Here is a 56880-nt window from a genome sequence, read left to right on the forward strand (position 1 = left end):
CCGAGCCGTGGGGGATCGATCTCTATCTCAAGGACGAGTCCACCCACCCCACGGGCAGCCTCAAGCACCGGCTCGCGCGTTCGCTGTTCCTCTACGGGCTCTGCAACGGCTGGATCCGCCCCGGCAAGCCGGTCATCGAGGCCTCCAGCGGCTCGACCGCCGTCTCCGAGGCGTACTTCGCCAAGCTCATCGGCGTGCCCTTCATCGCCGTGATGCCGCGCACCACCAGCGCGGAGAAGTGCCGCCTCATCGAATTCCACGGCGGCAGCTGCCACTTCGTGGACGACTCGCGGAAGATGTACGAGGAGTCCGCCACGCTCGCCGCACGGACCGGCGGCCACTACATGGACCAGTTCACCTACGCCGAGCGGGCCACCGACTGGCGCGGCAACAACAACATCGCCGAATCGATCTACCAGCAGCTGAGGCTGGAGCGCTACCCGGAGCCCGCGTGGATCGTCGCCACGGCGGGCACGGGCGGTACGTCGGCGACCATCGCCCGGTACGTCCACTACATGCAGTACGACACCAGGGTGTGTGTCCCCGACCCCGAGAACTCCTGCTTCTTCGAGGGCTGGACGCAGGGTGATCCGCTGGCCACCAGCGACTGCGGCTCGCGGATCGAGGGCATCGGGCGGCCGCGGATGGAGCCGAGCTTCGTGACCGGGGCCATCGACCGCATGATGAAGGTGCCCGACGCGGCGACCGTCGCCGCCGTCCGGGCCCTGGAGCAGGCCATCGGCCGCAAGGCCGGCGGTTCCACCGGCACAGGGCTGTGGAGCGCGCTGAAGATCGTCGCGGAGATGGTGGCGGCGGGCGAGCAGGGCAGCGTCGTCACCCTCATCTGCGACCCGGGCGACCGCTACCTGGACAAGTACTACTCCGACGACTGGCTCGCCGGACAGGGCCTCGACATCGCCCCGTACGCCGCCACGCTCGAGGAGTTCCTGCGCACCGGCGTCTGGCCGGACTGACTCAGGCCGTGGCCGAGGCGAGACGGCGGTCGAGTCTGCGGACGGCGTCACGGAACGCACGGCCCAGACCGGGCCGTGCCAGCCCCATGACGAACCGCAGCGGTGCGGGCCCGTCGACCGCCATCGTCCACCGCACCCGGGTACCGGACTCCGCCGGCGTGAGACGCCACTCCTCCAGCATGGCCCGGACGCCCGGGGCGTTGGTCTCGTCCACGCGGTACGCGTACCGCACACCGGGCTCCCTGCTCATGATCGTCTCCACGAAGCGCGTGCCGCCGCGCAGCCGGACCTCCCTGCCCGCGCCGCCTCTGGTCGGCCGGGCCGAGGTGATGGCCGTGAACCAGCCGGGCCAGCCCTCGACGTCCTCCGCGAGCGCGCCGTACACGGCCTCGGGGCTGGCGCGCACCTCCGCGGTGAAGACGAGTCGAAGCGGGGCGGACTCGGCGAAGTCGAGCTCCACGGGCCTGAGTCGGTGCGTCATGACCTGTACCTCCGGGGACAGCCGGGCAGGGGCCCGCACACGATAACCGGCGGGCCATCGGATGGGGACCTCCGTGCGGGTCCCGACGGGCACTACCGTGCGGCCGGCGCAGCTCCGGTGAGCAGACCGTCCACCACCCGGCCGAACACCCGCCGGGCGACCCTCGCCAGTGCCGGACCCGCCACGCGCGGCAGCCCCCGCACCCGCAGATCCTCCGTCCAGACCACCCGGGTCCCGTCGGGCGCCTGCCGCACCTCGATCTCCGCCCAGCCCCGCACGACCGTGCCGCGCTTCTCCAGCCGGCAGTGTCCCGGCCGCCCGGCGCGCGGCGGCTCCCAGCGGACGACCTCCATCGGATCGTCGAAACCCAGGCGCCCCACACCCGTACGGGCCACGAACCGGGTGCCCTCGCCCGTGGGCCCCGGCGCCGGCACCGAGATCCGGGTCAGCGGCACCTGTCCCGAGTGTGCGGACCAGTCGGTGAGCCGCCGCCATGCCTCCGCGGCCGGCAACGGCGTCGTACGCACCACCCGGAAGACCGTCATCGCCGGGGCGCGGCCGCCTCGCCCGCCTCGGCCGCCTCGCCCGTCTCCCCGGCGACCACCAGATGCGGCAGGTACTCCGCGATCTCCTCGCGTGCCTCCGCCGGCAGCCCCGCGTCCGTCACCAGCGTGTCCACCTCGTCGAGCCGGGCGAACGAACTCAGCCCGACCGTCCCCCACTTGGTGTGGTCGGCCACCACCACGACCCGTCGGGCCGAGCGGACGAACCGCCTGTTCGTCTCCGCCTCCGCCAGATTCGGTGTCGACAGGCCCGCCTCTACCGAGATGCCGTGCACTCCGAGGAACAGCACATCGAAGTGCAGGGAGCGGATCGCCTGGTCGGCGACCGGGCCGACGAGCGAGTCGGACGGGGTGCGAACGCCGCCCGTGAGGACCACCGTCGCGGCGCCCGGACGCTGACCGGCCGTCGAGGTCGCCCGCTGTTCCGTGTGGAACACATCGGCGACCCGCACCGAGTTGGTGACCACCGTCAGATCGGGCACGTCGACGAGATGGTGCGCCAGCGCGTACGTCGTCGTACCACCCGACAGGGCGATCGCGCTCCCCGGAACGGCCATCGCGGCGGCCGCCCGCGCGATGTCCTCCTTGGCGTTCAGCTCCAGCGACGACTTGGCCTCGAAGCCCGGCTCGTGCGTACTCGCCTCGGCCACCGGCACCGCACCGCCGTGCACCTTCTCGACGACGCCCTGCCGGGCGAGTGCGTCCAGATCCCGGCGCACCGTCATGTCGGAGACGTTCAGCCTGCGCGTGAGTTCATTGACGCGCACCCCACCACGCCGCCGCACCTCGTCGAGGATCAGGGCACGCCGCTGCTCCGCGAGGAGGTTGTGATTGTCGCTCACCGCCGGGGCCGGTCCTTCCGTTTCGCTGTCGCCATGTCACCGCTGTTCACCGAGGATTCTCATCCTCCCACGGTGGCTTCACCCGAGCAGGGGGGAGATTACGTGAGAGCCCTGCGGCGGCGGCCGTGATCCGGGATTCTGTCCGGGATTCTGGTCACGCGCCGTAGATCCTCCCATCAGAGAGCGAGTCGCAGAGGTGCCCCCTGCCACCCCGGACCCCGCGCCCCGGCGCGGCGGCGCCGCGCTGGAACTGCTGGTTCACGGCGTCGGCGGAGCCACCCCGCAGGACATGCTCGGCGATCCCCGTACGGTCCGGATCACCGGGGACACGACCGCCGCCGTGTACCGGCGCACCGACGACGCCGATGCCGAACAGCACCCCGAGCGCTACGAGGACGGACCCGTCCCCGAGGCGTACTGCTGGTCCAACCTGACCTCCGGCAACGGCGCCCGCGCGCTGTGGCTGCTGCTCCTGCCCTTCATGGTCGTCAACCTGGCCCACTGGATGCGTCCCACGGCCCGGGGCCGGTCCCGGACGGTACGGCTGTACGGGATGCTGGTCCGCCTCATCGCGCTCAGCCTGACGGCCCTGCTCGTCGCGGCCGCCTGCGAGGTCGCCCTCGATCTGACGGCCTGGCAGTGCGCGGGCTCGGCCCGCTGCTCCGGGGACAGTTCCTGGATCGGGTTCCTCTCCGCAGCGAACGACGGCTGGTGGTCCCAGCCCGGCCGGCGCCTCTCGCTCGCGGCGCTGCTGCCTGCCGCGCTGATGGGCCTGCTCTGGTACCTGTCCAACCGCACCTGGAGCGCCTACGAGGCCCAGCGGCCGCCGAACGTCACGACGACCGCACAGCCCGGCGCCGCCGGGGAGCCGGAGCAGCAGGAGACGCTCCGCCCCGCGCTCGGGCGGCCCGGGTTCTGGTACGGCCGCCGTCTGGTCGCCCGGCTGCGTGCCGCGCACACCGCCGCCGGATTCCTCGTCATCGCGGCCGCCGTGGCCGGTGCGGCCGCGCGTCACGACCGCGGCGCCGACGTGCCTGCCCTCGAAGTCGCCGGCTGGGCCCTGGAGTCGGTCCTCGCCGTCATGGGCGTGTTCGTCGTCGCCGTCGTGTTCCGTCGCGGACGCAGCGAGAACGTCCTCGACAACCGGGTCGACCGCGCCGTCATCACCTGGCTCCCCGGCGGCTCCCTCGTCCTGCTCGCCCTCTCGATGCTGTACGCGTCCTGGTCACGGCCCGGCTGGCTCTCCCACGGCACGCTCCCCGGCGACACCGCCTTCCAGGTCCTCACCCTCGCCCAGGGCGCCCTCGTCGTCGTGCTCGCCGTCGCCGCGCACCTCCTCCACCGCCGTGCGCGGCACGCCCGTACCGCCCTGTACGGCATGGGCGGTCCCGCCGTCGCCCTGCTCGCCTGCGCTCTCGGTGGCGTCATGACGGGCGGAGTCGCCCAGCGCGTAGCCGACTGGCTGGACGGGCCCGGCACCCCCGGTGTGGGGGAGGGGCCGATCACCGGCCCGCCGGTGCTCCTCAGCTGGCAGGCGTCCGTCATCCCCGTGCTGCTGCTTCTGCTCCTCGTACCGCTCGGCGTCCTCGGCGTACGGACCTGGCGCACCGCCCAGGACCTCGCGGGCCGTGTCGAGGCGGACTATCCCGAGGAACGGCCCGACCCGGTGCGTACCCGCCGGATCGCCGGGACCCGCGCGCGGGCCGGCCTCACCGACGCCGCACCCGCCCTCCTCGGCATCCTCTGCGCGGCCACCCTGCTGCTCGGGGCCGGAGCCGTGGCCGGCGCCCGGGCCAGCGGCGAGGTGCCCGTGGTGGCCTTCGACAAGGCCCACCCGGTCGTGGAGGCCGCCGTCGACGTCGCGCAGACACTCGGCTCATGGCTGATCGGACTCGGCTTCATCCTCTTCGTCACCTGGGGCCGGCGTGCGTACCGCGACGCGTCCGCCCGGCGCACCATCGGCATCCTCTGGGACGTCGGCACGTTCTGGCCCCGTGCCGCGCACCCCTTCGCACCGCCCTGCTACGCCGAGCGCGCCGTCCCCGACCTCACCTGGCGCATGGCGTCATGGACCGCGAACACCGGCGGACGACTCGTCATCTCCGGTCACTCCCAGGGCAGTGTGCTGGCCGCCGCCGCGGTCTGGCAGCTCCCGGCCGCCACCCGCCGCCGTGTCGCACTGCTCACCTACGGCTCACCGCTGGAGCGGCTGTACGGCCGGTGGTTCCCCGCCTACTTTGGGCCCGCCCAACTGCGCGCTCTCGACGGGGAGCTGCACTGCTGGCGCAATCTGTGGCGGCACACCGACCCGATCGGCGGTCCCGTACGCGTCCCCGCCGAGGACGGAAAGCCCCAGGTCGACCGGGAAGCGCTCAAGGACCCCATGGTGTACGGGCGTACGGACACCCATCCGCTGCCGGAGCCCGTCCTCGGCCACTCCGACTACCAGGCCGACCCGGTGTTCGCCGAAGAGCGCGAGGAACTCCTCGACCGGCTGCCGCCCGCGCTGCCACGCCAGCGGGACGAGTCCGCCACGCCTCAGGGCAGTTCGGGCAGGTCGTCCGGGTAGAGCAGCGTCAGATCGTCCGTGTTCACCTCGGCGAGCTCGGCGACCCGGCCCGCGTGCCGCTCGACCATCGACTCGAAGGTCTGGCGCGCGGTCCGGCCGTTGCCGAACGCCGGCCCCTTGGGGAGCGCCGTGAAGTACTTCAGCAGCGCCTCGGCCGTGCCCTCGCCCAGCCGGTACTCGTGCTCCTCCGCCTGCTGCTCCACGATCCGCAGCAGCTCGTCCGGCACATAGTCACTGAAGGTGATGGTCCGTGAGAAGCGGGACGCCACACCGGGGTTGACCGACAGGAACCGTTCCATCTCCGCCGTGTACCCCGCGACGATGACCACCACCGCGTCCCGGTGGTCCTCCATCAGCTTCACCAGGGTGTCTATGGCCTCACGGCCGAAGTCACGCCCCGAGTCCTCGGGGGAGAGGGCGTAGGCCTCGTCGATGAACAGCACCCCGCCGCGTGCCCGGTCGAACGCCTCCTGCGTACGGATCGCGGTCGAGCCGATGTGCTCGCCGACGAGGTCGACCCGGGACACCTCGACCAGGTGCCCGCGCTCCAGCACCCCGAGCGACGCCAGGATCTCGCCGTACAGCCGCGCCACCGTCGTCTTGCCGGTGCCGGGTGAGCCGGTGAAGACCAGATGGCGCCGGACTGACGCCGCCTTGAGGCCCGCCTCCTGGCGGCGCCTGCCGACCTCGATCATGTTCGTGAGCGTGCGCACCTCGCGCTTGACGCTCTCCAGGCCCACCAGCGCGTCCAGTTCACCGAGGACCGCGTCCGACGTCCGGGCAGCCGGAGCCGGCGCGGCCGGTGGGGCCGCGGGCAGGTCGCCGGGTTCGGGCCCGGCGGTGCGCTGGCCCGGGATCATGGACAGCAGTCCGGGTGTCTGGGCGGCGGTGACCACGGCCGGACTCTGCGTGGGCACGGCGCGCACACCGCTCTCGTCGCTGGTGCAGTCCTCCACGACGGTGCCGTCCTCGGGATACTCGTAACCCCCGCGCGCGCACCGCTCGGTGCGGCAGCGCGTCAGCGTCGTACGGCAGCCGTCCATCACGTGGAAGCCGTAGCCGCCGCTGCCCGTCACCTGGCAGCCGTGGAAGGAGCCGCGCCCCTCGGCCGACACGTAGAAGCCGGCTTCCGCGGGCGAGCTCACCGTGCACCGTTCGATCGCCGGATCGGCGCCCTTGGTGACGATGACACCCGTCTGGGCGCCGTCGATCGTGCAGTTGTTGAGCGTCCCTCCGCTGCCGTGGTCACGGAACCAGGCACCCGTGGAGGCCTCCCGGATACGGCAGTCGTCGAGCTGGGCGGTGGCGCCGTCGCTGACCGACACGGCCGTGTTGCGCACCTGCGACAGGTCGCTGTCGACGACATCGGCCCGCGATCCGCGGTCCAGGACGAACAGGGCGTCCGGGACGTTGTGCACCCGGCAGGAGTCGAGCACGGCGGTCGCCCCGTCGCTGACCCACACCGCCGGATAGTCACCCGTACTCTCGTGGATCTCGCACTGGTTGGCGTCCACCCGGGTGCCCGGATCCCACACCGACAGTCCGTTGCGACCGAACCGCCGCACCGTGGAGCGCGTGAGGGTGAGCACCGAACGCGAGCGCAGATCCACCGCGTTCTCGGGAACGTCATGGATGTCGCAGTCGGCGAGCGTGAGGACCGCGTCCGTGTCGAGCGTGATGCCGTCGGAGGAGGTGCGGTGCACTCGCGAGTCCGTCAGATGGGCCGTCGCCCGCGACGCGATCTGCATGCCCGCGTCCTTGATCTCGTACACCTCGCAGCCGAGCGCCTCCAGGGAGCTGCCCTCGCCGGTGACGCTCAGTCCGGAGCCCGACGTGTGGTGCACCCGGCAGCGCTCCAGCCGTGGATGGGCGCCGCCGCGCACCGACACTCCGGACTGTCCGGCCGCGACCACCTCGCAGTCCTCGAACACACCGCCCGCGCCGTCCAGTACACCGATCCCGACGCCGGCCGGATTGTCCACGGTGCAGCGCCGCACGGTCGGCCGGGCCGCACCGCGGACCTCGACACCCGCCGCCGAGCGCGTGACGATCCGCAGATCGGCCAGCTCCGGCGAACCGTCCTCCACGAGCAGCGCGGGCGCCGTCGTGTCCTGCCCCTCGATCTGCAGGTCCTGCACGGTCGCCGAGGCACGCACCGTCAGCGGCACGCCCTCGGCGGGCGCGATCCGCACCGAACCGGCCGATCCTTCGGTCCCGCGCAGGGTCACGGCACGCCGCACCACCAGGTTCTCCCGGTACGTCCCGGGTGCGACGGTGAGGATGTCACCGTCGCCCGCGGCCTCCAGGGCAGCGGCGAGGGAGGCGTACTCGCCCGTGCGGCGCCGCCACCGCGACGTGCCGGTGTGCGTCACCTGGACCGTGCCCTGTGCCATGGTGCTGCTCTGCCCCCACCTCGTGCGTCGGTCGCGTGCTGTGCCGCGCGTCGCACCACCGTAGCGCGCGCGGCGAGCGCGAGTTGACCGGTCAGCTGCCCGCGCCCGTACGCCCCCAGTCGGGACCGGATTTCGCCCACGCACGGTCGAGGTCGGCGTACCGTCGCCGCATCAGCCGCCATACGATCAGCCGTCTGCCGCCCTCGATCAGGCCTGCCGCCAGGACGGCCGCGCCGAGCCCCGCCACCACCGCATGCGCCCGTGCGGTGTCCCGGTCGATCGGGCGGGACACGGGATTGCCGCGTTCGTCCGTCCAGATCCGGAAGGTGTCCCCGGGGTCGGCCGTGCGTACCCCGGTGGCCAGAGTGCCGCTTCGGCTGCTGCCGTCAGGGGCCGTCCACTCGGCGACCACCGTTCGTCGGACCCTGTTCTCCACCGCGCCTTCCGGATCGCCGGCGGAGCTCTGTCGCGCGGGTGCCGCGCGCAGCACGCGAGCCTTCGCCGGCTGGCGTTGGACGGCCTGCTTCCGCGCCGACTCCCGTAGCGCGTCGTCGGTCAGCGCCCCGCAGATCCAGCCGGTGGTCGGCACGGCGAGGGTCATCAGCAGCATGGCGGCGCAGGCCACCCATGCCTCGACGAGATCGGTCGCACGGCGCAGAGGATTGTGCCGCCAACGCCAGAGCCCTGAGATCGCTCGCATCGCTTCGCACCCCCTTCCGTGTCCGTCGTAGCCTCCTACGGCACGGCTCACGCGCATGTTCCGCGAAGAGAGAGCAATCACACGTGATCGCTCTCCCAACGAGTGGGCCTGCGCGGCGGGTTCCCCGATGGAGTCGATTGATGCGTATCCGTATGCGTATACGCATACGGGCGCGGGCGCGGGCGCAGGCGTGGAACGGATGGCCGGGGGTGGCCGGGGCCGTCAGCCCAGAATGCGCACCGGGTCGCCGACGCGGACGGTCCCGGTGTGCTCGGGCACGAGGTTCTGGCCGAAGACCAGCCGGTCCCCGAAGCGGCGGTGCCGCGCGAGTGTGCGCAGGGGCTCCTTGCCGCGCTCGGCCGTGGTCTGGTCGGTGGTGGTGATGACGCAGCGGCCGCACGGTTTGGTCACCCGGAAGCTCACCTCGCCCACCGCGATGCGCGTCCAGTCGTCCTCGGCCCAGGGAGCGGTGCCGTCCACGACGAGATTCGGGCGGAAGCGGTTCATGGGCAGCGGGCCCTCGTCGGGGTGGTCGCCCTGCGCGATCAGCGAGTTCAGCGCGTCGAGCGAGGATGCGGAGGTGACGAGCAGCGGATAGCCGTCCGCGAAGGAAACGGTCTCGCCGGGCAGCGCGTAGGCCGGATCGACGGGGCGGCGGTACGCCGGGTCGTCGAGGTGCACGAGGCGGACCGGGACGTCCAGGAACGCGCTGAACCAGTCGGCGGGTGCGGCGCCGGCGGGCACCGCCTCCACCTTGTCCCCGAAGATCTCCACCGTTGTCGTGCCCGACGGCTCGGGCACGGCCACGGTCAGCGGTGCGAGCCCGGGCGCGGACAGCCGGACGGCGCCGTCCGGCAGCGGTTCGGCGGCCGCCAACGCCAGCCGCGCCTGCTGGCGTTGCGTGACGGCCCGGCCCGCGGCGTCGACCAGCATCCACCGACGGTCACCGGCGAGCCCCCACGGCTCCACGGCGGCCTCGGCGAGGCTGTGGCCGCCGACCGATTTGACCGGGTGGATATGGAGGGAACGGAGCACGGGAGTCGCCATACGGCCATCCTGCCAGGTGCTTCGTACCTCCGGCCGGTCCCGCCCGGGTCGGTGCCTGCTCAGTGGCCGCTCAGTAGCCGCCGCCCTGGTACGGACGGTTGTAGGGGTCCTCGTACGGGGCGGGCGTGGGCATCGGACGCGGTGCCGCGGCCGGCCGCATCGCCTCGTACCCGGTTGCGCCCGGGCGGGGCATGGGCTGCGGCTGGGCGCCCGGGTAGCCGCGCGGGCCGGTCGGCTGCTGGGGGATGTACGGCGGCGCGGCCTGCTGCAGCGGAACGGGCTGCTGCATCGGCTGCGGGTAACCGTAGGAAGGGCTGGGGTGCGAAGGGGCCGCCGGGAGAGCGGGCAGGGCCGCGGGCAGAGCCGGCAGATAGCTGTTGCCGGTCTCGTACGCGGAAGGCACTCGGATCGGTGCGATCTGAGGCGTGCCCCGCTCAGCGACGAGGGAGTCGTAGATCGGGGTGTCGGGGAAGTACGGCGCGGAGTAGTAACCGCCACCGTAGGTGGAGCGGGGGGAGGTCATGGCACATAAGTTAAGCCCACGATGTGCTGGTTGGGGAGCCCGATAAGAGGGTTGTTTGACGTGTTACTTGTGACTGGGATTCCCCAATCCGAGCGAACCCGGGAAAAACGGTCGTCCCAAGTCGTCTAGATCGTGTAAAGGGCAAGCTGAGAAGGGGTTACCCACGGGTCGCCCGAGGTGTTCGGGCGGCGCCGGGGCTAGGTTGTCCGCACACATGTCACCGGGCACGAGGACCCGCGATGGGGGCGAGGATGTCCATGCTCAAAGGATCCAATGTTCCAGTACCCGCGCTGAACGTTCATGTCGAGTTGGGGTGGCGTTCCGGAAGCGGGGTGCCGGACGTCGACGCGTCGGCGCTGCTGCTCGACTCGGGATCGGGAAAGGTCCGCTCCGATGCGGACTTCGTCTTCTACAACCAGCCGGACCACGCCTCGGGCGCGGTGCGCCACGAGGGCAAGAGCGCCACCGGCGACGGGACGACCGACCGGCTCACGGTCGACCTGGGGAGCGTCGAACCCGCCATCGAGCGGATCGTCGTCGCCGCCTCCGCGGACGGCGGCAGCTTCGGTCAGGTGCCGGGACTGTACGTACGCGTCCTCGACGCCGCCGCGGGCACGGAGATCGCGCGCTACGACAGCGAGGACGCGACGGTCGAGACCGCCTTCATCCTCGGCGAGCTCTACCGGCGCCAGGGGGCGTGGAAGTTCCGTGCCGTCGGACAGGGATACGGCAGCGGACTCGAAGGCCTCGCGAGCGACTTCGGCATCACGGTCGACGAACCCCAGCAGGCGGCGTCCCAGGCACCCGTGGCTCCGCCCGCTCCCATGACGCCTCCCGCTGCGGCGGCTCCGGCGTACACCCCGGCGCACACGGCTGCCCCGGCGCCCGTGACCCCGTCCGCGCCTCCCACCGCGCCTCCCTCCGCGCCCGTACGCCTGACCAAGGTCACCCTGACGAAGGAGTCGCCGACCGTCTCGCTCAGCAAGCAGGGCGGCACGTCCGGCGCGATGCGGGTCAATCTCAACTGGGAGGTGCGCAAGCAGTTCAAGGGCTGGGGCGCCAAGCTGGGCCGGGCTGTGGCCATGCACGCCGATCTCGACCTCGACCTGTGCGCCCTCTTCGAACTCACGGACGGCCGCAAGGGAGTCGTCCAGGCCCTCGGCAACGCCTACGGCTCGCTCCACCAGCCCCCGTACATCCATCTCGACGGCGACGACCGCACCGGAGCCGTGGCCACCGGCGAGAACCTCACCATCAACCTCGACCGCAAGGACGAGCTCCGCCGCGTCGTCATCTTCGTCACCGTCTACGAAGGAGCCCGCAGCTTCGCCGATCTCCACGCCACGGTCACCCTCACACCGCAGCACGGCGCGCCCATCGAGTTCTCCCTGGACGAGTGCACCGTCCCCTCCACGGTCTGTGCCCTCGCCCTGATCACCAACCAGAACGGGGACCTCATCGTCCAGCGCGAGGCGCGCTATCTGGTACCGGAGCGCGGAGTGAGCCCCCAGCGCACCATCGATTACGCCTATGGGTGGGGCATGAACTGGACACCTGGCAGGAAATGACCTACGCCGGGCGTCAGCGATCGGGTGCGGCTTCGGGACGGGCGTACGTACGTCCCTTCCAGGCCGCACCACGCCCTCGGTAGTGCTGCACCGCCGAGTCGACTGTCATGAGCAGATAGAGGAGAGCAGTGAACGGGAGGAGCGGAGCGAGCCACAGGGTCTGCCGGTAGTAGCGCAGCATCGGGATGTACGTCCCGGCCATCACCGCCCACGCCAGCAGCCCCACCCAGCCCGCCACCGCGTCCCCCGGCGCATCCGCCCTCACCGCGACGTACACCGCGAAGGGCGGCGCGAGATACACGACCGCCAGCCCCGCCACCGTCCCGGCCAGCAGCAGCGGACTGTGCCGGAGCTGGGCGTACGCGCATCGCGACACCATCCGCCACAGATCGGCGAACCGGGGGTACGGACGCACGCTGTCCACCCGCTCCGCGAGGCCCAGCCAGACCCGGCCGCCGGCCCGGCGCACCGCCCGCGCGACCGCCACGTCGTCGATCACCGACTGGCGCACCGAGTCCGGAATCGCCGCCCGCTCGGCCGTGTCCGTACGCAGCAGCACACACCCGCCCGCCGCCGCCGTCGCCCATGCCCGCTCCTTGTTGATCCAGCGGAACGGGTAGAGCTGGGCGAAGAAGTACACGAAGGCGGGCACGACCAGGCGCTCCCAGCCCGTGGCCACCCGCAACCGCGCCATCTGCGACACCAGATCGAGGCCTTGCGTCTTCGCGGCCGCGACCAGCTCGCACAGGCTGTCCGGCTCATGAGCGATATCGGCATCCGTCAGCAGCAGATACTCGGGACGGCGGGTGCGCGCGAACTCGATGCCGTGCCGCAGCGCCCAGAGCTTGCCCGTCCAGCCCGGCTCCGGTTCACCCGGCGAGGTCACGGTCAGCGGCAGCCCCGCGTACTGCTCGCCCAGTTTGCGCGCCAGATCGCCCGTACCGTCCTTGCTGCCGTCGTCGACGAGGACCACCTCGGCCTCACCCGGATAGGACTGCCGCAGCAGCGACGGCAGACTCTCGGGCAGCACGGCCGCCTCGTCCCTGGCCGGTACGACGATCACGACGGACGGCCAGCTGTCCGGCGCCGTACGCCGGGGCAGCCGCTGGTCCGTACGCCAGAAGAAGCCCTGCCCGAGGAGCAGCCACAGCCAGGCGGCCAGGGAACCCAGGGCGATCCACGCAAGGGTGCTCATTCGCCGCAGTGTGCCCCACACGGGCGGGACCGCAAGGGCCGTCGGCTAGGGTAACCGGGTGAAGATCGCGCTCATGGACTCCGGAATCGGCCTCCTCGCGGCGGCCGCGGCGGTGCGCCGGCTTCGGCCGGACGCGGATCTCGTCCTCTCCTGCGACCCCGACGGGATGCCATGGGGCCCGCGGACCCCGGAAGAAGTCACCGAGCGGGCCCTCACCGTGGCCAGGGCCGCGGCCGCACACCGCCCCGACGCACTGATCGTCGCCTGCAACACCGCCTCCGTCCACGCGCTGCCCGCACTGCGTGCCGAACTGGAGCCCGCGCTGCCCGTCATCGGCACCGTGCCCGCCATCAAGCCCGCGGCGGCGGGCGGCGGCCGCGTCGCCATCTGGGCCACCCCCGCCACCACCGGCAGCCCCTACCAGCGCGGGCTCATCCGTGACTTCGCCGACGGAGCCGAGGTCACCGAGGTGCCCTGCCCCGGGCTCGCCGACGCCGTGGAGGAGGCGGACGAGACCGCCATCGACCGGACCGTGGCCGCCGCGGCCGCACTCACTCCTTCGGACGCATGCGCGGTCGTCCTCGGCTGCACCCACTACGAACTGGTCGCCGAGCGCATCCGCGCCGCCGTCTGCGAGGGCCGTCCCGAAGGGCTCGCACCTCTCGTGCTGCACGGCTCCGCCGGTGCCGTCGCGGCGCAGGCGCTGCGCCGTATCGGCGCAGCTCCCGCGCCTGCCGCCACGTCGAGCGGCCTGCTGACGGTGCTGCTCAGCGGGCGGGAGTCGGAGCTTCCCGCGGCCGCCAAGGCGTATGCGGAGGGCCGATCGCTGGGCGCGGTGAATCCAGTCACGCCCACGCGCTGAGGCGCCCGCCGACAGGACCGGTCCCCGGAGCCGTCCATGCCCGTGCCCACCAGGCCGAGCGCGGTGATCGGGAGCCGCTCTCCGCATCCTCGGCGGACCCGGACGAGGCAGTGCCCACGGAGCGGAACGTGAGTACGCTGCGAGCATGACGGACCACCCCCGTGGCAAGGGGCAGGCCGTAGAGCCACTGCCCGCACTCTGGACCGGTCGTGCGACGAACCGCCTCCAGTGGGTGCTCGCCGTGGCCGGCGCGGCCTGCATGGCGCTCGGCATCGAGCTGGCCGTCGACTCACCCTGGACGTCGGGCGTCATCGCCCTGCTGATGTCGGTCATCGGCTGTGTCGCGGCCGGGCTGCTGATGCTCTTCGGGACACTCGCCTTCGTCCATGTGGCGGTACGGGTCGACAGGGACGCCATGGAAGTGCGCTGCGGCCACATGGGAGTGCCCCGTCGCAGAATTCCGCTCACTCAGGTCGTGGGCGCCGAGTTCGTACCCAAGGTGACGCCGTGCCACTGGGGTGGCTGGGGCTGCCGCTGGCGCCCGGAGAAGGGCACCGCCGTCATCGTGCGCAAGGGCGAGGGCATGGTGCTCACTCTCGGCGACGGCCGCACCTTCACGGTCACGGTGGACGACGCCGAGACGGCGGTCCGGGTGATTCGCGACCACATGCGGCCCGGGGCTTCGGCGGGGACGACGACGGCCGGGATATGAGCAGGGCGGGGTCCGAGGAGGGTGAGGTCTGAGGAGGCGGGTCCGAGGAGGGCTCGCAGCCCACGCGATCCGTGACCCGTGCCCGTGACCCGTGCCCACGACCCGTGACCCGCGATCCGCGCCCGTGACCCGCGTGGCCGGGGCCGGCGCCACCGGCGTCGTCATCGGGTGCCACTGCCGGACGTCATGCCGGTGGCCGGCGCGGACGACTCCGGCGCCGGACGCGCCATGGCCAGGCCCGCCAGCAGCCCCGCCCCCGCCGTGACCGGAGTGAGGCTCAGCGCGTCGCCCAGGGTCGCGAGGGCCGCCAGTGCCGTCAGCGCGGCACCCGCACTCAGCACCACCGGGGTGGGCCTGGGCGAGCGCCACAGCCCGTACAGCATCCAGCAGTACAGCGCGCCCAGCAGCAGCACTCCGACGAGGCCCTGCTCCGCCGCCTGCTGGAGCGCGGCCGAATGCGGGGTGCCGTCGGGAACCAGCGACAACTGCGCGGCGGGGCTCAGTTCGCCGAACCGGTCAGGGCCCGCGCCCAGCACCGGGTGCGCCCTCGCGAGGTCGGCCGCGTCCTGCCACAGCAGCATCCGGTCCGCGCCCAGTCGGTCCTCGAACGGGCCGGTGAACCATCGGGGCAGCGCGTCCTCGGCCATCGCCCAGCAGGCCCCGGCCACCAGCGCGGCCGCCATCGCGAAACCGGCGAGCGCCGGCAGCCGTCGGTGCGTGCGGCCCGCTGCCAGCGCGCACAGGACCACTGCGGTCGCCGCCACGCAGCCCGATGCCGACCCCCAGGCGAGGGCCGTGCCGGCCGCCGCGACGGCCGTAAGCCACAGCAGCAGGCGTGCCGCCGGTGGGCGTACGGCGGTGGCGGCGCAGCAGGCCGCTCCTGCCGACAGCACCAACAGCGCCGCCGCCGACCCAGCGTGTCCGGAAGGCGCCGGCCCCAGACCGGTCACCGCGCCGTGCTGCTCGGCGACGGCCAGCGCGAGCGCTCCGGCCGCGGCGACCACCGTGCCCGCCACAGGGAGCAGCGATCCGCAGATCCGTCCGCACGCGTAGCCGGCCGCGACGGCCAGCACGGCAAGCAGCACCCCCTCGGGGCGTGCCTCCCGGCCCGCCGCGCTGATCAGTGCCCATGCCGCACAGCAGCCGAGCAGGATCACGCCGGCCGTATCCGGTGCGCCCCCGTGCTCCCGGAGATCCCCTGGCTCGTCACGGTGCCCGAGGCCTGCCGTGATCGAACGTTCCCGCGCGGCCGACCGGTCCGCCGGTGCTGCCATACCGTCCCCCGACCCGTGGCGTGCCCCACCCACCACACTGGCGCACACCGTAACGGCAGAGCGGTGTTTTGTGGATGGATTGCACAGCAATCGTGCGGCCGTGTGCTGGTGGGAGGACGTCCGAGCGCTCCCGGGCGGCCCGGCCGGGCTGACGGGACAGCTCCGTTCCGCCGTAGACTCCGCCAGGTGAGCGCCACCATCACCCCCGCCGAGACCAAGCAGCCCGTCCCTCCTGCGCGCGACCGGGCCGGGCGGCTGCTTCGGCGGCTCGCACGGCCCGCCGCTGCCGTGCTCTCCGGCGTGCTGCTCTATCTGAGCTTCCCCCCGCGCCCCTTGTGGTGGCTGGTACTGCCCGGCTTCGCGCTGCTCGGCTGGTGTCTCCACGGCCGGCGACCGCGGGCCGCGCTGGGGCTCGGGTACCTCTCGGGCCTGGGCTTCCTGCTGCCCCTGCTGATCTGGACGGGCGAGGAGGTGGGCGCCGTTCCGTGGCTCGCACTCGCCGCCGTCGAGGCCTTGTTCGTCGCGGTCTTCTGTGTGGGCATCGCGCTCGTGTCGCGGCTCCCTCTGTGGCCGGTGTGGGGCGCGGCCGTATGGATCCTGGGCGAGGCGGTCCGCGCGCGGGTGCCGTTCGGCGGGTTCCCCTGGGGCAAGATCGCCTTCGGCCAGGCGGACAGCCTGTTCCTGCCGCTCGCCGCGGTGGGAGGGACTCCGGTCCTCGGCTTCGCGGTCGTCCTCTGCGGGTTCGGTCTGTACGAGACCACGCGCCGTGTCCGTGACCAGCGCAGGAGCGGCGAACTGCCCCGCGGACCGCTCGCGGCCGCCCTGCTCACCGTGTTCGTCCCCGTCACCGCCGCGCTCGCCGCACTGCCCCTCGTCGACGACTCCGCCGAGGACGGCACGGCGACCGTCGCGGCGGTCCAGGGCAACGTGCCGCGCCTCGGCCTGGACTTCAACTCGCAGCGCCGTGCGGTCCTCGACAACCACGCACACCGCACCGAGCAGCTCGCCAGGGACGTCGCGGCGGGCAAGGTGGCCCAGCCGGACTTCGTGCTGTGGCCGGAGAACTCCTCGGACCTCGACCCGTACCGCAACGGCGACGCTCGGCTGGTGATCGACCAGGCCGTGCGGGCGATCGGCGTACCGACCGTGATCGGGGCCGTGCTGACGCCCGAGACCGGTCCGCTCCGCAACACGCTGATCACCTGGGACCCGGAGCGAGGACCGGTCGCGACGTACGACAAGCGCCATGTCCAGCCCTTCGGCGAGTACATCCCGATGCGGTCCTTCGTCCGCCTCTTCAGCTCGGACGTCGACCGGGTGCGCCGGGACTTCGGCCCCGGGAACAAGGTGGGCGTCTTCGATCTCGCCGGTACCAAGGTCGGACTCGCGACCTGCTACGAGGCGGCCTTCGACTGGGCGGTGCGGGACACCGTCACCCACGGTGCCCAGCTCATCTCCGTACCCAGCAACAACGCGACCTTCGGGCGCAGCGAGATGACCTACCAGCAGCTGGCGATGTCACGCGTACGGGCCGTCGAGCACAGCAGGGCCGTCGTCGTGCCCGTCACCAGCGGTGTCAGCGCGATCATCCGGCCGGACGGGAAAATCGTCCAGCAGACGAGGATGTTCACCCCGGACGCGCTGGTCGCCGAGGTGCCGCTGCGCTCCTCCCTGACCCCCGCGACACGGATGGGCACGCTGCCCGAGGGCCTCCTCGTGGCGCTCGCCCTCGGCGCCCTGGGAACGGCCGGCTACGCCCGTGCCCGAGAGCGCCGGGCCTGCGCCGGTTAGGGTCGGTGCATGGGTACTCCCGATTTCATCCGCGAGATCCGGGCCACCGCCGGCCACCAACTGCTCTTTCTGCCGGGAGTCAGCGCCGTCGTCCTCGACGACGACGGACGGGTGCTTCTGGGAAGACGCGCCGACACCGGTAACTGGTCGATCATCGGCGGTATCCCGGAGCCGGGCGAGCAGCCGGCGGCGGCGGCCGTGCGGGAGGTGTACGAGGAGACCGCCGTGCGCTGTGTCCCCGAGCGGATCGTGCTGGTCGAGACCTTCGCGAAGCCGGTGACGTACCCCAACGGCGACCAGTGTCAGTTCATGGACGTGTGCCTGCGCTGCCGGGCCGTGGGAGGCGAGGCGCGCGTCAACGACGAGGAGTCCCTGGAGGTGGGCTGGTTCTCCGTGGACGCGCTGCCCGAACTCCAGGAGTTCGCCCTGTTCCGGATCAAGCAGGCACTATCCGATGGCCCGACGTGGTTCGACTCCACGGCGACTGACTGAACTATGGGCGCTGACCACATCGGTCGGCGTCTGCGGTGTCCCTAGGGTGCGGAACATGACCATGAACCCGGGTCCCGCCCCTCACCCCGTCCCCTCCGCCGGCCGGCCGTCCGTCGCTCTCGACCTGGGCGGCCGCACCGCCCTCGTCACGGGGGCGGCAGGCGGGATCGGCCGAGCCTGTGCGCTGCGGCTCGCGGCCGCGGGGGCCAAGGTCAGGGCGGTCGACCGGGAGCCGGCCGGGCTCGACACGCTCGTCGAGCAGGCCCTCGGCATGGGACTGGCGGGCGCCGTCGAACCCCATGTCCTCGACCTGACCGACCTCGACGCGGCCGAGGACGCCGCCGCGGGGACCGATGTACTCGTCAACAACGCGGGGCTGCAACTCGTCCGCCCCATTGAGGAGTTCCCGCCGGAGGTCTTCCACACCGTTCTGACCGTGATGCTCGAAGCTCCCTTCCGGCTGATCAGAGGCGCACTCCCGCAGATGTACGCACAGAGGTGGGGCCGAATTGTCAATGTGTCGTCCGTGCATGGGCTGCGCGCCTCGGCCTTCAAGTCCGCTTATGTGGCTGCCAAACATGGGCTGGAAGGCCTCTCCAAGACCGCCGCCTTGGAGGGAGCCGCCCATGGGGTCACCTCCAACTGTGTCAATCCGGGCTATGTCCGCACCCCACTGGTCGAGAAGCAGATCGCCGACCAGGCGGCGGCCCATGACATTCCGCAGGAGCGGGTCCTCACCGAGGTGCTGCTGAAGGACTCCGCGCTGAAGCGGCTCATCGAGCCGGAGGAGGTCGCCGAGGCGGTCGCGTACCTCTGTACGCCGCAGGCGTCGTTCGTCACCGGCACCTCATTCGTTCTGGACGGCGGCTGGACCGCGCACTGAGCCGGTTCCGGGCGGACGCGGTCCGGCGATGCGGTCCGGCGATGCGGTCCGGCGATGCGGTCCGCGAGGCCCGCGAAGAGGTCCGCGGAAGGCAGGTTCCGCCCGGGGGCGGGTGACGGAGTTGTCCACATGGGCCGCGTCGTCCACAGGGGCTGGCGGGACCCCCGGCACGGCAGGTATCCCTTTGACCATGTCCCACGATCAGCTCTCCTACCTGGAGCTCCTCGCACGCGGCGCCGCCGCGGAGGCGTACGACAGGCCCGTGCTGCTCGCCCGTGCGAGCGGCGCGGGCCCCGAGACGCTGTCCGGCCTGGAGCAGGCCAAACAGCTCGCGCTGCGCGTGCGGGCCGAGCTGGAGGGCAGACGCCGCCGGGAGGCGGAGCTGTCCGCGCTGTTCGAGACCGCGCACGACCTGTCCGGCCTGCGCGACCTCGACGCCGTGCTGCGGGCCATAGTCCAGCGCGCCCGGTCCCTCCTCGGCACCGAGGTCGCCTACCTCAGCCTCAACGACCCGGCGGCCGGAGACACGTACATGCGGGTCACCGAGGGCTCGGTGTCGGCCCGCTTCCAGCAGCTGCGGCTCGGCATGGGGGAGGGGCTCGGCGGACTCGTCGCCCAGACGGCACGACCGTATGTGACCGACAGCTACTTCGACGACGAACGCTTCCAGCACACCCGCACCATCGACTCGGGCGTTCGGGACGAAGGCCTCGTCGCCATCCTCGGTGTGCCGCTGATGCTCGGCAGCCAGGTCATCGGCGTCCTCTTCGCCGCCGACCGCCGCGCCCGGGTCTTCGAGCGGGAACAGGTCGCGCTGCTCGCCTCGTTCGCCGCCCACGCCGCGGTCGCCATCGACACCGCCAATCTGCTCGCCGAGACCCGGACCGCGCTGGCCGAGCTGGAGCGGGCCAACGCGATCATCCGCGACCACAGCGCCGTCATCGAGCGGGCCTCGGACGTGCACGACCGGCTCACCGAACTGGTCCTGCGCGGCGGCGGAGTCCATGACGTCGCCGCCGCCGTGTCCGAAGTCCTCGACGGAACCGTCGAGTTCGCCGACCCAGGCACCCCCGCGCTCGCCGCCCTGGAACTCGGCGACGCCGACGGCCACGCCGTACGAAACGGGGACGACTGGGTCGCCGCCGTGTCGGCCGGCGGGGAGCTGCTGGGCGCGCTCGTGCTGCGCGGCCACCCCGCCCTCGACCCCGTCGACCGGCGCACGCTGGAGCGGGCCGCGCTGGTCACCTCGCTCCTGCTGCTGGCCCGTCGCTCGGCGGGCGAGGCGGAACAGCGCGTGCGCGGAGAGCTGCTGGACGACCTGCTCGACGCACCGGGACGCGACCCGCACCTGCTGCGTGAGCGCGCGGCCCGGCTCCACGCCGACCTCGACGCACCGCATGTCGTGCTCGCCGCCCGGATCGACGCCACGCCCGACGCCGGTGGCACGGACCGGGCCACCGCCGACCGCCAGCGTCTGTGGTCCGCGGCCTCGCATCTCGCGGCCACCCGTCACGGCCTCGCCGCGGCCCGCGACGGCGGCACGGTCCTGCTGCTGCCCCTCGGCCGCGGGGACAGTGCCACCGACCTGGCGCGCCAGACCGCCAAGCAGCTCGGCGGCACCCTGCGCGAGCCGGTCACCGTCGGCGCCTCCGCCCCGGTCGGCGCGCCCGCCGGTACCCAGGGATCGGTGGCGGCGGCCTACGCCGAGGCGCTGCGCTGTGTCGAGGCCTTGCGCCTGCTGCGCCGGTCCGGAGAGGGAGCGGCGGCGCAGGACCTCGGCTTCCTGGGACTGCTGCTCGCCGACACCGGCGACATCGAGGGCTTCGTCCACCGGACGATCGGACCGGTCGCCGACTACGACGAGCGGCGCGGCACGGATCTGGTGCGCACGCTCGACGCGTACTTCGCGAGCGGCATGAGCCCGGCCCGTACGAAGGACGAACTGCACGTCCACGTCAACACGGTGGCCCAGCGTCTGGAGCGCATAGGCAGGCTCCTCGGCGAGGACTGGCAGTCGCCGTCCCGCGCCCTGGAGATCCAGCTGGCGCTGCGGCTGCACGCGATATCCGCGGCTGTCGCGCGCTGACGGGAAACGCGGCAGGGCCACGTGGACCGTTGCGTACGGTCCACGCGGCCCCGGAGCCGTCCCGGTCCGTCAGGCGGATGTCGGTGCGTCGGCGGCGGTCACCGCGCCCCCGGCATCCCGGTCTCCGCTCTGCCCGGCCGTCACGTCGGCCAGGTCCCGGTCGCGCGTCTCCCGCGCGCAGGCGATGGCCACGACCGTCAGCAGAGCGGCGGCGATGACGTAGAGCGCGATCGGCGTGGAGTTGCCGTAGTCGGCGAGGAGCGCCGTCGCGATCAGCGGCGCGGGCGCCCCGGCCGCGACCGACGCGAACTGGGCCCCGATGGACGCACCCGAGTACCGCATGCGCGTCGCGAACATCTCCGAGAAGAAGGCCGCCTGCGGCGCGTACATGGCGCCGTGCAGAATCAGCCCGACCGTGACGGCGAGCAGCAGACTGCCGAACGACTTGCTGTCGATGAGCGCGAAGAACGGGAACATCCACAGGCCCACGCCGACCGCGCCGATCAGATACACCGGCCGCCGCCCGATCCGGTCCGACAGCGCACCCCAGAGAGGAATCACGGCGAAGTGCACCGCGGAGGCGATGAGGACCGCGTTGAGCGCGGTCTGCTTGCTCAGACCCGCCGAGGTGGTCGCGTAGACGAGGATGAACGCGGTGATCACGTAGTAGCTGATGTTCTCCGCCATACGCGCGCCCATGGCCACCAGGACGTCCCGCCAGTGATGCCGCAGCACCGCGACCAGCGGCATCTTCTCCACCTGGTCGGAGGCCGCTTTGCGCTCCTCGGCCTGCGCCAGCGCTGCCTTGAACACCGGCGACTCATCGACAGAGAGACGAATCCACAAACCGACGATCACCAGCACACCGGACAGCAGGAACGGTATGCGCCAGCCCCATGAGGTGAACGCGGCGTCCGACAGGAGCGCGGTCAGCGCCGACAGCACACCGGTCGCCAGCAACTGCCCCGCCGGCGCCCCGGTCTGCGGCCACGACGCCCAGAACCCGCGCCGGCGGGCATCCCCGTGCTCCGACACCAGCAGGACGGCTCCGCCCCACTCCCCGCCGAGCGCGAACCCCTGGACCAGCCGCAGGACCGTCAGCAGCACGGGAGCGGCGGTGCCGATCGTCGCATGCGTCGGCAGCAGCCCGATCGCGAACGTCGCCCCGCCCATGAGCAGCAGGCTCAGCACCAACAACTTCTTGCGCCCGAGCCGGTCCCCGTAGTGCCCGAACACCAACGCCCCGAGCGGCCGCGCGGCGAACCCGACGGCATACGTCAGGAACGACAGCAGGGTGCCCACGAGCGGATCGGACCCGGGAAAGAACAGCTTGTTGAAGACCAGCGCCGCGGCTGATCCGTACAGGAAGAAGTCGTACCACTCGATGGTGGTGCCGATGAGGCTCGCGGCGACGATGCGCTTGAGCGAGCTGGGAGCTGGTGGAGCGGTTGCGGGGGCGGCCATGGACACCACTTCCGGACAGTTGGCGGGGACGTTTGTGTGTCGCCACACCGTAGGAAGCCGCAGGTCAGGGTCACATGTGGTGGGACACCATAGTTCCGGGCCTCGGAGTGCATGCGCCCACCATGGAGCCGGTAGTGGGATCTCCAATGGGGCCGCTCCCGTGCTGACTTGGTGCTGACTACGCTGCGTTGAACTCGGACATCTTGGGGATGAGGTCACGTCCGTTGGAATGGTGTATCGACGGCCACGCGGTGATCTCTTCCTGAGGCTATGCGGTGAGTTCGGTGGGGAGTGTCGGGTTGTCGGTTTCTGACTCGGTCGGGTGGAGGCGGACCTTGTCGAGGAGTTCGCGGCCCATGTAGCGGCGGGCCTCGGTCCACTCGTCGTTCTGCTCGGCCAGGACCGCGCCGACGAGTCGGATCACGGCGGTGCGGTCGGGGAAGAACCCGACGACGTCGGTGCGACGCCGGATCTCCTTGTTCAGTCGTTCCTCCGGGTTGTTCGACCAGATCTGTCGCCAGATTTCACGCGGGAACGCGGTGAAGGCCAGCAGGTCGTGCTGGGCGGCGTCCAAGTGGGCCGCTGCCTTGGGGAACTTGGCCTCCAGCGTGCCCTCGGCCACGACGTGACCATCGCCCCCACAACCTGACAGTCACCCACACCACAAACTCAGTCCAACGAAGGCGCCAGCATGCCCTGACCCGAGAGATCCTGCGGTGAGACACACTACGGACAACGACACCCGTGGCGACGTGCACCTTCACGCCATATCTACAGGTGGCTTGCATCTGGATTTGTAGTGGACATTACCGCCTCAGGCTGTGAAGATCCCCACGCTGTCATACGCGAGGGGGGCCTCACACATGAGAAAACGTTATAGACCTGCCACTTCCCGTACATTGGTGTACGGCGCCTATGTAATGGCCGGTGTCCTGGCCATCGGGCTCGGTACGCCTGCGGGGACCGCCACCGCTGTTGCCGCTCATCCGGTGGCGTCGGCGGCGGCAGGGCCGGATGACTCTGGCCATGCGGCGATCGGCGCGGCGCGCCTGCGCGCGGCCATGTTCGGGGAGCGCGTGGAGGTTACCGCGCTGCGTACGGAGAGCTCGACCACCTACGTCAACCCCGATGGCTCCGTGACCGAGGAGTCCACCACTGGGCCGACGAGAGTCAAGGACGGGGACGGCGCTTGGCGGGACGTGGACACCACGCTCGTCCACCGCGACGGGGGCGTACGGCCCAAGCAGGCCGCGGCCGACATCCGCTTCTCCGGGGGCGGTTCGGGTCCCCTCGCCGAGGTCAACGAGGGGGACCGGACCCTCGGCATCGGCTGGGACGAGCCTCTCCCTGCACCGAGCATCCAGGGCAGCCGTGAATGAGTCCGACCCTCTCACCTGGCGCCGATACCGATCCGCCAACTATGTCGACGGATCGCATGACTCGACGACCGAGCCGTCGCTCATCGTCACCTACAACTCCGCGCCGACAGCTCCCGGGGCGTTGAACGTCAGCCCGCTCAAGGCGGGCACGACGCTCACGACCGCAGGGTCGCTGACACCCATGCTCCAGGCGAAGGTCGACGACAGCGACGTCGAGTCCGCTCTGATCACGGAATTCCAGGTCGAACCGGACCCCGCTTTCGCGGACACCACCTACACCTGGACCGGGAAGACCGCGGAGTTCGCTCCGGGTGCTGTGGCCACGACGCAGATTCCCACCGCGTCTGCACTGCCGGACGGCAGTCATCTGCGCATGCGTGCGCGCACCAGTGACAGTGTCGACACATCCCCCTGGTCCAGCTGGACGACCTTCCGGGCCGACGCGAGCGACGTGCTGCCCGCCGACCTTCCCACGCAGCTACAGGCCGGAGCGACGGACACTTCCTCACCCCTGGTCACGGGCCTTGTCACCTCGCCCAACGGCGGCATGGTCGAGGCCCAGTTCCGGCTCGGCAATGCCGCCGGAACCCAGACGACCCTCGGCACCCAGCTCGTACCGTACGGCGAGCGCGCCGGTTTCCAAGTTCCCGCCGACCGTCTCACTTCCGGCGGCCCGTTCAACTGGTCGATGAGAGCCTGTTACGCCGGCAAGTGCTCGCCGTGGACCGAGAAGGCCGCGATCGCCGCGGGTTCCGGTGCGGAGCCGACCCCGACGGCCGCCGGTACCTCGGCGGATCTAGCGCTCACCAAGGCCACCGTCTGCACCGGCTCGGGCTGTGCCGGGGAGACCAGCACCGCGCTGAAGGCCGGAAGTGTCTCGGGCAAGGACTGGCGCACTTACCTCAAGGCCGACGTGTCGAAGATCCCGGCCGGTGCGCGAGTGACCAACGCCGTGCTCAAGCTCCAGTCGAGCGCGACGACCCCCGACCTGGACCTGCACGCCCTCAACGGGGCTTGGGTCCCGACCGGGACAGGAAGCGAGCTGGACGCCGTCACGGCCCCGGAGGCCAACCTGACGGCCACCTCGCCGTGGACCATCGACGTCACCGGCCTCGTCACCGGCTGGACCGACGGCGCGAACGCCAATCATGGCCTGGTGCTCCGCAAGCCCGACAGCGCGCCGAGCACGGCGGGCATCAGCTTCACCTCGGCCACGCTCGCGGTCGAGTACGGGGCGCCCACGCGTCCCTCCCCGCCCACCGCGGTCCGCGCCCTCGCCGGGGACAAGGGGGCCCTGATCACATGGGGTGCCAGCGAGGACAGCGGGTACAACGACACAGTGCTCAGCTACGAGGTAAAGGCCGTCGACTCCTCCGGTGCCGTGGCGGCCACGCGGACGACAAGCGGCACGGACATAGTGATCACCGGCCTCATCAATGCCGCGACGTACACCTTCCGGGTCAGCGCGTCGAACGCGTACGGCAGTAGTGACACTGTCACGAGCGAGGCGGTCCAGCCGTTGAGTGCCCCGATGGACAGCGCCACGTACACGCAGACCATCGGCGAATACCTCGAAGCCGGCGCGTCCTTGACGACCGGCACGCACAACAGTGCAACGGCCGCGTTGAACGGACGCCCGAACGCTGCCAAGTACGCGTGGCTGCTGAAGGCGGAAGAGTCCTGGCTGGTCGACACCCGGGACGCCCTGAAGGCGGACGGCCTCACCTACACGTCGATCACGTCCGCCCTCTCGGAGGCCCTGGTGATGACCGCCGTCGACGGATCGGTGGCCGTCCGTGCCGTGGTGAGCGAGCAGCGGACGCTCGCGGACACACCGTCTGACCCGGAGACGAGCGAGGCGACCGTCCTCTACACCTTCTCGGACGGGGACGCTCCCGTGCTGCGCGGCAGGATGAACGCCGGGCAGTACGAACAGCACCTGGCGAAGGACGACGACGCCCTCGGTTCGGTGACCTACGGCACCGTGGAGGACGACAGCGCCGCCACGGTGGCTCGCCGCACGGTCACTCTCGAGGCTGGCATGCCCTCTCCGTACGCGGGGCAGTTCACGCCGTACGCCAACATCAACGCCAGCGGCACGGCAAAGTGGGCGAGGGATCACTGGAACTCCCGTCATGAGTATGGTCAGGACTGCACCAACTTCGTTTCCAAGGCGCTTTACCACGGCGGCGGCATGCGCATGAAGGGTGTGAACAAGGACAAGAAGAGTGCGAACAACTGGTGGCGGCTCAAGCACGCGGCGCCGCCACACTCCGGCGGCGGCTTCTACTACACCAACTCCCATTCCTGGACCGTTGCCGACACGATGCGGCTGTTCCTGGCCCGGCACAGCAACGGTGCGGTGAACACGGAGACCAAGCAGAAGTACGCCAAGGTCGGTGACGTGGTCTTCTTCAACTGGGGCGGCAGAGGCGGATGGGACCACGCTGGTGTCGTCACCAAGATGGCCAACGGAAAGGCCTACGTGAGCGCACACAACAACAACCGTCTGAACCAGCGCCTTGACGTCTACGTCAACAGCCAGAGGGGCACATGGGCGGACATCGTCCACGTCAAGCCGGGGTGGTACTGATGGTCGGACTTCCCGAACGTAGATGGGTCATGGCGGCGGTCCTGTCCCTGTGCCTCGGATTGGCCGGCGCCACCTGGTGGCTGCTCCGCGAGCCCGCCCCCTACGCACTGCGGGATGCGCCCGCTGTGAACGTGACGGTCCGGCCCGTGGAGTCCCGCTACCCCGAGGCGGAGGAGGTCGCCCGTGAGGTCGAACTGCTCGTCAAGGTGTACGTCCAGCGCCTTCAAGCCGGTGACGCCTCGGACCTCGCCCGTATCGGAGCCCCGTGGTACACCGGCAAGGAGGGGGCGGCACGGAGCCTGATCTCCAGGCACGGCATGCACGCCGATGAGCCGGTCGAAGCAGTCGTATCGGACCCCGTTGCACCGGGTCTGGCTACCGTCGAACTTCGCTTCCGCGACGGGCAGCGACAGATGGTGGATCTCACCCAGAACGACGATGTGTGGTGGCTGGCACTGGGGAACGGTGATCCTGTAAAGCCGTAGGTATCGGCCTCCCACGCGTGAGTGCAACCGCTGCCCACAAGTACTCTTGTGGGCAGCGGTTGCTGCATGCCCTCGATGCGCGGAGTGAGCCGGCGTTCCCGGACTGCCGAGGATCACCACCCGTGTCGTGTGGGCACTTCTCCGAGACCAGCGGCACTACGAACTCACGCCACCAGCAGCAATCGCCCAATAGGACCTCTCGCCGATCGCGAACTTGATCGACCAAAGCCGACTTCTCAGGGAGGATCCCATCAGCATTGACCCATGACGCTGAGGAGATCCCTGTGATCACACAAGGAGTGCAGGTCACAGGCCGGTGCAGTGCCTGCGGAGGCACGACCACCTGCGATGTCGGTCAGTTCTTCGACCGCGGCATGCTCTGTTGGGGCACCGAAGGGCAATGCGCGGACTGCCCGAATGGGTGGTGCGAGGAAGACAGCGGTCCCGTCACGCCCGAGCACATTCGACAGGCTCTGCTGCAAGCGCACGGGCCGGCGCAGCTTCGCCTGTCTGGAGACGTGCCGAGCCTTGTTCCTGTGCTGCAGGCCCTCCGCAGTGCACAGGAACTGTCCCTGGGCGAAGCACGAGCGAAGGCAACGGAACTCGCCGAGACAAGGCTCATCGGCACGCTCGTCGAGATGGAGATCCTGGCTGTTCACCTTCGGAGACGAGCCATCACGGTGAGCGTTGAACCAGCGACGTAGCCCCGTCTGCACAGCACCTGCGCGGCTTGACAACGGCATTGAGAAGTCTCGGGGTTGGCAGGTCCTCGGCCACCTGCCCGCAGCCCTCGTGACTCTTGCCCCCTTCTTCGGGAGCGGTGTACTTCTTCCAGGAAAGCGGGCGTTACTACCAGCTCGCGCACCGAGACATCGCCGCACTCATACACTGCCTGACCGAATTCCGGAAACTCGTAGAAACTTACAAGGAACCCGCCCCCGATATCGATGACCTGGTCGACGCGTTCCGTGAAGCAGTCAACGCATTCGATCCGACTCCGCTGAACGACCCGAGTCTGAATGGAACCGCATGCTCGAGGAAGTGCTCGAGGAAATGTGGTAGACCACCCAGATTTGCTTCGCGCGACCTGCCGGAACGCCTAGCACAAGGAGATGGCTGGCTACATGCAGGCGACGGAGCGAGTGAGGTCTGCATGATCTGGTGCCGGTGGGACCAGACGTCCCAGAGCCGGCGTACGGCGGCGGTTCGGCTCTGGAACAGCTCGAAGTCGGCAACTGCCAGCTGGACAGCGGCATGCAGCACGGCTGGCAGCACCTCTGGTCTTGTTCAGCTGCTTCTCGTCGGCGGCCTCGACCAGCTCGTTCACCAGCTTCGTGGCCAGCGTGCAGCGGACGCGGTAGCCCTTCCTCGCGGATCCTCGACACCAGCCAGGGCCTGCTGAACGGTAGGACCGGCACCTGTACCACCTGCCACCGTTCCCTGCCCAAGACAGCCACCACCGGCCCAACCCCAAGAGCCGGAGCAACCTGACGGAGCCCTACTGGACCGCCTCGAGGATCATCGCGTTGGCGAGTCCGCCCGCCTCGCACATCGTCTGCAGGCCGTACCGTGCTCCCCGCGCGCGGAGCGCGTGCACCAGGGTGGTCGTGAGCCGGGTGCCGCTCGCGCCCAGCGGGTGGCCGATGGCGATGGCACCGCCGTGCACGTTGACCTTGGCGAGGTCGGCGCCCGTCTCCTGCTGCCAGGCCAGGACGACGCTGGAGAAGGCCTCGTTCACCTCGAAGAGGTCGATGTCGTCGATCGTCAGACCTGCCTTGCGCAGCACCTTCTCGGTGGCGGGGATGACTCCGGTGAGCATGAGGATGGGGTCGGAGCCCGTGACCGCGAAGCTGTGCAGCCGGGCGAGCGGACGCAGGCCGAGACGCTCCGCGGTCTCGCTGCTGGTGATGAGCACCGCCGAGGCGCCGTCATTGATCGGGCTCGCGTTGGCGGCGGTGATGTTCCAGCCGATCTGCGGGAACCGCTCCGCGAAGCCGGGGTCGTAGTAGGCGGGCTTGAGGCCGGCGAGGATCTCGGGGGTGCTGGACGGCCGCATGGACTCGTCGCGCGTGAGGCCCTCCAGCGGGGCCGTCTCGGCGTCGAACAGGCCGGCGTCCCACGCGGCCCCTGCCTTGTGGTGGGAGGACACGGCGAAGGCGTCCATCTGCTCCCGGGTGAGTGACCACTTCGCCGCGATGAGCTCGGCACTGATGCCCTGGGGGACGAGGCCCTCCGGGTAGCGCTCGGCGACTCCGGGTCCGAAGGGGTCCTTGCCGGCGGGCACGTTCGACCACATGGGCACACGGCTCATGGACTCCACGCCGCAGGCCACGACGATGTCGTACGCGCCCGACAGCACACCCTGGGCGGCGAAGTGCACGGCCTGCTGGGAGGAGCCGCACTGCCGGTCCACGGTGGTCGCGGGCACGGCCTCGGGGAAGCCCGCGGAGAGCACGGCGTACCGGGTGGTGTTCATGGCCTGCTCGCCGACCTGGTCGACGGTGCCGCCGATGACGTCGTCGATGAGCGCCGGGTCGATGCCGGAGCGCTCGACGAGGGTGCGCAGGGTGTGCGCAGGGTGTGCGCGAGGAGTTCCACGGGGTGGACATGGGCCAGGGCGCCGTTGGGCTTGCCCTTGCCCACCGGGGTCCGTACGGCTTCCACGATCACGGCGTCACGCATGGTAGCGGCCTCCTTGCCCGGTGATACCGGGGCGTCGTTACTGGTGAGTAGGACATCCGGATCCACCATAACTTCGTGAGTTTGAAAAGCTAACCCTCTCCTGGGTTGCAGGTATGGCCGCCACCAAAGATCCGCGCCCCTGCTCCAGCACCGACTCTTCTTCGACCCAGCGCACCATCACCCTCGACAGGAACGCTTGGTCGCATGGAGCACTTCACCGTCGGGGAAGGCGCCCCGGTGCGTCCCGCAGCGCTCGCGCACCTCGCCCACGTCCAGGACGTACGCAGGGGGCCGAATCGTTCGGCCGTCTCGGCCGGCCAACGAGACTCCGCCGACGGCCGGCCCGCCGTGAGGGAGCGAGGTGGTGGACGCCGGCCGAATGGACAGGACTGGCTGGTGGCGCCCCGTACGCGAGGGCCCGTTCCTGACGTCACCCCTACGGCGGTCGGCCCCGTCGATACGCGTCGTTGAAGGCCGACGGGGCGCGGCATGCTGAAGACCGACGGGGCGCGGCATCAGGAATCTGTCATGGTCTGCGGTCACCGCGTCAGAAGCCCGTAAGCAACGCGCAGGGCGCCGCGCCGCCGCCGTCTCCTGGGACTCACGGGGCCACGAGCAGAAAGGGCGGGACCGTGCGAGGACGAGTCGTGGTGGGTACGAACGGGACTCTGGGAAGTCTGACGGCACTGCACCGGGCAGCCGCCGAAGCCCGCACGCGGGACGTGGAGCTGTTGGTCGTGCTGGCCTGGCTGCCGCCCGGGACCGGGCTCGGCAGCCGCCGCTGCTGCGACACGTCGTTGCTCGCCGAGTGCCGAGCCGCGGCTTGCGAACGATTGCGGGAGATCCTGGACACCGTATTCGGCGAGAGCCGGGCCGGCGTGACGCCGACCGGGCTCACCGTACGTGGCACACCGGGCGCCGCGCTGGTGGACGCGGCTCGTGACTCCGAAGACCTCATCGTGGTCGGCACGGGCTCGCGCGGCCCCTTGCTCCGTGCCCTACGGCCGTCGGTGGCCCGGTACTGCCTGGCCCACGCGCCCTGTCCGGTCCTCGCGGTGCCGCCCAGCCCGCTCCAGGGGGAACTCGGCGCCGTCCATCGCCGCAACATGTGGCGGATGCCTCTCGACGCCCGCGAGCTGGCGCAGTGACTCTCGTGCCGGAGCCACCGTTCGCGCAAGCCTTCCACCGACCGCCGACGCCTTCCTCCGCCTGACCGGTCAGGCGGCCGCATTCCTCGCCTGGTTGAGCGCCGCGCAGTGGCGAGAACGTTCTGGTCGGTGCGTCAGCGTTCCGTCAGTGTCGGGACCATTGCCGTCAGCGTCCCGTCATGGAGTGCCGGAACCACGGGAGGCATCGGCATAGCGTCGGCGAAACGCCCCGGACGTCTCCCCGCCCGGGGCGCTCTCCTTGCTCACTTCGAGGATCCTCGATCCGCCTCCGGGCGAGCGACGGCGAGGCCTCGCCCGGAGGTAGCCGCCACCCGGCGCACCAAGGAGTCGAAGCAGGCTCCCCTTGCCTGGACATGCGTGTCACCGCGATCTACGCCGCGATTCTGGCCGTGTCGACTCTGGCGGCGTAGTGAACGTGTTCCTGAACGAGCCGGAATCCGGCGGTCCAGGCCAGCAGACGGCTGGGGCGATTGTCCCGCGAGCAGGTCCAGCTGGCCGTACGCCCACGGGCCCTGACGTCCGCGCAGAGAGCGATGACACAGGCGAGCGACAGATGGCTGCGGCGATGACCGGGGACGGTGCCGCAGGCGATGTCCTCGTACGCGCTGCCGAGGAAGTAGGTGCAGGCCACGGCCAGGATGCGGTCCTTACGGAAGGCCGCCCAGCCGAGTCCGGAGGCGGCGAGCCCCGAAGGACCTCCCCAACTGCCATGGATCCAGGCCAGTTCCGGGCCCAGCGCGGCAAGTGCCTGAGTGTCCGCGGGCGTCAGTCGGCGAATGGTCACGCCCCTCGGCGGACGGGGCGTGCGTGCCGGAGCCTGGTGCGTGTAGACCATGCGTTCCCAGGGATGCAGCTGGTCGAATGAGGAACCCAGGAGCGGCAGGAACCGGCAGGGCGCCATGATGTAGTGGCCGGCGAACGGCGCCAAGGCCGCCACGGCGAGGGCCTGTGGATCACCTGCCAAGCGCACGTGGTCCGCGCAGCTGACGGCGACAGCCCTCGGCCGCACGGGGCGGTCGGCCCACCAACTGCCCGTACCTGTACTCCGTACGTGCTCGGGCAGCGCGGCGGGTCCGGGAGCTCCGGGGGGAAACCACACCGTGAGCGAGGGGACTTGGTGTGGTGCGAGCGAGATCACGAGCGTTCCTCTCATGCTCGGACACGGGGGCGGCCCTGGAAGTGGGCCGCCCCCGTGGGAAGTCAGCGCTGGCCGGCCTTGCGGCCGTGGTTCGCCTTCTTCTTGCGGCGAGCCCTCTTCTTGCGTGCGCGCTTGGACATGGAGGTGGGGATTCCCTTCAGGCGGTTCAGGCGGTTCAGGCGTTCAGGTGTTCTGGTGGACGAGGACGTCCGCGAGCTTGGTGAGCCGCTTGACGGTGCGTTCCTCGGTGGCGCCCGGAGCCGGCTCGACGCGCCGGTCGCGGTCGTAGTAGGCGCCGTTGACGATCTCGACGGCCGGGTCGCACAGGCGCACGATGTTGGCGGCGCCCTTGGCGGGTGTCGCGCCGTCGTGGGCGTAGAGGGGGAGCAGGTCCGTGGCGCAGATGCCGGGGTGGACGGAGACGGCCGTCACGCGCGGGTCGGCGGCGAAGACGGTCAGCGCCAGCTGTGACTGGGCGTAGGCGGCCAGCCGGGAGTAGCGGCGGGCCCGGTTCGGGTCGCTCCACTGGATGGAAGCGGTGCGGTGCAGTGAGGAGGACACGTTGACGACGCGACCCCCCGGGTCGCTGGTGAGCGCCCGCTCGAGGAGGTTGGTGAGCAGGTAGTGCGCCAGGAAGTTGACCTGGAAGGCGAGTTCGTTGCCGTCGGCGGTGACGGTGTGGCGCTCGGGCGCGGCGATGGCGGCGTTGTTGACGAGGACGTCCAGGTGCGGGTGCTCGACGACCACCCGGGCCGCCATCGCCTCCACCTCTTCGAGGCGGGTGAAGTCCGCGGCGAACGTGCACAGGCGTGCCGCGTCGATGCCGGCGGTGGCGACGAGAGCGTCGGCCGCGGCCTGCGCCTCGGCGGCGGTGCGGCCGTGCACGAGGACGGTCGCGCCGCGCTCGGCGAGAAGCCGGGCGGTCTCGTAGCCGATGCCGGAGGTGGCACCCGTCACCAGGACGGTGCGGGTGGAAAGGTCTGATTCAGGCATGGATCTTCCATGGATAAGGGCATGCTTCGGAGCCGCGCAGGGCGGGGAGAGGCGTGCGGATGCGAAAAGGGGCGCCGGACGAAGTCACGGCGCCCCGAGGGCTACGGAATGGGCGTCAGCGGGAGGCGGACGTTTCCGGGCAGCGGGGCACGCGACGGGGCGCCGTATTCGGCGGCCGGTCGAGAAGGAGCCACTCGCTGTTCACGACGCCCATCGAACCCTGCCCCGGCTGCCCGGCCAAGCCCTGGCGCCTTTCCCTGACGCTCTTCTGACGGTCGCGCGGCTCAGCCGCCGAGCCCCGGAATCGCCGAGACCAGCAGGTCGATCAGTTTGATCCCGACGAACGGCAGCACCAGGCCGCCCAGGCCGTACACGGCCAGGTTCCGCCGCAGCAGATCGTGGGCGGAGGCCGGGGTGTAGCGCACACCGCGCAGGGCCAGCGGAATCAGCACCACGATGATGAGGGCGTTGAAGATGATCGCCGACGTGATGGCCGAGGTCGGGCTGTGCAGGCCCATGATGTCGAGCGCTTCGAGACCGGGGTAACTCCCCGCGAACATCGCGGGGATGATCGCGAAGTACTTCGCCACGTCGTTGGTGATGGAGAAGGTGGTCAGCGCGCCCCGGGTGATGAGGAGCTGCTTGCCGATCTCGACGATCTCGATGAGCTTGGTCGGGTTGGAGTCGAGGTCCACCATGTTCCCGGCCTCCTTGGCGGCCGAGGTACCGGTGTTCATCGCCACACCGACGTCCGCCTGGGCCAGGGCCGGGGCGTCGTTGGTGCCGTCGCCCGTCATCGCGACGAGCTTGCCGTCGGCCTGCTCCCGCTTGAGGAGGGCGAGTTTGTCCTCGGGCGTGGCCTCCGCCAGGAAGTCGTCGACGCCCGCCTCCGTCGCGATGGCTCGCGCGGTGAGCGGGTTGTCGCCGGTGATCATCACCGTACGGATGCCCATGCGGCGCAGCTCGTCGAAGCGTTCCCGGATCCCGTCCTTGACGACGTCCTTCAGATGGATGATGCCGAGCACGCGGGGACCGTCCCAGTCATGCACGGCCACCACCAGCGGAGTACCACCGCCCGCGGAGACGGCGTCGGACCAGGAACGGGCCTCGGCGGGCACGGACCCGCCGTACCCCTCCACCCATCCGATCACCTGCGCGGCGGCGCCCTTGCGGATGTGGCAGGCGGCCCCGTTCTCCCAGCTCAGATCGATACCGCTCATCCGGGTCCGGGCGCTGAACTCCACGAAGCAGGCGTGCGAGAGCTCCCCTTCGGCCGGGGCGCGCAGGCCGTACTGCCGCTTGGCGAGGACGACCACCGAACGGCCTTCGGGTGTCTCGTCGGCGAGCGAGGAGAGCTGGGCGGCGTCCGCGAGGACGAGTTCGTCGACACCGGGGAACGGGACGAGGGCGGCCGCCTCCCGGTTGCCGAGGGTGATGGTGCCGGTCTTGTCGAGCAGCAGGGTGTTGACGTCACCGGCCGCTTCCACCGCCCGTCCCGACATCGCCAGCACATTGCGCTGCACGAGCCGGTCCATGCCGGCGATGCCGATCGCGGAGAGCAGCGCGCCGATGGTGGTCGGGATGAGCGTGACGAGCAGGGCGACCAGGACGGTGGTGGACTGCGCGGCACCCGCGTAACCGGCCATCGGCTGGAGGGTGACGACGACCAGCAGGAACACGACGGTCAGGGCGGCGAGAAGGATGTTGAGGGCGATCTCGTTCGGTGTCTTCTGCCGGGCCGCGCCCTCGACCAGGGCGATCATCCGGTCCAGGAAGGAGTGCCCGGGACGGGAGGTGACCCGTACGACGATCCGGTCGGACAGCACGGTCGTACCGCCCGTCACCCCGGATCTGTCGCCTCCCGACTCCCGGATGACCGGGGCCGATTCGCCGGTGACGGCGGACTCGTCGACGGCCGCGATGCCGTCGACGACGTCGCCGTCGGCAGGGATCAGCTCGCCCGCCTCGACGAGCACGAAGTCGAAGAGCTTGAGATCCGACGCGGCGACAGCCTCCGTCTCGGCCCGGTCCAGGTCCGTCCCGTACCGCCAGTGGCGCAGCCGCAGCGCGACGGTGTCCGTACGCGCGCGGCGCAGCGACTCGGCCTGCGCCTTGCCACGGCCCTCCGCGACGGCCTCGGCGAGGTTGGCGAAGATCACCGTCAGCCAGAGCCAGACGCTGACCACCCAGGTGAAGACGGACGGGTGGATCAGCGCGGACAGGGTGGTCAGCGCCGAGCCGACGGCGACGACGAAGAGGACGGGGTTGCGGACCAGCGCCCGCGGGTGCAGTTTGCGCAGCGCCTCGGGGAACGACGTCAGCAGCTGTACGGGGTCGAAGAGCCCGCCGTGGCCGGATCGCCGTCGGCGACGGTGCGGTCCGGCACCGGGGGCCGCTGGGGGAGTGCCCGGGACTGTGGGCGCCTGCTCGGGCGCGGCGGGATGCATCGCGGAATCCTTCTGACGGGTTCGGCCGGCCGATTGAACGGGGTGGCCGCCGGGCCTTGCCGTCGCCGGGGCTGCGGCGGCGACAAGGCGGTTCGCGGGTGCGCCGGCAGGGGACGAGGCACCGCCGTGGCTCGTCGTTCGCCGGAAACCTGACCGATGGACTCGGCCGGATCCCCGTCATGCCACTGACGTCCCCGGTTTCCGGCGGCCGGTCATGGAACCTAATCCACCGACCGGACCCGAACGGCCCGTTGCGGGACGAACTTGCGTGTCCTTGACGCCATTTCGGCGAGCCGCATCAGGAACACATCAAGCGCGATGGCAGCTGCGTCAGGGGCGCGTCAGCGGATGCCCCGCGTGACAGGGGCAGTCGCAGAATGATCGACACGGAGGAGCGGACGGCCGTCCGTGGCGTGACGTGGAGGGCGAGTGACTGTCACCGCTGGAAGTACGCGCAGTCCGGAAACGGGGGCCCGGACAGCTGCCGTGCACGGGCCACGGAAGGCCGTTCGTTCCCCCAGAGGGCCGTCCCGGTCCGCGGACACGAGGGCGTCCGCGACCGGAACGGCCCTCTGCTCGTCCTCTGCTCGTCCTCTGCTCGTCCTCTGCTCGTCCTCTGCGCCTCCTCTGCCCGTCCTCGGAATCCGGATCCTGTCCGCACGGGACGCATCAAGGCGGCGTCAGCATCACCACAGGCGGCGCCAGAGAGCCGTCAAGGTGGGTGTGCGGCCAGGCCGGGGCGCGGTTGCGTATATCGCAACCCGCTGTCTCGAACTGTCTGCGTACGAGGAGAGTTGATCGCGCATGGGTGTGGAGAATGTCGTCGGGCTGGTCGTCGCCTTCAGTCTGCTCGGCTACCTGGTGGCCGCTCTGATCAACCCGGAGAAGTTCTGAACCTCGACGTGCCGGCGGACGCCGCGCCCACGACGCGTCCGGGAAAGCTCAAGGTCTTCCTGGGCGCCGCTCCCGGCGTGGGCAAGACGTACCGGATGCTCGACGAAGCCCGGCGCAGGGCGGGACGCGGCACCGATGTCGTCGTCGGCCATGCGGAGTGCCACGGCCGTCAGCACACCGAGGAGATGCTCGCCGGGCTCGAGGTGCTGCCCCGCGCCGAGCGGGACTACCGGGGCCGAACGTACCCCGCTCTCGACATCGACGCGGTTCTGCGGCGCCGCCCCCAGGTGGTGGTCGTCGACGAACTCGCCCACTCCAACGTGCCCGGCTGCCGCAACGCCAAGCGCTGGCAGGACGTCGAGGAACTGCTCGCCGCCGGCATCGACGTCGTCACGGCCGTCAACATCCAGCACCTCGAGTCCCTCAACGACGTGGTCGAGAAGATCACCAGAGTGCCGCAGCACGAGACGGTCCCCGACGACGTCGTACGCCGCGCCGATCAGATCGAGCTCGTGGACATGCCGCCGGAGGCGCTGCGCCGCAGGATGGCTCACGGAAACATCTACGCGCCCGACAAGATCGACGCCTCGCTCGCCAACTCCTTCCAGACCGGCAATCTCACCGCGCTGCGCGAGCTCGCCCTCCTCTGGGTCGCCGACCGGGTCGACGAGGCTCTTCGGAACTACCGCTCGGAGCACGGCATCGGTGGTGTGTGGGAGACCCGCGAACGGGTCGTCGTCGCTCTGACCGGCGGACCGGAGGGTGAGACGCTGATACGTCGTGCCGCCCGTATCGCCGCCCGCTCGGCCCGCGGCGAACTGCTCGCCGTCCACATCGTACGAAGCGACGGCCTCGCCGGCGGCACCTCGCACTCCGCACTGGCTCGCCAGCGGCATCTCGTGGAGACCCTCGGCGGCAGCTACCACTCGGTCGTCGGCGACGACGTGCCCAGCGCGCTGGTGGAGTTCGCCCGTGCGGAGAACGCGACCCAGCTCGTCCTCGGCACCAGCAGGCGTGGCCGCCTCGAACGTTTCCTGACCGGACTCGGCATCGGCGAGACGACCGTGGCCCTCTCCTCGGACATCGACGTCCACATGGTCACGCACGAACGCGCGGGGCACGGCAGAATGCTGCCTTCCCGGCGACGAACGCTGCCCACCTCACGGCTGGTCGCCGGACCCGTGGCTGGCCTGCTCCTGCCTGTCCTGCTCACCTTCCTCCTGGACCGGGCCCGCGGCACCTTCAACCTGACCAGCGAGGCACTGCTCTTCCTCGTGACCGTGACGGGTGTGGCCTGCATCGGCGGGGTCGTCTCCGCGCTGGTCGCCGCCCTGACGGCGTCCCTGCTGCTCAACTACTGGTTCATACCGCCCATCGGCGAGCTCACCTTCAACGATCCCGACAACATGCTCGCGCTCGGCGTCTTCGCCGTCGTCGCAGGCACGGTGGCCGCGACCGTGGACCGGTCCCTGAAACTGTCCCGCCGCGCCGCCCGGGCCACGGCCGAGGCGGAGACCCTGTCCTCGCTCGCCGGGTCCATCGTCCGCGGTGACGACGCGATACCGGCGCTGCTCACCCGGACCCAGGAGACGTTCGGGATGGACTCCGCCGAGCTCGTCGAGGAGCAGGTGGACGACCCCGCGGCAACGCAGATCTCCGTGGGCCCCGGCCTCTTCCTCCTGCTGCGCGGCCGCACGCTCCCCGCATCCGAGCGCAGAGTCCTTGCCGCCTTCGCCGCCCACGTCGCCGCGGCCGTGGAACGGGCCCGGCTCGCCGAGGCCGCCGCGGCGGTCGAACCGGTCAGGGCGGCCGACCGGATGCGGACCGCGCTGCTCGCGGCGGTCAGCCACGATCTGCGAACCCCGCTGGCTGCCGGATGGGCGGCCGTCGGCTCACTGCGCAGCCCGGACGTGGACTTCACTGACGGGGAACGGGACGAACTGCTGGCCACCGCCGACGAGTCCATGGCCCGGCTCAGCCGGCTCATCGACAATCTGCTGGACATGAGCCGGCTCCAGGCCGGTGCGCTCACGCTGAGCCTGTGCCCCACCCCGTTGGAGGAGGTCGTGCCTTCCGCCCTGGACTCGCTGCCCCCGGACACCGCGCAACCCGTGATCCTCGGACTGGAGGAGACCCCGCCCGTCCTGGCGGACCCGCCACTGCTGGAACGCGTGATCGCCAACCTGGTCAGCAACGCCGCCAGGTACGCGCCCCCCGAGCACCCGGTGCTGGTGACCGCGAGCGCGCTGGCCGGCCGCGTCGAAGTCCGCGTCGTCGACCGAGGCCCCGGCCTGCCGCCCACGGACCGCGAGCGGATCTTCGAACCCTTCCAGCGGCTGGGGGACAACGACAACACCACGGGAGTCGGCCTCGGCCTCGCTCTCGCCCGTGGCCTGACCGAGGCCATGGGCGGCACCCTCACGCCCGAGGACACGCCAGGAGGGGGTCTCACCATGGTCGTGTCCATGCCGTTCGCCGAAGCCGTCACCGGACGGACGGGCACGGACGCCCACCGGGAAGTCTGACGGGGCGCAGGCCTCTGTGACCGGCCGGCGAGGCGTAGAGGATCCGTTAAGACGGTCTCCCACCCCGTAAGGGACGCGTCAACGCGATCCGAACCGTGGCTGAAACGCGATTGTCTCTGTTGGTTCCGATCGCTTCGAGACATGAGATCCCCGCGGTCCGGCAGTCCGTCGCCGCGGAGCCCCTGATACCAGCCCTTCGACAAGCCCCTCGACGCCAAAGATCGGAACCATGGGACGCGGCAAACTTCGGATCTACCTCGGCGCGGCCCCCGGCGTCGGCAAGACGTACGCGATGCTGTCCGAGGCACACCGCCGCACGGAGCGTGGCACCGACTGCGTCGTGGCGTTCGTGGAGCATCATGCCCGGCCGCGAACCGAGGTCATGCTCCACGGTCTGGAGCAGCTCCCGCGCTGCGAGATCGAGTACCGGGACACCGTCTTCACCGAGATGGACCTCGATGCCGCCCTCGAGCGCCGGCCCTCCGTCGCCCTGGTGGACGAGCTGGCACACACGAACGTGCCGGGCTCGCGCAACGCCAAGCGCTGGCAGGACGTCGAGGAACTCCTCGCCGCCGGGATCGACGTCATCTCCACCGTCAACATCCAGCACCTGGAATCACTCGGTGACGTCGTCGAGTCCATAACGGGAGTACGCCAGCGGGAGACCGTCCCCGACGAGGTGGTCCGACGGGCCGACCAGATCGAACTGGTCGACATGTCGCCTCAGGCGCTGCGCCGCCGTATGGCGCACGGCAACATCTACAAGCCGGACAAGGTCGACGCCGCCCTGTCCAACTACTTCCGCCCCGGCAATCTCACCGCTCTGCGCGAGCTGGCGCTGCTCTGGGTCGCCGACCGCGTCGACGAGTATCTGCAGGAGTACCGGACCGAGCACCGGGTCTCCAAGATCTGGGGCTCGCGTGAGCGCATCGTCGTGGGCCTGACCGGCGGCCCCGAGGGCCGCACGCTGATCCGTCGCGCCGTCCGGCTCGCCGAGAAGGGCGCCGGCGGCGAGGTGCTCGCCGTCTACATCGCCCGCAGCGACGGTTTGACGTCGGCCTCCCCCAAGGAGCTGGCGGTCCAGCGGACGCTCGTCGAGGACCTGGGAGGCTCCTTCCACCATGTCATCGGCGACGACGTCCCGTCCTCGTTGCTCGACTTCGCACGCGGCGTGAACGCCACCCAGATCGTTCTCGGCGTGAGCCGTCGCCGTTCGTGGCAGACCGTCTTCGGACCAGGAGTCAGTGCCACCGTGGCCCGGGAGTCCGGTCCCGACCTAGACGTCCACATCGTCACCCACGGCGAGGCAGGACAGGGCCGTGGTCTGCCCATCCCCCGCGGGGCGAGACTCGGCAGATGGCGGCTCCTCTGGGGATGGCTGGTGGGCATCGCGGGGCCGGCCCTGCTGACACTGTTCCTGAACAGCGTGGCTCCCGATGTGGGCCTCGCCAACGACGTACTTCTCTTCCTGTCGCTGACCGTGGCGGCCGCGCTGCTCGGCGGGCTCGTTCCGGCGCTCGCGTCCGCGGGCGTCGGATCGCTCCTGCTGAACTACTACTTCACGCCGCCGGTCCATCAGCTGACGATCGCCGACCCGAGGAACCTCGTCGCGCTCGTCATCTTCATCGGCGTGGCGATCTCGGTCGCGTCGGTGGTGGATCTGGCCGCACGCCGCACGCACCAGGCGGCGCGACTACGTGCCGAGTCGGAGACGCTGTCGTTCCTGGCAGGCAGCGTGCTGCGCGGTGAGACCACCGTGGAGGCGCTGCTGGAGCGGGTCCGGGAGACGTTCTCGATGGACTCCGTCGCCCTGCTGGAGCGCGAGAAGGACGTTGACCCGTGGACCTGCGCGGGCAGCGTCGGGCGGGAGCCGGTCGCCCGCCCCGAGCACGCCGATGTCGACATGCCGATCGGCGACCACATGGCGCTGGCGCTCTCCGGCCGGGTGCTGCGCGCCGAGGACCGCCGGGTACTGGGCGCGTTCGCCGCCCAGGCCGTCGTCGTACTCGACCGCCAGCGCCTGGTCGACGAGGCCGAGGTGGCCCGCAAACTCGCCGAGGGCAACAAGATCCGCACGTCGCTGCTCGCCGCGGTCAGCCACGACCTGCGGACACCGCTCGCCGCCATAAAGGCCGCGGTCACTTCACTGCGCTCGGACGATGTCGAGTGGTCCGAGGAGGACCGGGCCGAACTCCTGGAAGGCATAGAGGCCGGTACCGACCGGCTCGACAACCTGGTCGGCAATCTGCTCGACATGTCCCGGCTGGACACGGCCACGGTCACGCCCGTGATCCGGGAGAGCGACCTCGACGAGGTCGTGCCCATGGCCCTCGTCGGCGTCCCGGACGCATCGGTGGAGCTGGACATCCCCGAGACCCTGCCCATGGTCGCGGTCGACCGAGGTCTTCTGGAACGGGCTGTCGTCAACATCGTCGAGAACGCGGTGAAGTACAGCCCCGACGACGCGCAGGTACTGGTGTCGGCCAGTACCATCGCCGACCGCGTCGAAGTCCGGGTGGTGGACCGTGGCCCGGGCGTGCCGGACGAGGCGAAGGAACGCATCTTCGCGGCGTTCCAGCGATACGGCGACGCCCCGGGCGGCAACGGAGTCGGACTCGGACTCGCCGTCGCCCGGGGATTCGCGGAGGCGATGGGCGGCACTCTCACCGCCGAGGACACACCCGGCGGAGGCATGACCATGGTGCTCTCCCTCCGCCTCGCGTCCGGTCATACGCCGGCCCGCCAGGAGCTGCCGGCCACCACCACGTCATGAGGGCGGGATCGCTCACGCGTCGTCATGCGTCGTCATGCGTCCAGGAGCGGTCCCGCCGTGTCCAGGGCCGCCCCGGCCTGGTCGGCGAGCGTCACCGCCACGAGCCGTGCCCGCAGTGGCGCCGTGACCTGGTGAGGGAGAGCGAGCTGTTGACGGCTCTTTGACACGAGCGCCCGCCTCAAGGAGCCGACGGGGGAAACGGGAGGCGCCAGAGGTGTGTCAGTGGCACCGGTGTCGAGCGCTCAGGGCAGGGGGTTCGGGAGATTCGGCGACGGCCCCGCCGAACGGTCACGACGATGGAGTCAAGCGCCCGCAGAAGGAGTGGTGGGCCTGCGCAGCAGCCACTGCGCGAACGTCCGACGCGCGGGCCGGACGACCACGCGTCCGTGAGCCTTCAGACCGACCAGCTCCACGCGAAGAATGACCGGCGTACCGGGATTCGTCGGAGTCCGACGGTACGTGACCCCGCTGTGTACCAGCTGGAGGCCATCGGTATCGACCACGATGCCCGGCCTCGTGACCAGCTTCAGGGTCTTCCCCACCATGTCCACGTCGATCCGCAAGGTGTCCTGCGTGATCACGGCGTCAGTGAAGTCGAGCGTCACCTCACACCACTGCACCGCGAGCTCCAGCCTCCGCGGTACCACCCAGCGCCCCACGCGCTCGACCGCGCCGCTGTGGACCTGTTCGATCCGGACGACGTCCTTGACCTCTGCTCCGGTCAGGCCGCCCGTAGCCGATACGGGCGGCAGGTCAGCGGTGAGCGGAGCCAGTTCGCTCAGATTCCGCGCCGACAGGGCGGCTTCCAGGCGCTCGTCCAGCTCGTCCGCGGTCAGCAGGCCGTCCCCTGCCGCGATACGCAGCACATCCACCACCCGGTCCCGGTCCGCATGGGAGGCTCGCAGCTCGGGCGACGAGCCGGAGTCGGAGCGCTTCCCGGTGGGCGACATCTCTCCCGACATGCTTCCGTCCTGGTCCTGTCGAACGTCTCCGCGCGACGCAGGCAGCGGCGCGAGGAGAAGACTAGCGCTATATCGCGACATGAATCCCGGCCGGGTCCCACCACGGACAGGCGGTGATCAGTGTCGATTCACGGCATGCGGCATCCACCATGCCGAGGCCGGTCGCCACGACAACCGGACCCCAGCGGCCGGTTCACGCCGTTCCCTCCGGGGCTCACACCTCGATGTGCGAGCCCATGATGACCATTTGGTCGCGGGGCAGGCCGAAATGCTCGGCGACGTCGGCGGTGACGTAGGAGGTGGCGATGAACAGCCGTTTGCGCCAGGGCGCCATGGTCGGTGCTTTGCCGCGCTGGAGCTCGATCCTGGACAGGAAGCAGGACACCTCGTCGAGGTGCAGAGGTCCCCGGTCGTGGCCGGGTCCAGCATCGACAGAGCCCGGGGCACGTCGAGCGTCTCCATGTAGCCGAACCGGGCGGTGACGTGGATGATTCCGTCGTCGGCGTAGCCGAGGTCGTCGACGTCGATCGACTGGTCCAGGTGCCGGCGGGCGAGGTGTTGACCCGTCAAGGCGCCATGACCAAGGACGCATTCGAGGGCCTTGCCCGGAAAGCTTGCTGAACAGCAGATTCGTCGGCGTGACCGCGGGCCGGGCACATCGGGGACGCCGAGTTGGACCGGGAGGAGCAAGACCGCGCCGGACACACCGACACACGGGCCGGTAGCCGGTGTTCACGAGCAGCAGGTGCATCCCGGCTTGCAGTCGCACCCGTGCGCCTCGGCCGTGACCGCCCCGACGGGGGTCGGGGTGTGGGCGTGGGCGGCGGGTGCGCAGCAGCCCTTGCCCTGCCATGCGTCGCGACCTTCCTTGATCGCGACAGCGGCAATCACCAGGGCGGCGATGGGGTCGGCCCAGGACCAGCCGAGCGTGGCGTTGAGGACCAGGCCTACCAGCAGGACGGCCGACAGGTAGGTGCACAGCAGGGTCTGCTTGGAGTCCGCGACCGCGGAGGCGGAGCCGAGTTCGCGGCCCGCGCGACGCTGCGCGACGGACAGGAACGGCATGATCGCCAGGGACAGGGCGGCGATGACGATGCCCGGCACGGAGCGGTCGGCCTCGCCGGTGCCGGCCAGGGCCCGGACGGCGTCGACGCTCACGTAGGCGGCGAGGGCGAAGAAGGAGAGGGCGATGATCCGCAGCGTGGTCTTCTCCCGTGCCTCGCGGAGTGCGTGGTCGCGGGCGGAGAACTGCCAGGCGACGGCCGCGGCGGAGGAGACCTCGATGATCGAGTCGAGGCCGAAGCCGATCAGCGCGGTGGAGGAGGCGATCGTTCCGGCGGTGATCGCGACGACGGCCTCGATGACGTTGTACGTGATCGTGGCGGCGACCAGGAGTCGTATGCGCTTCCCGAGGGCGTCGCGGCGGGCCGGGGAGGGGCCGAGGGATGTCGCGGCCATCAGCAGCATCCCTTCTCGTCGGCATCCGGGCAGGTGTTGTCGTTCTCGACCGCGACCACGGCGGCGAGGAGGTGGTCCAGGGCGCGGCCGAGGCGTTCGTCGGCGAGTTCGTAGCGGGTGCGGCGCCCGTCCGGCACGGTGACCACGAGGCCGCAGTCCCGAAGGCAGGCCAGGTGGTTCGACAGGCGGGTCCGGGAGACGCCGAGCGCGTCGGCGAGGTCGGCCGGGTATGCCGGTTCCTGGCGCAACGCGAGAAGGACTCGGCAGCGGATCGGGTCGGCGAGCGCGCGCCCGAAGCGGGCCAGCACGTCGATGTCGGAGGCAACGGTCAGCACACCTTGACAGTACATCCGATCCTGAATTCAGGAAACCGTGGACCATTGATGGTCGTCGGGCCACCTTGCTGGTGCGTTCGGGGTGAGCGGCGGTGACGCCTGACGGGCCGCACCATGGACGCCTACGAAGCCGAACGGACCGGGCTCGTCTCCCGCATCGTCCCGGCCGAGGACCTGCTCGGCGAGGCACTCGCCGTCGCCGAGAGCGTGGCCGGCATGTCCGCCCCGGTCGCGATGATGGCGAAGGAGGCCGTGAACCGCGCCTTCGAGACCACGCTCACGGAAGGCGTACGCTTCGAACGCCGCCTGTTCCACTCCGTGTTCGCGACCGCCGACCAGAAGGAAGGCATGACCGCCTTCACGGACAAGCGGCCACCCGAGTTCACCCACCGCTGACCTGTGCGTTCGCGGCCGGCCCGCCGTCGTGAAGAGCGCCGGCGGACCGGCCGCCGCACCCGACCTCTCGCCCAGAAGGCCATCTCCCATGACCATGGACCAGCGCCACCTCCTCGTCATCGGCATCGGTGCCGGTGACCCGGACCATCTGACGCTCGCGGCGGTGAAGGCCATGCGCCGGGCCGACGTCTTCTTCGTCCTCGGGAAAGGTCCGGAGAAGTCCTCGCTCACCGATCTGCGCCACCGCATGCTCGACGAGCACGCCCGCGAGCCGTACCGCGTCGTCGAAGCGGACGACCCCTGGCGCGACCGCACCCGGGAGGTCCGCAGCGAGTACACCGCCGCCGTCCAGGACTGGCGCGGTCGGCGCGCGGACGTCTACGAACGCCTCGTTCGGGACGAGCTGGCCCCGGGGGAGACCGGTGCGTTCCTGGTCTGGGGCGACCCCGCCCTCTACGACAGCACCCTCGGCATCCTGGCCGAGATCGAAGGACGGGGCACCGTCGGTTTCGACGTCGAGGTGATCCCCGGCATCAGCAGCGTCTCCGCGCTCGCGGCACGGCACCGCATCACCCTCAACCAGGTCGGCCGCCCCGTCCACATCACGCCGGCCCGCAGGCTGCCGGAGGTGGGCCTGAACGACGACGGCGACATCGTCGTGATGCTCGACGCCCAGGAGTCCTTCACCGAGGTCGAGGGCGACGGTGTGTGGATCTACTGGGGCGCCTACATCGGCACACCCGACGAACTCCTCGTCTCCGGACGGCTGTCGGAGGTCGCCGAACGCATCAGACGCGTCCGCGCCGAAGCGCGCGCCCGGCACGGCTGGATCATGGACACGTACCTGCTGCGCATCGTCGACGGGCCGGGGATCGCCGCCGGTCTGTCCGACGCGGCTCTCGCGGCACAGTCCTCCGGGGAGAAGCCGTCAGTGCCCGATCCCGCGCCCGATCCCGCCCGGCCGGCTGGGCAGAGGGAGGAAGAGGCGATCCCCGTCCTCCGGGTCGCCGACGCCGCCGCGGCGGTCTCCTGGTACGAGCGCCTCGGGTTCGCCAAGCAATGGGAGCACCGGTTCGAGCCCGGATACCCGGCCTTCGTCGAGATCGCGCGCGGCGGCGTGAAACTGTTCCTGTCCGAGCACACGGGCGACGCCCGTCCCGACACACTCGTCTATCTGAGTGTGCGCGACGTCGACGTCGTCGCGACCGAGTTCGGGCTGCAGGTGATCACCGCGCCATGGGCGCGTGAGGTGGAGCTCCGCGATCCCGACGGCAACCGCTTGCGGGTGGGCACACCGGCCGAGTGACGCTCGCCGGGGGCTCGGCTCCTCCTACGGCTGCCCAAGGTCGGGACACGAGTCGGCCGACTGTGTCAGCGTCCATCCGTCGCCGAGCACACGGACGCTCGTGTGTGCGGGGGAGCGTTGCGCATCGACGGGAGGAGCCGTGGGCGCAGCGTCCCGTTGCGCGTCCGCGGGCGGCGCGGCGAACGGCCCACTCGCGTGAGCCACCGTGCACGCCAGCTGCAGCATGGCCGGATGGCTGAGGGGAGCGACACCTTGGGGGAGCTTGATGGACACGCGGTTGCCGCCGTCGGCCGTCACGCCCGGTGTGTCCGTCAGGCGGGGCAGTTCCGTGATGGCCGTCGCGGCCTCCCCTGTCGTCGGTCCGCGGAACAGCTGGGCCACGACGGACCCGAGGTCCGCAGGGTCCCCGATGTCGCGGGGATACGCCGTCAGAGCGCCGTCGTCCAGGAAGTAGAGGGAGGCGACGACCGGCACCGAGGGCTCCGGAGTGGGGTGCCGCACGACGCTCGCGGGTTCGCCGGCCTCGATGACGTCGGACGGGGGGACTCCGCACGCCGACAGCGTCAGCGTCAGCGCGGCCGCGAGTCCGGCCGGCAGCGTCGTCCGTCGCGAGCCCTTCACCGGGCACCCGCGGTGGAGTCGTCATCGGCCGCTGCGGGGGCGCGGTGCAGGGGGAGCTCGACCGTGAACATCGCTCCGCCCCCGGGAAGGTTGACGGCGCTGATACGTCCCCCGTGCAGGTGCACGTTCTCGGCCGTGATGGCCAGACCCAGTCCGCTGCTCTCGCTTCTGGTCCGTGTGGTGCTCGCCTTGTAGAAGCGCTCGAAGATGTGGGGCAAGGCTTCCTCGGCGATGCCAGGTCCGTTGTCGGTCACCTCGATGACGGCCCACGCCACGTCCGGCCGCTCCTCTCTCACGCCCAGGGTCAGCCGCACCGGCGGCGCCCCGTGCCGCAGCGCGTTGCCCACCAGATTGGCCATCACCACGTCGAGCCGACGCGGGTCCACGCGCGCCCGGAGCGCGCCCGGTGAGGGCAGGTGGGTCTCGACTCGGCCCTGCCATCCCCGACCGGCGAGGGTGTGCTGTACGAACTCGGCCAGGTCGATCTCGTCCATGCTGAGTTCGGCCGCCCCCGCGTCGAAACGGGAGATCTCCATCAGATCGTTCACCAGCACGCTCAGCCGACTGGTTCCGTCACTGATGAGCCGCAACGCCTCGCCGGTGTCCCGGTTGAGTTCCCGTGCGTTCGCGTCCAGCACGTCGGTGACCGCTGACATCGCCGCCAGCGGCGTCCGCAGTTCGTGGGAGACGTCCGCGACGAAGCGGCGCGCCTGGGCCTCCAGGCGGCGCAGCTCCGCGACCGAATGCTCCAGGGCTGCCGCCGTGTGGTTGAAGGACCGTGAGAGGTCGGCGAGTTCGTCGGAACCGTTGACGACCAGCCGGACGTCGAGATGCCCCTCGGCCATCCGACGCGTCGCCCGGCGCAACGCCCGTACGGGACGGAGCACTCCGCTCGCGGCCAGCAGCGCCAGGACCACGGCGAGGCCCAGGGCCACCAGGGTGGCCTGCTTGATGGCGCCGACGATCGCTTCGACGTAGGCCTGTTCGGTGTTCTGCGGCACCACCAGGTACATCACCGTCCCCGAGAGCCTGGACTCCGTGCCTTCGCCGCTGTTGTACGTGACCGGCATTCCGACGACGAGGTAGGGCTGCCCGTCGGCGTTCACCCGCTGGAACACCGCGGCGCGATGGGTGTGCACGGACCGGCGCAGTTGCGGGCTGATCTTGTCGAAGTCGGCACTCACCGCGTAGGCGCGGAGGCCGCCGTACGTGGCCAGTACCCGCCGTCCTTGCGACGGGTTGGCCTGGAGCACCTGGGTGACCGCCTTCTCCAGGTGCGTCTGGCTCGGCGCCGGGGGAAGCTGGGCGGCCACGGCGTTGACGCTCGTACGGAACTGCCGGATGACGGAGTCCTGGCTCTGCTGCAGCACCCCCGTGCGCGCCTCCCGGAAGGCGACGGCTCCCGTGCTCAGCGCACTCGTCATGGCCACCAGCACGAAGGCCACCACCAGGCGCGAGCGCAGGCCCCGCAGCGGAAGCGGGACCTTCGCCAGGATCGCGCGGGAGAACCTCGCCGTCCTGGAGCCCTGCCCGGCTGCGACGGTCTCGTGCTCGCGTACGCGCATGCGTGCCCGTACGGATGTCCGGCCGCTCACGCGGCACCGAAGCGGTATCCGAAGCCGCGTACGGTCTGGATGTAGTGGGGATCCCCGCCCAGTTCGCCGAGTTTGCCGCGCAATCGCTTCACACAGGCGTCCACGAGCCGTATGTCGCCGTAGTAGCTGTGCTCCCAGACCGCTTCCAGCAGCTGCTGGCGGCTGAACACCTGGCCGGGCGAGGCCGACAGGGTCAGCAGCAGCCGCAGCTCGGAGGGCGCGAGCGCGACGGGTTCACCACGGTGCGTCACCGTGAGCCCGGCCCGGTCGATGACCAGCAGGCCGTGCGACTCCGCCCTGGGCCGGACGGCGTCGGAGACCGACGAGTCCTGCCTGCGCAGCACGGCCCGTATTCGCGCGTCGAGCACCCGGGCCTGCACGGGCTTGACCACGTAGTCGTCCGCGCCGGCCTCCAGCCCCACGACCACGTCGATGTCGTCGCCCTTGGCAGTCACCATGATGATCGGCACCTGGTCGCGTTCCCTGATCCGTCGGCATACGTCGAGGCCGGACATGCCGGGCAGCATGAGGTCCAGGACGACGACGTCCGGATGGAAGGGGTGGAGCTGTTCCAGTCCCTCTTCACCCGTTCCGGCGGCGAGGACGTCATGCCCCTGGTGTCGCATCCCCAGCTCGACAGCCTTACGGACATCCGGGTCGTCTTCGACAATGAGGACTCGTGGCACTTCGACAGTGTAAGCAGCCGCGTTCGGTCGCCGACCTGCGAAGGAGCCCCTCTCGGGAGCTGTTACAGAAGGGTCACACGGCGACCGGATCCTTTTGGGCAGCGGGCTCACCTCAGGCCGATCCACGAAAGTCCGAGAAAAGTCCGGCGGCGATGTCGAGAACCCGTGACCGGCTCCGTCCCCGCAGTGAAAGCGACCACAATGGGTCGCACCGGCGAGGAGGAACACCATGGCCAAGTACTTGCTGCTCAAGCACTACCGCGGCGCCCCGGCTCCGGTCAACGACGTGCCGATGGAAAAGTGGACGCCGGAGGAGATCTCGGCCCACGTGCAGTACATGCGCGACTTCGCCGCCCGGCTCGAAGGGACCGGAGAGTTCGTCGACGGCCAGGCGCTCGCCCCCGGCGGCACGTTCGTCCGGTACGACGGCGAGGGCCGCCCGCCGGTCACGGACGGCCCGTTCGCCGAGACGAAGGACCTCATCGCCGGGTGGATGGTGATCGATGTCGACAGTTACGAGCGTGCCCTCGAACTGGCCGGAGAGCTGTCGGCCGCCCCGGGTGCGGGCGGGGAGCCGATCCACGAGTGGCTGGAGCTGCGCCCCTTCCTGACCGAGCCGCCCACCGTCACCGAGTGACCTCACCCATGGACGAGGCACTGCTGCGCAGCCTCACCCCCGGTGTGCTCGCGATCCTCGTCCGCCGCGGAGCCGACTTCGCGGCGGCCGAGGACGCCGTGCAGGATGCGTTGCTCCAGGCCGTCCGCGTCTGGCCGGCCGACCCTCCGCGGGATGCGAAGGGCTGGCTGGTCACCGTGGCCTGGCACCGGTTCCTCGACGCGACCCGGGCGGACACCGCCCGCCGCCGCCGCGAGGACCTCGTCGACGAGGAACCGGCACCCGGGCCCGCGCCCGCGGTGGACGACACGCTGCAGCTCTACTTCCTGTGCGCCCACCCCTCGCTGACCCCGGCGTCCGCGGTCGCGCTCACCCTGCGCGCCGTCGGCGGTCTCACCACTCGCCAGATCGCCGAGGCGTACCTGGTGCCGGAGGCGACCATGGCGCAGCGCATCAGCCGGGCCAAGCGCACCGTCTCCGGCGTGCGCTTCGAGCGGCCCGGGGATGTCGCCACCGTGCTGCGCGTCCTCTACCTCGTGTTCAACGAGGGCTACTCCGGCGACGTCGACCTCGCCGCCGAGGCCATCCGGCTCACCCGGCAGCTCGCGGCCCGCATCGACCACCCCGAAGTGACCGGGCTGCTCGCCCTCATGCTGCTCCACCACGCCCGGCGTGCCGCCCGGACCGCGTCCGACGGCAGCCTGGTGCCGCTCGCCGAGCAGGACCGCGGCCGATGGGACACCACGCTGATCGCCGAGGGCGTGTGGATCCTCCAGTCGGCGCTCGCCCGCGACCGGCTGGGCGAGTTCCAGGCCCAGGCCGCGATCGCGGCACTCCACGCTGACGCGCCCACCGCCGAGGAGACCGACTGGGTGCAGATCGTCGAGTGGTACGACGAACTCACCCGCCTGACCGACAGCCCGGTCGTCCGGCTCAACCGCGCGGTCGCCGTCGGGGAGGCCGACGGACCGCGGGCCGGCCTGGCGGCGCTCGCGGCGCTGGACGCCTCTTCCCCGAGCTCTTCGAGCAGGGGATACCCCTTGCCCCGCCACGCCGCGGTGGCGGCGTACCTCCACGAGCGCGACGGCGACCGGGCGACGGCGGCACGGCTGTACGCCGAGGCGGCCCACCAGGCACCCAACCTCGCGGAGCGAGACCATCTGACGCGCCAGGCCGCCCGGCTCAACGCCCGCCGGTGTCGCTGACGGTCGCGCCCGGATCTGCCCGCGGCGCCGGACGGGCCCCGCGGCGGAGCGCGCGTACCTTCAGCGGCAGCTCCACCGCCGAGGCCGCCGACTGCACGGCACAGGGTGGCGCCACCGGCACCACCTCGATGCGCCTGCGGAACACACGCAGTGCTCCCGCTCGTGTGACGCGAGCGCCCGCCACGCCTCTCGCGGAAGCAGTTGCACCGACTGCCGTAGCGATTTCACCCGATTGCCTCGGCCGAGCTGGCTCACCGCCGCGGACGAGTGAAGCTGAACGCCGTAGGCCAACGGAAGGCGAGAACCCCATGAGTCCGGTCCATGGCATACGACGCCCCACACGGCGTCTCCACGGCGCGGCGGCAGGAATCGCCGTCGCGGCCCTGTGCGCGGTCCCGGCGGCACCGGCTGCGGCGGATGGTGGCGCAGGCGGCGGCACGAAACCCACCATCGTGCTGGTGCACGGTGCCTTCGCCGACGGGTCCAGCTGGAACGGCGTGGTTCAGCGCCTGCAACAGGCGGGGTATCCGGTCATCGCTCCAGCCAACCCGCTGCGCGGGCTGGCCAGTGACGCGGAGTACATCCACAGCGTGCTGAAGAGCGTGCACGGACCGGTCGTGCTGGTCGGTCACTCCTACGGCGGCTCCGTGATCAGCGAAGCGGCCGTCGGGGACGCCCAGGTCAAGGCGCTGGTCTACGTCGCCGCCTTCGCCCCCGCGGTGGGGGAGAGTTCCCTGGGGCTGTCCGCCAAGTACCCCGGGAGCACGCTCGGGCCCACCATCAAGAAGGTGCCCTTCCCCCTTCCCGGCGGTGGCACCGGCACCGACCAGTACATCAAGGCCGACAAGTTCCATGACCAGTTCGCCGCCGACGTTCCCACGTCGGTCACCGACCTGATGGCCGCCACTCAGCGCCCCGTGGCCGCATCGGCCCTGGAGGAGAAGGCCACCAAGGCCGCCTGGAAGACCATCCCTTCCTGGACTCTGATCACCACCGAGGACCGCAACATCCCGCCGGCGGCGCAACGCTTCATGGCCCGGCGCGCCCACGCGCACACCGTCGAGGTCAACGCCTCCCACGCCGTCTCGGTGTCCCAGCCGGGTGCGGTCACCCGCCTGATCGAGCGGGCCGCCCGGAGCGCCGCGGCGACCGCCGCCGATCCGTCCGGCACGACGCTCGCGAACACCGGCTCCGGGCGCCAGACCAGGCAGGCCATCACCCTCGGCGGCATCGCCGCCGTGTCGGTGACCGCGGGTTCGGCCGTCGTCATCCTCGGCCGCCGATGGCGGTCGCGAGCGCACAGCGGTCGCTGAGGCCGGTCCCGCTCCAGCGGACAGCGGGGATGGCGCGCGGCGGCGTGCAGCAGTGGTCGGCCGTGTGAACCGCGTGCTGCGCCGCTGCCGGGACGGTTCGTTGTCATACCTGGCTGCGAGGCTGTTTCCATGGACGAGGAACGTGCCGTGCGCCGGGTCTACGGTGCCGATCATGATGGGGAGCAGGGGCCTGTGGCCGGCCGCTCGTACGTGGAGCTCGTCGGCGGTCCCCTTGACGGCCTGCTGCTCGACATCACGGGCTGGAGCGCGCAGGACATCGCGGCGGGGGCCGCGCTGCCGACCGAACTCAGCCGGTTCACGCCCGGCGGGCGGGCGCTCTACGACCCGCGGCCGGGGGACGAGCCGGTCTGGGACTGGAGCGTGGACATGCCGTGAATCCGCGTGCGTCAGAGGGCTGCTACCGAGGGCCGTGCAGCTCCTGCTGCCACAGGCTTTCGCAGAGCAGGTCCAGGCCCTGACGGACGTGGCGACGGTAGGTGCCGTACGGGAGGCCGAGGCGCCGGGCGGCGGCTTCCTGGGTGGGCGCACCGGAGAAGTAGCCCGCCGTCAGGGCTTCGCGGGCCCGTGCTCCGCGCGGGTCACCGGCGAGGTCGTCGACGGCCTGGCGCAGCAGGACGCGCAACTCCTCGACGGGATCAGGGAAGTCGGCGGCGAGGCGGGCGCGCATCAAGGCACAGGTGGCGAAGGCGCCCGCGTCGCGCCAGTGCGTCAGCGCTTCACGTACGGCCTGGTCGAACGCGGCACGAGAGATGGGCGAGGGTCCGGACCGGACAGGCTCGACGGTGGTCGATATGAAGCGCCGGAGCCAGGTCTCCACGGGTACCTCGCGCCAGTCGACGCTGAACAGTCCGTAGGTCTGTTCACCGACTCGCGGTCGCGCCCCGGTGTCGTCGAGGGTGCCCTTGACGCGCACGGACCAGGCATCGGCGTCCCGCCAGACGGCGAAGCCGTACGCTCGGCCGCGCGCACGAGCGGACTCCGCCTGGGCACGGGAACTGCTCAGGTCGATGACGCGCGAGGGGACCTGGTACCGCTCGGGGTAGACCGAGAAGCGGCTGATGCCGATGTGCTCGCCCGGGCTCACCGGCGCGGTGGCCTCGGTGTGCTCCCAGGCGGCAGCCACGACGGGATCGGTGGCCAGGTCCTCGGGATCGGGAGGGGCCGGCAGAGCGAGTCGGGCCGTGAACGCCACGATCCGGCCCGTGCTCACGAGCCGGTAGACGCTGAAGGCCTGCGGCTGGCGCTGCGCCCAGTAGCGAACCAGTTCCGCGGAGGCGGACCCCTCGGTCTCCTCTGCCATCCGCAGCACAAGATCGAGGTCATCCGGGTGCAGCGGACGGTCGTGCACCTCGTCCTCGCGGGACCAGGTACGCAGACGCGCCAGGGTCTCCACCTCTCGAAAGAGGTAGAAAAGCTCATCGGTGACGGTCCACACCCGCTCCTCGGGCGCCTCGCGCAGCAGGCGCAGGTACTCCTCGGCCAATCGCCGGCGCATCGACACAAAGGCGTTGGGCGCTCGCCAGCGCAGGTCGGCGGCCAGAGTTCCGCGTGCCGCGTCGTGCGGATGGAGCCCTCGATGCGTGGACTCCATGAAGGGCAGGTCCCTGAGCCAGGAGAAGAGGAGATGAGTGTCCTCCTCGGGCAGCACCGCGGTGAGCAGTTCCTCGGACGTCGAGTGTGCCTGCGCCGCCACCTCCAAGGCGCGGCGGTGTGCCGCCGTGGGCACCTCACCGATCAACCCCGCCAACAGGGTTCGCAGGACGTCGGCCGACGGGGCCCAGATCTCCTCGCTGCCGCAGCCCGTCGACCCTGCGGCCGCCGCGAGGGACAGCGCCAGCGGGTTGCCCGCGGCGAAGCGGAGCACCCGCTCACGCAGTTCGGGCCGGATCTGCGCCGCGGCCAGCAGGCTCCGGGCCTGTTTCTCGGAGAACGGCTCCAGTTCGGTCACGTGCAGGAGCCCGTCCCAGGCGGGATCGGCGGTCCACTGCGGCTGCGGAGCGAGCCTGCCGGCAAGGACGACCAGGGTGTCGTCCGCGGCGCGAGGCAGGAAGTGCTGCCACAGCCAGCTCTCCAGCCACTGGCAGTGCTCGAAGGAGTCCACGACCAGGACCGTGCCGGGAACGTCCAGGAAAGGGCCGGCCGCGTGCTCGAAATCGGCCGGGTCCCGGCTGACGAAGCGGCCGTCGAGTTCGATGAGCAGCCGGCCCGCCGCACGAGCGTCGTCCGCCAGGCGCCGCAGCAGCGTCGACTTGCCGAGACCGCCCGGCCCGAACACATAGAACGCGAAGGGCGCCTGTGGGTCGCCGGCCAAAGCCTCCCCGAAGCGTACGAGTTCCTCGTCCCGGCCGATGAAGGCCCGTCCTCGGGCACTGCTCAGTCTCTCTCCCACGGACACCACGGCGGCTCCCATCCCCCTTGTCCCGGCACAGGACAGTCGTGCCCGAAGCGACCATCGGGGCTTCCCGCGGCGACAGGCACCTCTACGAGGCACGTGCGGTCCCGCCGCGTTCACGCCCTCCGCTCGACTGTCGAGGCAATGCCACGCGATCGATCGAAGATGTCGTATCCGGCCACTCACGAGGCCGATTCTGCCCCCTTTGGTCGTTGGGGATCCTAACAAGGGCGTCGGGAGCGTCCGTTGGTGGTGAAGCCCGGAACCGCCCCTGCGTACGTCGTTCAGCCGGGCAACAAGTCGCCGAGGGCGTCCACCAGGAGCATCCACATGGGCTGCGCCCCGGTGCCGAAAGCCACCGCGAGGGCGTATCCGACCGCGGCCTCCACCGGCTGCACCGCCGCGCCTTCCTTCCACTCGGCCAGGACGATGCCGTCCCCGTCCGACGAGAAGTCCCCGATGTGCTGCCCGTCCCGGAGCAGCCGGCTCCCCGGGATCGAGTCCGGCACCAGGCGATAGGTGGTGTCGTCCCGAATGACGTCCGTCCGGAAGGACTTGCGGGTCAGCCGGCCCTTGGCCGGGCGGAGCGGGGTGGCACGGCCGGCGATCTCCAGGGAGAGCAGTGAGCCGTCCCGTGTGCCGACCGGGGTGTGGTCGTCCGCCTCGGTGCCGCCGGCCCGGCGGATGACGATCGACGGGATCCCCTCGCCGTCGACGGTCACGACCCCTTCCCGGGTGTCCAGTGAGACATGAACCTCTCCGAACAGAGTGTCATCGGTGGACGAGGTGACGGGGCCGGCACCCTGGTCGTGCTCCATGGTCTTTCCTTTGTTCACGCGGTTTCCGAGAGTGGGGCGGGCGGTACGTCAGGCGGTAGGCGCCGCACTGGCCGCGACCGCCGACCACGTTCTCCGGCACGGAGTCCGACACGGCGGCCGGCGCATCGAGTGCCGGGTGCCGAGTGCCGAGGTCCGAGTACGTCGAGGAAGAGGCGCCGCACGTACGTCAGGTGCGGCGGCATGGCCTACGCGATGGCCTCACGTCCCGCGTCGGTGAGGGCGATGCGGCTGCCGCGGGTGCCCTCTTCGTGCTCGGAATGGCGTAGTCCGCCACCGACGGGCCGGAGTCACGGAGTAATTGGCGATTCAGATGGCGGCGGACGCCTCCCGCACGCTCAACTCCTCGGACTCGCCCACCCCGCCACGCTACCGCGTGGGTGACACGTCCACCGAGCCGGACCGGCTGGCGTTCGTGGTCGCCGCGGTGTCGGAAGCGCCGTCCCGCCCGGGGCCCGGTTTCGCCGGCACCGGGCCGGCCAGGGCTGCGCCTCGGCGATGACGGAATGATTTCAGTGGCCCAATGATTGCACGTACCGAATGATCGCGTCTTTGATAGCATGGAGGCATGACCGTGAACGAAGCCGCGGCCGGTGCGGCCGAGAGCGACCCGCTGGATCAGCTCGGATTCCTGCTGGCGCGAAACGGCGCCATCGCGAACAGCCGCGTTCACCACGCCTTCGAGTCGTGCGGCTTGGCGTTGCGGCAGGGCACGACGCTGATGCTGCTGGGCAAGGCGGGGTCCATGGGTCAGCAGGCCCTCGCCGCGACGCTCGAAGTGGACCCCAGCATCATGGTCGCGATCCTGAACGACCTGGAGTCCGCACGGCTCGTGGAGCGTCGCCGCGACCCCGCCGACCGTCGCCGCCACATCGTGGCGATCACGAAGGAGGGGCGCGACCTGCTGAACAAGGCCCAGGATGCGGTGACCGAAGTTGAGCACGGGCTCTTCGCCGACCTCTCGCCCGAGGAGCTGACGGCGCTCCGCGGTCTGCTGGCCAAGGTTCGTACCACTCCGGGGGATCCGGTCTGTACCGAGCAGTGACGGCAAGGCGGTTGGCGTCGGCGTCATGTCCGCTCCAACGGGTCTGTCGCAGAAGCCGGGTGCCCGTCGGCGAGGTGCGAACCTCGGTTGGTCGCTGGTGATCTGTCGGCTTCCACGCCGGCACGTTCGGTGCGATGTCCCGCCGGGCGCGAGTGGCCCACGACCGCTGAGCCCCCCAGTGGCCGGCGCTCGGCCGTGATCGCGGGTCCGGACGGTACGAGGGGCGGCATCCGCTCCCGGCGCTTCCCAAAGCGCGGGGGACACCGCCCCTGCGGACACGGGGTGCCGTGCCCGACGGCCGCCACCCCGTCCCTTGGATGCGGCCTGCCTGCGCCTCCATGCCCCTGCATGGCGCAGGTCCTGCGGCCCTCTGCGGGCCTCTGGCAGTGCCGGCCCCGGCCGGTCCGCCCGCCGCGAGTACTTCCCGGCGGCTCCGCTCGAACCCCTGGACGCCCTGCGGCGCCCACCGGAGCGGCACTGCAAGATTTAAGGTACAGGATGATTTATGGGCATCAAGGATTTGGGTGCTGTGACCATCGTCTCGCTGCCGCTACTCGGAGCAGGCGGCGTCGCCGGGGCTCGTCCGGATCCGGGCC

49 protein-coding genes and 6 pseudogenes (2 of these 55 running past the window's edge) are annotated in these 56880 nt (G+C 70.8%); 27 read left to right on the forward strand and 28 right to left on the reverse strand.

Annotated features, from left to right (window positions below; translation table 11 throughout):
* Positions 1-974, forward strand: the 3' portion of a protein-coding gene (locus ACIQMR_RS19345) for a PLP-dependent cysteine synthase family protein (protein ID WP_401388349.1). The gene continues 142 nt to the left of window position 1, outside the view; 974 of the gene's 1116 nt are visible here — the last part of the coding sequence; the start codon falls outside the window, past its left edge; it ends in the stop codon at positions 972-974.
* A gap of 1 nt (position 975) precedes the next feature.
* Here ACIQMR_RS19345 and ACIQMR_RS19350 read toward each other — a convergent pair whose 3' ends face one another.
* The 3 genes from ACIQMR_RS19350 to ACIQMR_RS19360 form a co-directional block, all read right to left on the reverse strand.
* On the reverse strand, positions 976-1455 hold the full coding sequence (locus ACIQMR_RS19350) for an SRPBCC family protein (protein WP_401388352.1): 480 nt from the start codon (positions 1453-1455) through the stop codon (positions 976-978).
* Between the two features lie 92 nt (positions 1456-1547).
* Entirely contained in the window at positions 1548-2000 is a 453-nt protein-coding gene (locus tag ACIQMR_RS19355) for an SRPBCC family protein (protein ID WP_401388355.1), read from the reverse strand.
* Positions 1997-2860, reverse strand: a complete 864-nt coding sequence (locus tag ACIQMR_RS19360) for a DeoR/GlpR family DNA-binding transcription regulator (RefSeq protein ID WP_401388358.1) — start codon at positions 2858-2860, stop codon at positions 1997-1999. The genes ACIQMR_RS19355 and ACIQMR_RS19360 overlap by 4 nt, the downstream gene beginning before the upstream one ends.
* A gap of 196 nt (positions 2861-3056) precedes the next feature.
* Here ACIQMR_RS19360 and ACIQMR_RS19365 point away from each other — a divergent pair, with 196 nt between their 5' ends.
* Positions 3057-5429, forward strand: coding sequence for a hypothetical protein (locus tag ACIQMR_RS19365; RefSeq protein WP_401388361.1), 2373 nt, complete (start codon positions 3057-3059; stop codon positions 5427-5429).
* On the opposite strand, the gene ACIQMR_RS19370 is transcribed toward ACIQMR_RS19365, so the two are convergent.
* From ACIQMR_RS19370 to ACIQMR_RS19385, 4 genes are all read right to left on the reverse strand, one after another.
* Positions 5399-7822, reverse strand: a complete 2424-nt coding sequence (locus tag ACIQMR_RS19370; protein WP_401388364.1) for a right-handed parallel beta-helix repeat-containing protein — start codon at positions 7820-7822, stop codon at positions 5399-5401. The genes ACIQMR_RS19365 and ACIQMR_RS19370 overlap by 31 nt on opposite strands.
* A 91-nt stretch (positions 7823-7913) precedes the next feature.
* The gene (locus ACIQMR_RS19375; RefSeq protein WP_401388367.1) at positions 7914-8522 is read right to left on the reverse strand and encodes a hypothetical protein; all 609 of its coding nucleotides are present in this window, start codon (positions 8520-8522) and stop codon (positions 7914-7916) included.
* Positions 8523-8744: 222 nt separating this feature from the next.
* On the reverse strand, positions 8745-9569 hold the full coding sequence (locus ACIQMR_RS19380) for an MOSC domain-containing protein (RefSeq protein WP_401388370.1): 825 nt from the start codon (positions 9567-9569) through the stop codon (positions 8745-8747).
* A gap of 70 nt (positions 9570-9639) precedes the next feature.
* Positions 9640-10092: a DUF6643 family protein gene (locus ACIQMR_RS19385; protein WP_401388372.1), complete on the reverse strand. Its 453-nt coding sequence runs from the start codon at positions 10090-10092 to the stop codon at positions 9640-9642.
* A 251-nt stretch (positions 10093-10343) separates the two neighbouring features.
* On the opposite strand from ACIQMR_RS19385, the gene ACIQMR_RS19390 reads away from it, so the two are divergent.
* Positions 10344-11660 carry a TerD family protein gene (locus ACIQMR_RS19390; RefSeq protein ID WP_401388375.1) on the forward strand — a complete coding sequence of 439 codons (1317 nt, stop codon included), beginning with the start codon at positions 10344-10346 and terminating at the stop codon, positions 11658-11660.
* Between the two features lie 13 nt (positions 11661-11673).
* Here ACIQMR_RS19390 and ACIQMR_RS19395 read toward each other — a convergent pair whose 3' ends face one another.
* Complete coding sequence (locus ACIQMR_RS19395; protein ID WP_401388378.1) at positions 11674-12855, reverse strand: glycosyltransferase; 1182 nt, start codon at positions 12853-12855, stop codon at positions 11674-11676.
* Positions 12856-12913: 58 nt separating this feature from the next.
* On the opposite strand from ACIQMR_RS19395, the gene ACIQMR_RS19400 reads away from it, so the two are divergent.
* Together ACIQMR_RS19400 and ACIQMR_RS19405 are read left to right on the forward strand one after the other, a co-directional pair.
* Positions 12914-13717, forward strand: coding sequence for a glutamate racemase (locus ACIQMR_RS19400; RefSeq protein WP_401388381.1), 804 nt, complete (start codon positions 12914-12916; stop codon positions 13715-13717).
* 145 nt (positions 13718-13862) lie between these two features.
* Positions 13863-14429 carry a hypothetical protein gene (locus ACIQMR_RS19405; protein ID WP_401388384.1) on the forward strand — a complete coding sequence of 189 codons (567 nt, stop codon included), beginning with the start codon at positions 13863-13865 and terminating at the stop codon, positions 14427-14429.
* A gap of 161 nt (positions 14430-14590) precedes the next feature.
* Here ACIQMR_RS19405 and ACIQMR_RS19410 read toward each other — a convergent pair whose 3' ends face one another.
* The gene (locus ACIQMR_RS19410; RefSeq protein WP_401388387.1) at positions 14591-15703 is read right to left on the reverse strand and encodes an O-antigen ligase family protein; all 1113 of its coding nucleotides are present in this window, start codon (positions 15701-15703) and stop codon (positions 14591-14593) included.
* Between the two features lie 186 nt (positions 15704-15889).
* Between ACIQMR_RS19410 and lnt the strand changes: the two genes are divergently transcribed.
* From lnt to ACIQMR_RS19430, 4 genes are all read left to right on the forward strand, one after another.
* The gene (lnt, locus tag ACIQMR_RS19415) at positions 15890-17494 is read left to right on the forward strand and encodes an apolipoprotein N-acyltransferase (RefSeq protein WP_401388390.1); all 1605 of its coding nucleotides are present in this window, start codon (positions 15890-15892) and stop codon (positions 17492-17494) included.
* Positions 17495-17503: 9 nt separating this feature from the next.
* On the forward strand, positions 17504-17986 hold the full coding sequence (locus ACIQMR_RS19420; RefSeq protein ID WP_401388393.1) for an NUDIX hydrolase: 483 nt from the start codon (positions 17504-17506) through the stop codon (positions 17984-17986).
* Between the two features lie 55 nt (positions 17987-18041).
* Positions 18042-18869, forward strand: coding sequence for a 3-hydroxybutyrate dehydrogenase (locus tag ACIQMR_RS19425; RefSeq protein ID WP_401388396.1), 828 nt, complete (start codon positions 18042-18044; stop codon positions 18867-18869).
* 190 nt (positions 18870-19059) lie between these two features.
* On the forward strand, positions 19060-20955 hold the full coding sequence (locus ACIQMR_RS19430; RefSeq protein WP_401388399.1) for a helix-turn-helix domain-containing protein: 1896 nt from the start codon (positions 19060-19062) through the stop codon (positions 20953-20955).
* A gap of 69 nt (positions 20956-21024) precedes the next feature.
* Here the strand turns inward: ACIQMR_RS19430 and ACIQMR_RS19435 are convergent, their stop codons facing one another.
* Together ACIQMR_RS19435 and ACIQMR_RS19440 are read right to left on the reverse strand one after the other, a co-directional pair.
* Positions 21025-22419, reverse strand: coding sequence for an MFS transporter (locus tag ACIQMR_RS19435; protein WP_401388402.1), 1395 nt, complete (start codon positions 22417-22419; stop codon positions 21025-21027).
* Positions 22420-22687: 268 nt separating this feature from the next.
* A pseudogene (locus tag ACIQMR_RS19440) lies at positions 22688-23026 on the reverse strand (transposase); the annotation flags it as partial.
* A gap of 295 nt (positions 23027-23321) precedes the next feature.
* Here ACIQMR_RS19440 and ACIQMR_RS19445 point away from each other — a divergent pair.
* From ACIQMR_RS19445 to ACIQMR_RS19465, 5 genes and pseudogenes are all read left to right on the forward strand, one after another.
* Positions 23322-23798, forward strand: a complete 477-nt coding sequence (locus ACIQMR_RS19445) for a hypothetical protein (protein WP_401388406.1) — start codon at positions 23322-23324, stop codon at positions 23796-23798.
* The gene (locus ACIQMR_RS19450; protein WP_401388409.1) at positions 23791-26391 is read left to right on the forward strand and encodes an amidase domain-containing protein; all 2601 of its coding nucleotides are present in this window, start codon (positions 23791-23793) and stop codon (positions 26389-26391) included. The genes ACIQMR_RS19445 and ACIQMR_RS19450 overlap by 8 nt, the downstream gene beginning before the upstream one ends.
* Positions 26391-26876: a hypothetical protein gene (locus ACIQMR_RS19455; protein ID WP_401388412.1), complete on the forward strand. Its 486-nt coding sequence runs from the start codon at positions 26391-26393 to the stop codon at positions 26874-26876. The genes ACIQMR_RS19450 and ACIQMR_RS19455 overlap by 1 nt, the downstream gene beginning before the upstream one ends.
* 284 nt (positions 26877-27160) lie before the next feature.
* Positions 27161-27580 (forward strand): hypothetical protein, encoded by a 420-nt coding sequence (locus ACIQMR_RS19460; RefSeq protein ID WP_401388415.1) that lies wholly within the window; start codon positions 27161-27163, stop codon positions 27578-27580.
* A 95-nt stretch (positions 27581-27675) separates the two neighbouring features.
* Positions 27676-27876: pseudogene (locus tag ACIQMR_RS19465) on the forward strand (SUKH-4 family immunity protein); the annotation flags it as partial.
* Between the two features lie 246 nt (positions 27877-28122).
* Here the strand turns inward: ACIQMR_RS19465 and ACIQMR_RS19470 are convergent.
* A pseudogene (locus ACIQMR_RS19470) lies at positions 28123-28251 on the reverse strand (AAA family ATPase); the annotation flags it as partial.
* Positions 28252-28374: 123 nt separating this feature from the next.
* A pseudogene (locus ACIQMR_RS19475) lies at positions 28375-29558 on the reverse strand (thiolase family protein).
* Between the two features lie 647 nt (positions 29559-30205).
* Here ACIQMR_RS19475 and ACIQMR_RS19480 point away from each other — a divergent pair.
* Entirely contained in the window at positions 30206-30706 is a 501-nt protein-coding gene (locus ACIQMR_RS19480) for a universal stress protein (RefSeq protein WP_401388418.1), read from the forward strand.
* Positions 30707-31097: 391 nt separating this feature from the next.
* Here the strand turns inward: ACIQMR_RS19480 and ACIQMR_RS19485 are convergent, their stop codons facing one another.
* From ACIQMR_RS19485 to kdpB, 4 genes are all read right to left on the reverse strand, one after another.
* Positions 31098-31826, reverse strand: a complete 729-nt coding sequence (locus ACIQMR_RS19485) for a GNAT family N-acetyltransferase (RefSeq protein WP_401388880.1) — start codon at positions 31824-31826, stop codon at positions 31098-31100.
* Between the two features lie 101 nt (positions 31827-31927).
* On the reverse strand, positions 31928-32005 hold the full coding sequence (locus ACIQMR_RS19490) for a 50S ribosomal protein bL37 (RefSeq protein WP_381951490.1): 78 nt from the start codon (positions 32003-32005) through the stop codon (positions 31928-31930).
* Between the two features lie 43 nt (positions 32006-32048).
* A complete protein-coding gene (locus ACIQMR_RS19495) occupies positions 32049-32858 on the reverse strand; it encodes an SDR family NAD(P)-dependent oxidoreductase (RefSeq protein WP_401388421.1) in 810 nt (269 codons plus the stop codon).
* A gap of 284 nt (positions 32859-33142) precedes the next feature.
* Complete coding sequence (kdpB, locus tag ACIQMR_RS19500) at positions 33143-35305, reverse strand: potassium-transporting ATPase subunit KdpB (protein ID WP_401388424.1); 2163 nt, start codon at positions 35303-35305, stop codon at positions 33143-33145.
* Positions 35306-36109: 804 nt separating this feature from the next.
* Between kdpB and kdpF the strand changes: the two genes are divergently transcribed.
* The 3 genes from kdpF to ACIQMR_RS19515 all read left to right on the forward strand — a co-directional run bounded on the left by kdpF (position 36110) and on the right by ACIQMR_RS19515 (position 41497).
* Positions 36110-36199 (forward strand): K(+)-transporting ATPase subunit F, encoded by a 90-nt coding sequence (gene kdpF, locus ACIQMR_RS19505; RefSeq protein ID WP_401388427.1) that lies wholly within the window; start codon positions 36110-36112, stop codon positions 36197-36199.
* Between the two features lie 8 nt (positions 36200-36207).
* Positions 36208-38724, forward strand: coding sequence for an ATP-binding protein (locus tag ACIQMR_RS19510; RefSeq protein ID WP_401388430.1), 2517 nt, complete (start codon positions 36208-36210; stop codon positions 38722-38724).
* A gap of 229 nt (positions 38725-38953) precedes the next feature.
* Positions 38954-41497 carry an ATP-binding protein gene (locus ACIQMR_RS19515; protein WP_401388433.1) on the forward strand — a complete coding sequence of 848 codons (2544 nt, stop codon included), beginning with the start codon at positions 38954-38956 and terminating at the stop codon, positions 41495-41497.
* Positions 41498-41529: 32 nt separating this feature from the next.
* On the opposite strand, the gene ACIQMR_RS19520 is transcribed toward ACIQMR_RS19515, so the two are convergent.
* The 3 genes from ACIQMR_RS19520 to ACIQMR_RS19530 form a co-directional block, all read right to left on the reverse strand.
* Positions 41530-41664: a hypothetical protein gene (locus tag ACIQMR_RS19520; protein ID WP_401388436.1), complete on the reverse strand. Its 135-nt coding sequence runs from the start codon at positions 41662-41664 to the stop codon at positions 41530-41532.
* 135 nt (positions 41665-41799) lie between these two features.
* A complete protein-coding gene (locus tag ACIQMR_RS19525; protein ID WP_401388438.1) occupies positions 41800-42459 on the reverse strand; it encodes a DUF1707 domain-containing protein in 660 nt (219 codons plus the stop codon).
* A gap of 214 nt (positions 42460-42673) precedes the next feature.
* Complete coding sequence (locus ACIQMR_RS19530) at positions 42674-42844, reverse strand: hypothetical protein (RefSeq protein ID WP_401388440.1); 171 nt, start codon at positions 42842-42844, stop codon at positions 42674-42676.
* A 98-nt stretch (positions 42845-42942) separates the two neighbouring features.
* Here ACIQMR_RS19530 and ACIQMR_RS19535 point away from each other — a divergent pair, with 98 nt between their 5' ends.
* Entirely contained in the window at positions 42943-43080 is a 138-nt protein-coding gene (locus ACIQMR_RS19535) for a hypothetical protein (RefSeq protein WP_401388443.1), read from the forward strand.
* A 111-nt stretch (positions 43081-43191) separates the two neighbouring features.
* Here the strand turns inward: ACIQMR_RS19535 and ACIQMR_RS19540 are convergent, their stop codons facing one another.
* On the reverse strand, positions 43192-43917 hold the full coding sequence (locus ACIQMR_RS19540) for a cation transporter (RefSeq protein WP_401388446.1): 726 nt from the start codon (positions 43915-43917) through the stop codon (positions 43192-43194).
* Positions 43917-44252: an ArsR/SmtB family transcription factor gene (locus tag ACIQMR_RS19545; protein WP_401388448.1), complete on the reverse strand. Its 336-nt coding sequence runs from the start codon at positions 44250-44252 to the stop codon at positions 43917-43919. Before ACIQMR_RS19545 ends, ACIQMR_RS19540 begins: the two co-directional genes overlap by 1 nt.
* Before the next feature lie 99 nt (positions 44253-44351).
* Here ACIQMR_RS19545 and ACIQMR_RS19550 point away from each other — a divergent pair.
* The 3 genes and pseudogenes from ACIQMR_RS19550 to ACIQMR_RS19560 form a co-directional block, all read left to right on the forward strand.
* Positions 44352-44648: pseudogene (locus ACIQMR_RS19550) on the forward strand (enoyl-CoA hydratase-related protein); the annotation flags it as partial.
* An 88-nt stretch (positions 44649-44736) separates the two neighbouring features.
* Positions 44737-45519: pseudogene (gene cobF / locus ACIQMR_RS19555) on the forward strand (precorrin-6A synthase (deacetylating)); the annotation flags it as partial.
* Between the two features lie 60 nt (positions 45520-45579).
* Positions 45580-45954 (forward strand): glyoxalase superfamily protein, encoded by a 375-nt coding sequence (locus tag ACIQMR_RS19560; protein WP_401388883.1) that lies wholly within the window; start codon positions 45580-45582, stop codon positions 45952-45954.
* Between the two features lie 24 nt (positions 45955-45978).
* Here ACIQMR_RS19560 and ACIQMR_RS19565 read toward each other — a convergent pair whose 3' ends face one another.
* From ACIQMR_RS19565 to ACIQMR_RS19575, 3 genes are read right to left on the reverse strand one after another with little or no spacing between them, the layout of a single operon-like run.
* Positions 45979-46575: a hypothetical protein gene (locus tag ACIQMR_RS19565; protein ID WP_401388449.1), complete on the reverse strand. Its 597-nt coding sequence runs from the start codon at positions 46573-46575 to the stop codon at positions 45979-45981.
* Positions 46572-48170: an ATP-binding protein gene (locus tag ACIQMR_RS19570; RefSeq protein WP_401388452.1), complete on the reverse strand. Its 1599-nt coding sequence runs from the start codon at positions 48168-48170 to the stop codon at positions 46572-46574. Before ACIQMR_RS19570 ends, ACIQMR_RS19565 begins: the two co-directional genes overlap by 4 nt.
* Positions 48167-48856 (reverse strand): response regulator, encoded by a 690-nt coding sequence (locus ACIQMR_RS19575; RefSeq protein WP_401388455.1) that lies wholly within the window; start codon positions 48854-48856, stop codon positions 48167-48169. The genes ACIQMR_RS19570 and ACIQMR_RS19575 overlap by 4 nt, the downstream gene beginning before the upstream one ends.
* A gap of 229 nt (positions 48857-49085) precedes the next feature.
* On the opposite strand from ACIQMR_RS19575, the gene ACIQMR_RS19580 reads away from it, so the two are divergent.
* The 4 genes from ACIQMR_RS19580 (at position 49086) to ACIQMR_RS19595 (ending at position 52386) form a co-directional block, all read left to right on the forward strand.
* The gene (locus tag ACIQMR_RS19580; protein ID WP_401388458.1) at positions 49086-49493 is read left to right on the forward strand and encodes a YciI family protein; all 408 of its coding nucleotides are present in this window, start codon (positions 49086-49088) and stop codon (positions 49491-49493) included.
* Between the two features lie 8 nt (positions 49494-49501).
* The gene (locus tag ACIQMR_RS19585) at positions 49502-50677 is read left to right on the forward strand and encodes an RNA polymerase sigma factor (RefSeq protein ID WP_401388886.1); all 1176 of its coding nucleotides are present in this window, start codon (positions 49502-49504) and stop codon (positions 50675-50677) included.
* Between the two features lie 308 nt (positions 50678-50985).
* Complete coding sequence (locus ACIQMR_RS19590; RefSeq protein ID WP_401388461.1) at positions 50986-51990, forward strand: alpha/beta fold hydrolase; 1005 nt, start codon at positions 50986-50988, stop codon at positions 51988-51990.
* A 129-nt stretch (positions 51991-52119) separates the two neighbouring features.
* Positions 52120-52386, forward strand: a complete 267-nt coding sequence (locus ACIQMR_RS19595; protein ID WP_401388463.1) for a hypothetical protein — start codon at positions 52120-52122, stop codon at positions 52384-52386.
* 22 nt (positions 52387-52408) lie between these two features.
* Here ACIQMR_RS19595 and ACIQMR_RS19600 read toward each other — a convergent pair whose 3' ends face one another.
* Positions 52409-54400 carry an ATP-binding protein gene (locus tag ACIQMR_RS19600; RefSeq protein WP_401388466.1) on the reverse strand — a complete coding sequence of 664 codons (1992 nt, stop codon included), beginning with the start codon at positions 54398-54400 and terminating at the stop codon, positions 52409-52411.
* A 287-nt stretch (positions 54401-54687) separates the two neighbouring features.
* Complete coding sequence (locus ACIQMR_RS19605; RefSeq protein WP_401388469.1) at positions 54688-55221, reverse strand: hypothetical protein; 534 nt, start codon at positions 55219-55221, stop codon at positions 54688-54690.
* Between the two features lie 586 nt (positions 55222-55807).
* Between ACIQMR_RS19605 and ACIQMR_RS19610 the strand changes: the two genes are divergently transcribed.
* A complete protein-coding gene (locus ACIQMR_RS19610; RefSeq protein ID WP_401388472.1) occupies positions 55808-56284 on the forward strand; it encodes a MarR family winged helix-turn-helix transcriptional regulator in 477 nt (158 codons plus the stop codon).
* Positions 56285-56834: 550 nt separating this feature from the next.
* Here the strand turns inward: ACIQMR_RS19610 and ACIQMR_RS19615 are convergent.
* A protein-coding gene (locus tag ACIQMR_RS19615) for a MarR family winged helix-turn-helix transcriptional regulator (RefSeq protein ID WP_401388475.1) crosses the window boundary here: on the reverse strand, positions 56835-56880 show its 3' end. The gene runs 428 nt beyond the window's last position; the window shows 46 of its 474 coding nt (coding positions 429-474); its start codon lies off the right edge, out of view — the gene reads right to left on this strand; the stop codon is at positions 56835-56837.

The organism is Streptomyces sp. NPDC091376 (assembly GCF_044757085.1).
Classification (GTDB): Bacteria; Actinomycetota; Actinomycetes; order Streptomycetales; family Streptomycetaceae; genus Streptomyces; species Streptomyces pratisoli.

What these genes read in the sequence shown, in the direction of transcription:
- ACIQMR_RS19420 (WP_401388393.1), top strand. Translation starts at nt 17,504, where the DNA reads ATGGGTACTCCCGATTTCATCCGCGAGATCCGGGCCACCGCCGGCCAC.
- ACIQMR_RS19430 (WP_401388399.1), top strand. Translation starts at nt 19,060, where the DNA reads ATGTCCCACGATCAGCTCTCCTACCTGGAGCTCCTCGCACGCGGCGCC.
- ACIQMR_RS19390 (WP_401388375.1), top strand. Translation starts at nt 10,344, where the DNA reads ATGTCCATGCTCAAAGGATCCAATGTTCCAGTACCCGCGCTGAACGTT.
- ACIQMR_RS19590 (WP_401388461.1), top strand. Translation starts at nt 50,986, where the DNA reads ATGAGTCCGGTCCATGGCATACGACGCCCCACACGGCGTCTCCACGGC.
- ACIQMR_RS19375 (WP_401388367.1), bottom strand. Translation starts at nt 8,522, where the DNA reads ATGCGAGCGATCTCAGGGCTCTGGCGTTGGCGGCACAATCCTCTGCGC.
- ACIQMR_RS19580 (WP_401388458.1), top strand. Translation starts at nt 49,086, where the DNA reads ATGGCCAAGTACTTGCTGCTCAAGCACTACCGCGGCGCCCCGGCTCCG.
- ACIQMR_RS19605 (WP_401388469.1), bottom strand. Translation starts at nt 55,221, where the DNA reads ATGGAGCACGACCAGGGTGCCGGCCCCGTCACCTCGTCCACCGATGAC.
- ACIQMR_RS19610 (WP_401388472.1), top strand. Translation starts at nt 55,808, where the DNA reads ATGACCGTGAACGAAGCCGCGGCCGGTGCGGCCGAGAGCGACCCGCTG.
- ACIQMR_RS19355 (WP_401388355.1), bottom strand. Translation starts at nt 2,000, where the DNA reads ATGACGGTCTTCCGGGTGGTGCGTACGACGCCGTTGCCGGCCGCGGAG.
- ACIQMR_RS19435 (WP_401388402.1), bottom strand. Translation starts at nt 22,419, where the DNA reads ATGGCCGCCCCCGCAACCGCTCCACCAGCTCCCAGCTCGCTCAAGCGC.
- ACIQMR_RS19410 (WP_401388387.1), bottom strand. Translation starts at nt 15,703, where the DNA reads ATGGCAGCACCGGCGGACCGGTCGGCCGCGCGGGAACGTTCGATCACG.
- kdpB (WP_401388424.1), bottom strand. Translation starts at nt 35,305, where the DNA reads ATGCATCCCGCCGCGCCCGAGCAGGCGCCCACAGTCCCGGGCACTCCC.
- ACIQMR_RS19595 (WP_401388463.1), top strand. Translation starts at nt 52,120, where the DNA reads ATGGACGAGGAACGTGCCGTGCGCCGGGTCTACGGTGCCGATCATGAT.
- ACIQMR_RS19395 (WP_401388378.1), bottom strand. Translation starts at nt 12,855, where the DNA reads ATGAGCACCCTTGCGTGGATCGCCCTGGGTTCCCTGGCCGCCTGGCTG.
- ACIQMR_RS19515 (WP_401388433.1), top strand. Translation starts at nt 38,954, where the DNA reads ATGGGACGCGGCAAACTTCGGATCTACCTCGGCGCGGCCCCCGGCGTC.
- ACIQMR_RS19380 (WP_401388370.1), bottom strand. Translation starts at nt 9,569, where the DNA reads ATGGCGACTCCCGTGCTCCGTTCCCTCCATATCCACCCGGTCAAATCG.
- kdpF (WP_401388427.1), top strand. Translation starts at nt 36,110, where the DNA reads ATGGGTGTGGAGAATGTCGTCGGGCTGGTCGTCGCCTTCAGTCTGCTC.
- ACIQMR_RS19495 (WP_401388421.1), bottom strand. Translation starts at nt 32,858, where the DNA reads ATGCCTGAATCAGACCTTTCCACCCGCACCGTCCTGGTGACGGGTGCC.
- ACIQMR_RS19350 (WP_401388352.1), bottom strand. Translation starts at nt 1,455, where the DNA reads ATGACGCACCGACTCAGGCCCGTGGAGCTCGACTTCGCCGAGTCCGCC.
- ACIQMR_RS19405 (WP_401388384.1), top strand. Translation starts at nt 13,863, where the DNA reads ATGACGGACCACCCCCGTGGCAAGGGGCAGGCCGTAGAGCCACTGCCC.
- ACIQMR_RS19540 (WP_401388446.1), bottom strand. Translation starts at nt 43,917, where the DNA reads ATGGCCGCGACATCCCTCGGCCCCTCCCCGGCCCGCCGCGACGCCCTC.
- ACIQMR_RS19385 (WP_401388372.1), bottom strand. Translation starts at nt 10,092, where the DNA reads ATGACCTCCCCCCGCTCCACCTACGGTGGCGGTTACTACTCCGCGCCG.
- ACIQMR_RS19370 (WP_401388364.1), bottom strand. Translation starts at nt 7,822, where the DNA reads ATGGCACAGGGCACGGTCCAGGTGACGCACACCGGCACGTCGCGGTGG.
- ACIQMR_RS19425 (WP_401388396.1), top strand. Translation starts at nt 18,042, where the DNA reads ATGACCATGAACCCGGGTCCCGCCCCTCACCCCGTCCCCTCCGCCGGC.
- ACIQMR_RS19585 (WP_401388886.1), top strand. Translation starts at nt 49,502, where the DNA reads ATGGACGAGGCACTGCTGCGCAGCCTCACCCCCGGTGTGCTCGCGATC.
- ACIQMR_RS19490 (WP_381951490.1), bottom strand. Translation starts at nt 32,005, where the DNA reads ATGTCCAAGCGCGCACGCAAGAAGAGGGCTCGCCGCAAGAAGAAGGCG.
- ACIQMR_RS19525 (WP_401388438.1), bottom strand. Translation starts at nt 42,459, where the DNA reads ATGTCGGGAGAGATGTCGCCCACCGGGAAGCGCTCCGACTCCGGCTCG.
- ACIQMR_RS19455 (WP_401388412.1), top strand. Translation starts at nt 26,391, where the DNA reads ATGGTCGGACTTCCCGAACGTAGATGGGTCATGGCGGCGGTCCTGTCC.